The following is a 57,671-nucleotide window of genomic DNA, read 5'->3' as shown; positions in this document are numbered from 1 at the left end:
AATCATGGAGCGGTAATGACTATAGAGGAGGTTGGCATTCATGAAAAAAATTCTTGCAGTTACGGCTTGCCCGACTGGCGTAGCTCATACGTATATGGCGGCGGAATCATTAATAAAAGCGGCCAAAGCCAAAGAGATTTCTCTCAAAGTAGAAACCCGAGGCGCGGTAGGCGTTGAAAATGAATTGTCCGAGCAGGAAATTTCCGAGGCTCATGCCATTATTGTAGCGGCTGATACGGACGTATTGGAATCTAGATTTGCCGGAAAACCGGTAGTGAGAGTACCTGTTGCTCAAGCGATTAAAAATCCGGCGGGCTTGCTGGATGAAGCATTGGCTAAAGAGGCTGTAGCCAATGATTACGTAAAACGCGTCGAGCAGTCCAAATCGGAGCGAAGCTCGGCTCGTTCCGGTCCTTACAAGCATCTGATGACCGGCGTTTCCCATATGCTGCCGCTAGTTGTTGCGGGCGGCTTGCTGATCGCTATTTCCTTTATGTTTGGCATTGAGGCCTTCAAGGTAGAAGGCACATTTGCTGCGGCGCTGATGGATATCGGAGGAAATTCGGCATTTGCTCTGATGGTGCCCGTGCTTGCCGGATTTATTGCTTTTTCCATTGCTGAAAAACCGGGCCTCGCTCCAGGGTTGATCGGCGGCATGCTCGCCTCATCCATCGGAGCGGGCTTTCTGGGAGGCATCCTTGCAGGTTTCCTGGCGGGATATACAACGCAGTTTTTGAAAAAATATATTAAGCTGCCCCGCAATCTGGAAGGCCTAAAGCCGATTTTGCTCATCCCCCTGATTGCATCGGCGGTAACCGGTTTATTAATGATTTATGTTATCGGAGAGCCTGTCAAAGCGATAATGGACGGTTTGACCAATTGGCTGACCGCGCTTGGCACCACCAACGCGATTTTGCTTGGTTTGCTGCTGGGGGCCATGATGGCTTTTGATATGGGCGGTCCCGTTAATAAAGCAGCGTATACGTTTTCGGTCGGCTTGCTTGCAAGCAATGTATTTGGTCCCATGGCCGCGGTTATGGCAGCGGGCATGACGCCGCCGCTTGGTCTGTGGCTGGCAACGCTTATTGCCAAAAACAAGTTTACAAAAGAAGAAAGAGACGCGGGAAAAGCAGCATCCGTTCTAGGCATTTCTTTTATTACGGAAGGCGCTATCCCGTTTGCGGCAAGCGATCCGTTTCGCGTCATTCCGTCGATTGTAGCCGGCTCGGCGGTTACCGGAGCCTTGTCGATGGCATTTGGAGCTACACTTCGTGCTCCGCACGGCGGTATTTTTGTACTGCCCATTCCAAACGCCGTTAGTCATCTAGGGCTTTATGCGCTGGCGATCGTCATCGGCACCGTCGTAACGGCGGTTATGCTGAGCGTGCTCAAAAAGCCGCTGAAGTCCAATAATCCGGCATAGTTCCACAAAACAACGGGAGGTTACTTTTATGAATATACTTCAGCTTTTGAATGAACAAAGCATTCAGATTCCGCTAAAGGCGGGGGATAAAAACGAAATCATTGGCGAAATGGTGCGTAGTCTCGAGGCTGCTGGCGTTGTTACGGACAAAGCAGCATTTTTGGAAGCCGTATTGGCACGCGAAAACACGGGTTCGACCGGAATCGGCTTTCAGGTGGCCATTCCACACGGCAAGTCGGCTGGCGTCGCCCAGGCAGGCATTGCCTTTGCAAAGCTTGCGTCGCCTGTTGACTGGCAGTCGCTGGACGGCCAGCCGGTGCAGGCCGTGTTTATGATTGCGGTGCCGGAAGCGGCGGCAGGCAACGATCATCTGAAAATTCTGATCTCCTTGTCCCGAAAGCTGATCGACGACGATTTTCGTTCCAGCCTGCTGGCCGTATCCGATGCGGAGCAGCTAAAGCAGCTTTTGGCAACGATATAAACGATATAAGGGCAGATTCAAATATCGACTTTTTGAAACAACGTTTATAAGACAAGGAGGAGCTGAGAAGCATGTACGCACAAAAAGCAACGATTCAAAATGAAGCGGGATTTCATATTCGTCCGGCCCAGCTATTTTCGGAAAAGGCGGTTCAGTTTCAATCCACCATTCTGTTAAAGCCGGAGGGCACAACAACAACGGCGGATGCCAAAAGCATTCTGAACTTGATGACGCTTGGCCTGGAAAAGGGCGCGGTTGTTCTTATTGAAGCGGACGGGCCGGATGAGCAGGAAGCGGTGGCTCAATTGGCGGCATTGATCGAAAGCGGATTTGGCGAAGCTTAAGAGGGGGGAGGAATATGCAATGTCGGTCACACAGGCTGAAAAGCAGTTTAACGGGCTTGGCGTCTCGGAGGGCATACGGATTGGCAAAGCATTTGTTTACCAGCCGCTTAAGCTGGAGGCCATTGAGGAGTCCAAAAACGATGATGCCGAACATGAGCTGAAGCGTTTGGAGCTGGCGAAGGAGCAGTGCTTGGCCGAGCTTGGAGCGCTCGTCGAAAAAACCTCGGACAGTCTCGGGGAGGAAAAGGCGGCGATTCTGAAAGGGCAAATCAGCTTTTTGAACGATCCTTCCTTCTACCCGCCGATGCGGAAGCTTGTTGAGGGCGAGGGCTGGACGGCAGAGACAGCGGCAAAACGTACAGTCGCTCAGGTCGCCGGTTTGTTTGAAGCGATGGCGAATGAATATATGAGGGAGCGGGCAGCCGATATCCGTGATGTTGGAGCCAGGCTGATTTCCCATATCGTCGAACATCAGGGAGCGCGGCTGGAGGATATTCGGGAGCAGGTCATTATTGTGGCGGATGATTTGACGCCCTCAGACACGGTTCAGCTCGACAAGCAATATGTGCTTGGTTTTGTAACCTCTATGGGTGGCAAAACCTCGCATACGGCCATTCTGGCCAACTCGCTCGGCATCGCGGCTGTGCTGGGCGCAGGGGAGGCTGTGGACGACATTCCGCATGGAGCCGAGCTGGTTATCGACGGTACCACCGGACGTTGTGTGCTTCATCCTAATGCATCGACTAAAGCAGAATTTGAAGGGCGAAGCCTGGCTGAAAATGAAGAGCAGGAGCGTTTGCGTTCATTAGCCGATTTACCTGCCGTAACGCTGGACGGCGTAACTGTTGAATTGGCTGCCAACATCGGCACCCCTCAAGAAGCGGCGGGCTTGCTTGCCAAAGGAGCGGAAGCCGTTGGGCTGTACCGCACTGAATTTTTATTTATGGGAACGGGAGCGATGCCTTCTGAGGAGGAGCAATACCGCGCATACCGCGAGGCCGCCGCAGCTATGCAAGGCCATGCCGTTGTCATCAGGACGCTGGATATTGGCGGCGACAAGGAGCTGCCTTATCTCGACCTGCCCAAGGAGATGAACCCCTTCCTCGGCTACCGTGCGATCCGGCTATGTCTGGACCGCCGCGAGCTGCTGCTGACGCAGCTTCGTGCGATGATCAGGGCAGGTGCGCATGGCACGGTCAAAATCATGTTTCCGATGATTTCCGGCATGGAGGAGTGGCGGGCGGCCAAGGAGCTTTACGAGGAGGCGCGTACCCAGCTTGCCGCGGAGGGCGCTGAGATTCCCGCTTTTATGGAGGTTGGCGTCATGATTGAGGTGCCATCCGCCGCGCTGCTTGCGGATCGACTGGCGAGAGAGGTTGATTTTTTCAGTATCGGCACTAATGATCTTGTCCAATATACGGTCGCAGTGGACCGGATGAACGAAAAGGTCGCTTATTTATACGATTATTTCCACCCGGCCGTTATTGGTCTGATCAAAACGGTTATCGACGCCGCTGCCCGCCATGGAAAATGGACCGGCATGTGCGGCAGCATGGCAGGCGACCCGTCCGCCGCTCCCCTGCTTCTCGGGCTGGGACTGAATGAATGGAGCATGGCATCAGGGTCTCTCCATCGCGTCAAAGCGGCGGTGCGCGGACTGAATCAGACCCAGTGCAAGGCATTTGCAGCGAAGCTGCTGGAGCTGGATACGGCGGCGGAAATCCGGCAGGCTTTGGCGAATTTTCAGCAAAGCTGAGTTATTGACAGCTATCGTTGGATAGATTCTGTGGCTAATTTAAAAAAGCGGTGTTTGGCTGCCCCCTTGGGGTGGCTGGGCATCGCTTTTTTGTTATCAGTAATCCTCTGGAGCCAGCAAGTAGCGGCGTGTAGTCTGATAGCCAGCAAGTTGCGCGCTGCTCCTGTGCCCAGTCGGTCATTTTTGACCGTTAAAGCCCCCAAAAGTTAGTTATTCACCAGCTAACGGACGCCCATGTCCGCCAGCATTCAAAAATGGCAAAAAATCGCGCAAAAATGGGGTTTTACGGTCACCGATGTCCTTTACAAACGGGCATTCTGCAAACATAAGCTTTTAAAGGACATAGATGTCCGCATTCACTAGTCATTAAAGTTGCCTCCACTTTTTTGAGCGCATAAGAATAGCGCATAAGAGTAGCGCAAAAGAATGGGGATTTTTTTAGGTGCGCCTAATTCCGCTTTAAGAATGGTTTAAGGAATCTCCTTCATGATAGAGACATCACATACGACGTCGATATCAATTGAATTCATTCATAATTATAGGAGGATGAGAGCCATGAAGCATTATACAGAAGACGGCATGCTGCCAGATGACAATAAAGGAAACAACAACGCGAAAGAGACTGCGCGTTACGAGGACAAGGCTCAAACGGACATACTGAACACCGCTGAATTGGAGAAAACAGCAGAAGTCGGACAAGCAACGGGAATGGAGCAACCAGAGGCAGTGAATCAAGAAGCCGGGTTGCAGCAAGCAGCAGGTGCGCAGCAAGGACTGGGAGCGGAGCATTCAGCATTTGCAGAGAAAATAGCACGAGCGCAGCAAGGACCTGGATGGGAGCAAGCAACAGGTGCGGAGCAAGCCGCAAACGCAAGCGCGGCTGGCACGGCAAATACGGCCGATGTGGAAGCCGAGTCTCCAGCAGTTCAGGACCGCTTTGAAGCTTATTATAAGGAAGTGAAGCATTTGCGCGCTCCACGTCCAAAACGCAAAGCCATTACGCCTCTGGCAGCCGCTTTTATGGCGGGGGCGCTCATGATCGGCGGCCTGGCTTATGGAGCGGACAAGGCCAACTTGTTTACAGGCGGCGCTGCCCAGTCTGGAACTGCGGCAAAAGCGGCTTCAAGCGCATTGAATGGTAATGGAGCGGGACTGACAACGGCATCCTTCAGCACGGACAAGGGGATTGCCGACGTTTATAACCAGGCCAGTCCGGCTGTCGTGAAAATCGAAAACTACGGCGTTGTTCAAAATAGCGGCTACGGGAATCTGGATGCGCTCCGCCAATTCCTTGGCGGCGGGGGTTTTCCGGGACGCGGCGGCGGGCAGCAACAGCAGCAGGAGCAAAGCGAAACTGGCGAGCTTACGCTAATGGGTTCGGGAACGGGCTTTTTCTTCGATAAGTCGGGCTATATCCTGACGAATGAACATGTTATATCCGGCGCCTCGCAATTGAAGGTAACGGTGGAAGGGTATGACCAGCCGCTGGACGCACAAGTGATGGGCTCCAGCAAAGAGCTGGATTTGGCCGTACTTAAAGTAACCAGCCCCGATGGCAAGGATTTTCCTTCGCTGAAGCTCGGCAGCTCCGATCAGACAGCCATTGGCGATTGGGTGCTGGCAATCGGCAACCCCTATGGCTTTGACCATACATTGACGATGGGAGTATTAAGTGCCAAGGAGCGGCCAATTAACATTCAAAATGAAGATGGCAGCGAGCAGGTATACGAGCATTTGCTGCAAACGGACGCTTCCATTAATCCCGGCAATTCCGGCGGTCCGCTGCTGAATGAAAACGGTGAAGTAATCGGCATCAATACAGCGGTGAACGCCGAGGCGCAGGGCATCGGCTTCGCAATCCCCACAACCACGATTCTGGAGGTGCTGGACGGCCTGAAAGGCGGCGCTGTATAACAGATTGCCGATGATGTATAACAGATTGCCAATAATGGAACTTTAAAAAAATGAACTGGCAGCAGCCAAGCCCCCTCGCTTTGAAAGAAAGCCGCTCTTCCGCAGACCCGATTTGGCGGAGAAACGGACCTCCAAAAGCGGGGCGGCTTATTTTTGTGATATCTAAAGGCATCAATGCTCTTGCTTTTTCAAGCTGTGTGCATTACCATTTTTTTATTGGTTGAAAAGTGGACAACGGCTGGTATGACGTTTGGAGGAAAAGACAAGGTGAACATGCTGGAGAACCAGCTCGCTAGGTTGGCCCTTAAGGGGGATCAGCGGGCTTTCGAGGAGCTTGTTGAGCTTTACCAGGACAAGCTTTTTCATATGGCTTACCGAATGTTGAACAATAGGCAGGAAGCGGAGGATGTCGTACAGGACACCTTTCTTCGCGTACATAAAAATTTGGATCGGTATGACGATAATTTGAAATTTTCAACGTGGATTTACCGGATTGCCACCAATTTGTGTATAGATCGCCTGCGCAAGCGAAGGCCGACGTATTCCCTGGATGCCGAATCCAGCGAATACGAGGGGCTGGACGGTTATTCAATGATTCCGGGAGACAATCGGACTCCGGAATCCGAGCTTATTTTGTCCGATACGCAACGCATCATCCATCAAGCAATGGAGACGCTGCCGCCGAAATACAAGACGGTAATGATGCTGAGATACATACAGGATTTGTCGCTGCAGGAGGTTGGCGATATTTTGGGCATGCCTGTTACAACGATCAAAACGCGGGTTCACCGGGGACGGGAATTTTTGCGCAAAAAGCTGGAGCACAAGCTCTAAGAAGCAGGCTGGATGAGCGAAGGCCAACGGTCAGTGAGGGCTGAAACCCGGCCTATGATGCGGGGAAAAGGCTATGGGGAGCTTGGCAAAAAAAAATTTGCGAAAATTTGAAACATCCTATTTTGTGAAACGTATCCTATAACAAGCTTTATGCCAAGTTGTATGGCGAGGACGATAGAAAGGACTGGCTGCTATGGATTGCAAAGTTGCCAATGTCAGGATTCATGATTATTTGGACGGCGATTTGCCGAAGGACGAAATAAATGAACTGCACGCCCATCTGAAAAGTTGTCCGGGATGCAAGGCGAAATTGGAGCAATTGGAGAAAACGGATGCCGCAGCCATGTTTGCGATTGAGGCATTGCGCCCTGCCGTGCCGTATGACGAAGCGGCCTCCAGAGAACTCAAGAGCCGAATCATGGCTTCGCTGCCGGTCACGAAAAAGAAGCAACGCAGTCCGTTTGTACGGTTTCTGTACAAATATCCCGGCCTTACCGCAGCGGCTGTATTCCTGTTCGTGATGCTTGGAAGCATGATGGCCTCGTGGGATCAGGATACGGAGCTGATTGTATCCGGCGAGGATTTGCAGCATGTCATCATTGACGGCAATACGGTTATTGTACCGGAGGGCGTGGAGTTTGCAGGCAATTTGACTGTAGAGAATGGAATAATCGAAGTGCAGGGCTCTGTAAAAGGCAATGTGACGGTAATCGACGGCTCTATGGTGCTGGCATCAACCGGACATATAGCGGGACAGAGCAGAACAATTGATCAGGCGCTGGATTGGTTCTGGTACAAAATGACCTCTGCGTTTGGTGGAGCTATATCGCCAAAATCCTGAAATATGAGCGTTTAACGACGTAAAGCTTCCCTGTTGGATGGGGAGCTTTTTTTTGTGAAAGTCTGGAAAACTTGAAATATGGCCCCTGTATTAGCGATAATAGATAAGTGGGCCGCAGGAAAAAGTTAAATGCAAATAGAGGATTTCTATACCCAAAAGTAGAAAACAATACAGTTAAAATGCGATAATAGAGACAAGATGTGATCTGCAGTTGGGGGTTGGCGCATGAGCTATTTTACAGATTCAACTTGGCATGACTGGGTTAAGGATATTATTGATGTTGGCATTGTCAGCTATATTATTTATAAATTGATTTTGCTTGTCCGGGGTACGCGTGCCGTGCAGCTGCTGAAAGGCGTGTTTGTTCTGATCGCCACCTGGGGTCTCAGCACCTGGTTTAACCTGTATACGTTAAAATGGGTGATGAACCAGATGTTCACTTTTGGCATCGTGACCGTGCTCATTTTGTTTCAGCCGGAGCTGCGGCGGGCATTGGAGCAGCTGGGACGCGGCAACCTGTTCTCGCGGGGCTCATCGCTGGAGCGGAATGCCTTGAGCGAGCAGATCGACGAGGTTATTCGGGCCGTGCAGCATATGGCCAAGCGCAGAATCGGAGCACTGATTGTATTCGAGCGCCAGACGGGAGTAACGGAGCTGATCGAGTCCGGCACGCCTATGGAATCGCGTATTACATCGGAGCTGCTCATTAATATTTTTACGCCCAATACGCCTCTGCATGACGGAGCTGTCATCATTCGGGGCAATCAGATCATGGCGGCGGGCTGTTATTTGCCTCTGTCGGAAAATCCTTTTATCAGCAAGGAGCTTGGCACCAGGCATAGAGCGGCGATAGGCGTCAGCGAGGTAAGCGACGCGTTGTCCATCGCGGTGTCGGAGGAGACGGGCCAAATTTCGCTATCGCTAAACGGCATGATTGTGCGAGACATCAATGAAGAATCGCTCATTTCCAAATTATTCGAGGAATTGACTCCAAAGGTGAACGGACGCGCCAAGGAAAAAGGCATCAAGTCGGCGTTCTGGAAGCGGAAGGAGGGGCAAAATGGATAAGTGGCTAAGCCACCCTACGGCGCTTAAAATCATTTCGGTTATTTTGGGCGTGATCTTGTTTGCCATTGTGCATGTCGATCCGGTAACCTCGCCTCAGACGGCGACGTCCAATATAGATACAAAGGTGATTGAAGCAGTAACTATTGTGCCGACAGGTCTGGATACGACCAAATACGTCATGACGGCGATGGAGCCGACCGTGGCGCGGCTTGTTGTAGAAGGACGAATCTCGACGCTTCGTACTGCGGCAAATGAACAATACATCGTTAACGTTGATTTGGAGGGCGTGGAGCCCGGCATCCATGAGCTGCCCCTGACCTCCAAGCTGCCTAGAAATATTAAAGAGGTTGAGCTGTCTCCGCGCAAAGTGAATGTCCGGATCGAGGAGCTGGTTACGAAGTCCTTTGACGTACAGGTGTTGACGAGCGGCCAGCCTGCGGATGGATATGTGCTGGGTACGCCGGCGGTACTGTCGGAGGGCGGCTCCATGGTTCAGGTGACGCTGCCAAAAGACGACATGACCCGCGTAGGTCTAGTGGCGGTCACACTGGATGTGACAGGCGCAGATAAAACGGTTGTGAACAAAAAGGCTAAGGTCGTCGTCTATGACAATGACGGCGTTGAAATTCCGGAAGCCGCTGTATCGCCGGGGACAGTTCATGCCGAAGCCAAGGTGACGCTGCCGTTCAAGGCGGTTCCGCTGCAGGTCCGCTATAGCGGCGTTCTGGATTCCGAGCTGAGTCTGGTGTCCGTCAAACCTAACATCAGTGAAATTACGGTTTATGCCCAGCAGGCCCAGCTTGACGCCATATCGATTTATGACGGTGTTGTATTGGATTTGTCCAAGGTAAAGGGCTCCGGGCCAATTGCAGTCAAAACGCTGCCGGTTGACGGCATATCGTCCGTCAACCCCGGTGAGGTAACGCTGGATGTTGTGGTTGAACGAACGGCAACCCGCACGATCAACAACCTTCCCGTTGCGATTAGCGGCGAAGGAGAAGGCTTGAAGGCGGAGCTTCGCGAGCCGGAAAGCGGGACGATGAGCCTGCAGCTTCGGGGAGCGGAAGCTGTGCTGAAGGACGTACAGGCAAGCGATATTTCATTGCTTGCCAAGGTGGACGGGCTTCCGCCTGGCATTCATACCGTGCCGCTTGAGCTTGATTTGCCGCCTTATGTTGAGCCGGTCATTGCGGAAGGACAGCCGTTGACGGTGCGGATTGAAATTTTGGATGATTCCGCCCCCGTTAACGGTGATGGGGATGATCTTGAGCAAGGAGGCGCCCCGACGGACACGCCGGTTACCGGTACGCCGGAGGAGGAGCCTGACGAAAATGACGGCCAGGATGCCGGGGGAAGCGGCAATAGCGGCGGCAGCGGGAATGCCGCAGGCAACCAGAATGCAAGCATACGAACGTCCCGTTCGCTGATTGCTTCGGCTGACGGGTTATAAGGCAAGAGGAACATATACTTATACTAATTATTTTGGGAACAGGGGAGTTAGCATTTATGGGGAAATATTTCGGTACGGACGGAGTTCGCGGTGTCGCGAATACAGAATTGACGCCTGAATTGGCTTACAAAATCGGCCGCTGCGGTGGTTATGTGCTGACGCGCACGGCAAGCAAGCCAAAGGTGGTTATCGGACTGGACACGCGAATTTCGGGACCGATGCTGGAAGCGGCGCTTGTTTCCGGTTTATTGTCCATCGGAGCGGACGTGGTGCGCCTTGGCGTTGTTTCCACTCCGGCGGTTGCTTTTCTGACAAAGGAGCTGGGAGCGGACGCGGGCGTTATGATTTCGGCCTCCCATAATCCCGTTGAAGATAACGGCATTAAGTTTTTTGCAGGCGACGGCTTTAAGCTGTCGGATGAAACGGAGCTTGAGATCGAAGCGCTGATTGACGCCGAAAAGGATGAGCTGCCTCGTCCGTCCGGCGGCGATATCGGCTCTGTAACGACGGATACGGAGGCCAAAAGGCGTTATCTCGATTTCCTGAAAACAACGGTTAAGGGCAACTTTAACGGCCTTAAGGTAGTGCTGGATTGCGCTAACGGGGCTGCTTTTGAGCTTGCTCCCGCTATTTTCTGCGAGCTGGGCGCAGATGTGACAACGGTGGGGGCAGAGCCGGATGGCCGCAATATTAATGCAGGCGTAGGCTCCACTCATCCCGAGTTTCTGCGCGAGAAGGTTCTGGAGCTGGGCGCGGACCTGGGCTTGAGCTTTGACGGCGACGCAGACCGCCTTATCGCGATCGACGAAGCGGGCGAAGAGGTGGACGGCGACTTTATTCTTTGTCTGATCGGAGACCGGATGAAGCGGGAGGGCACGCTGGCAAACGACACGGTCGTAACGACAGTGATGGCGAATATCGGCTTTTTCAAAGGTACGGAAGCCATTGGCCTCAAGACGGCCCGCACAGCGGTTGGCGATCGTTACGTGATGGAGGAAATGCGCCGTGGAGGCTATAATCTGGGCGGGGAGCAATCCGGCCATGTTATTTTTCTGGACTACATTACGACGGGCGACGGTATTCTGACTGCGCTTCAGCTTGTGGAAACCGTAACTCTTGGCGGCAAAAAGCTGGGTGAGCTAAAGGGGCTGATGCGCAAATACCCGCAGAAGCTTGTTAATGTTCGCGTGGCGGACAAAAGCTTGTATAACGGCAATGCCGCTATTCAGCAAACGGTTGATCAGGTGGAGGCGGAGCTGGGCGACAACGGGCGCGTGCTGGTTCGTCCATCCGGTACGGAATCGCTGATTCGCGTTATGGCGGAAGGGCCGGACAAGGCGCTGGTTGAGGCGTATGTCGATCAAATTGCCGAGGTGGTCAAGCGCGAGCTGGGCTAACGTATGATCTTAGCACTCGAAAATACGATTGAGTTATTTTGAGGAGTGTTCCATTGAGAATATTTAGTTTTACTAAAGAAACAGGTAAGAAAATAACTCATTTTAATAGCCAGCAAGCCTTTTTTTCGAAAATGATTCGACACGACAAGCCGATTCATATCGGCTGTATCCATGTTGAGGCTAATGGTGTTGTAGGGTCACATCCAGCTACAATCCACCAGCTGTTTCTGGTGGTCAACGGTCGCGGCTGGGTAGTCGGAAATGAAGGCGTTAAATACGATATAGGGCCAGGAATGGCCGCATTTTGGGAGCCGGAGGAAATACATGAATCAGGCTCGGATGAAGGCATGACGGCCATTGTGATTGAAGGCGAGAATCTGGTTCCTGTTATGAACGAAATCCAGTGGTCTAAATGAGCGAGATTGAACGTCGAGAATTCACTTTCTTTGTAGAAATGAGGCGAAACCTGTCCATTTTAGGCGGGGCAGGTTGCGCACGGCGACAAAAATGAATATGATAGGTAGTATGATTCAGGAAGGAAAGCGAGGATAGAGGTTACATGGTACGACAAGCGCCAGAGCTTGCGTGATGAACGAGCTGTTCGGATTGCTGAAGCTGTTCATACCGTAAGCTGACGAGGTGAAGGTGTTCGAAGTATTCGGCGGGGACCTTCCGGTATAGGGCATGCCAACCGTAAGCCGTTACGCAAAAGGATTGGGCGACCGATTCCACAAACGTACGGCGGGCTGCCGCAAATTTAATTTGTATCCTTATGTCCGCGATGCCGCCTGCAGGGCCGGCACGGGAAAAGTTCGACCGGATTTTAAGTATTCGATGACAACTTCATATACAATGCCTGTGCTGCGCAACTGGCCGGCATCCGTGGACGGGGGAAATATACCGTTAACGGAGGTCTGTTTAATTATGTGCGGAATTGTTGGATATATTGGTCATCGCGGCTGTCAGGATATTTTGGTGGAAGGCTTGAAGAAGCTGGAGTATCGGGGGTATGACTCCGCCGGTATTGCCGTGTTTACGGAAAGCGGGCTGGAAATCAAGAAGTCCAAGGGACGTCTTGCGATCCTAGAGGATAAGCTGAAGGGTGAGCCGTTGACTGGCTCTGTCGGCATTGGTCATACACGTTGGGCAACGCACGGCAAGCCCTCCGATGTAAACTCGCATCCCCATACGGATAATTCTGCGAAATTTTCGGTAGTGCATAATGGCATTATCGAAAATTATCTGGATCTGAAAGCCGAGTTGACGGCAAAAGGACATGTTTTTCTGTCGGAAACCGACACAGAGGTTATTTCCCATCTGGTTGCAGATGAATATAAAGGCAATATTGTCGAAGCCGTTCAGCAGGCGGTTAAACGGATGCGCGGAGCGTTCGCGTTGGGCGTTTTGACGGAATACGAGCCGGAAAAGCTGGTAGCCGTTCGTTTCGCCAGTCCGCTCGTAATCGGCGTCGGCGAAGGTGAAAATTTTATCGGGTCCGATATTCCGGCTATTCTGGAGCATACGCGCAACGTCTATATTTTGGACGACGGCGAAATGGCTATCCTGACACGTGAAGGTGTCGAATTGCTGAGTATTGACGGAAAACATATTTCCAAGGAAATATTCCATGTCGATTGGGATCTGGTGACTGCGGAGAAAGCCGGATTCGATCATTTCATGCTGAAAGAAATCCATGAGCAGCCTAAGGCTTATCGTGATACGATGCTTGGCCGAATAGCGGATGACGGTTTGTCGGTCAATCTGAAGGAATTGTCCATGTTGGATGACTATATCCGCTCCATCAGCAAGGTGCATATTGTCGCTTGCGGCACGGCTTACCATGCCGGACTTGTCGGCAAATCGGTCATTGAGTCGCTGGCCCGCATCCCTGTCGAAACGGATGTCGCTTCGGAGTATCGCTACCGCTCGCCGATCATTACGCCAGACACGCTCGTTATCGTTGTTAGCCAATCCGGCGAAACGGCCGACACGCTGGCAGCCTTGCGCGAGGCTCGCCGCAATGGCGCCAAGGTACTCGCTATTACCAACGTGGTGGGCAGCTCGGTTGCCCGCGAAGCCGATGATGTGCTGGTTACATGGGCAGGACCGGAAATCGCGGTTGCGTCCACTAAAGCTTATTCATCGCAACTGATCGCCTTCTACCTGCTGGGCTTGAATCTGGCTCGCGTGCTTGGTACGCAGGAGCAGCAGACCGTAAAGGAACTGATTGCGGCTTTGCATCAGCTGCCTGAGCAGGTTGAATCGATTTTGACTCAATCGGCGGTGTTGAAGCAGGTTGCGGAATCTATGGCGAACCATCGCAGCTTGTTCTTTATCGGTCGCGGCGTTGATTACGCTGTTGCCCAAGAAGGCTCGTTGAAGCTGAAGGAAATTTCTTACATTCACTCTGAGGCTTACGCAGCGGGCGAGCTGAAGCATGGCACCTTGGCGTTGATCGAAGACGGCGTGCCGGTAATTGCTCTGGTAACGCAAGAGGGGCTGTACGAAAAAACGCTTAGCAACATTAAAGAGGTTAAAGCGCGCGGCGCTCATGTCCTGGCGGTTACAAATGCTGGATTCGAGCATGAAGTCGCTCAATCGGTAGACGAGGTCTTCAGCATTCCGAAGACGCTGCCGCTCCTGACTCCTGCTTTGTCGGTTGTTCCTTTGCAGTTGCTTTCCTATTATGCCTCGCTGGCGCTCGGCCATGATGTGGATAAACCGCGGAATTTGGCTAAGAGTGTTACGGTGGAGTAAGGTGTCTGGTGGATGTTGCGTCCGGTGAAATAAAAGTGTGGAACCTGTGAAAAAACTGTGGAACCAGTAAATAATGTTTGGAACCGCAAACGAATTAGAGTTATTAAAACATCTAATGGGTAGCCTGATGAGTTTAATTCGGGCTACCTTATTTTCGTTATTAAGAATTGTTTAAATCATGAAGGCAACGCCGAAATAGTGGGGAAATGGTTAAGTAGGTGGCTCAAAAACATGGTAAGAGTGCAATGTCCTTGTTGCGACTATTTTACTTTTAATAATATAGAAGATGCCCTGCAAACCCGCCACCGACTTACAAGAAATTTTATAGCTGTGGTTTCAGGACTTTCAAGTTGGCTAACGTGTACCTGTATCCATTTGCAGACGTAAAAACAAGCAATACCATGAATTTCAGTCAAAGCCTTACCCCTTACACGGCGGAAGGAAGAGATCGGATATACAAGAAGTTGTGACCGGATATTGGGCGGGAACTCGTAAAGCTGTTGGAATCAAATCTTCCGAACCGCAGTGTCGAGTATATGGATAACCGAATGAGTCGCTACAGCATGAGGATGGGGAAGTACGAGATTAATGGCATTTGTCTTTTTGCTAATGACGTTCACTGTCATCACTACGTACCTTTACATCTAGGAGGCAGTGATAACCGAGCCTATGGTCAAGTTGATTAACCAATACCGCAACAAGTGTGGACTAAAAACGATCTAACTTTTTTAGGAGTAACGTGGAAGCTATGATTAAGTAATTTCATTTAGATGGAACGCCGGATGCGGGGAAACTCGAACGTCCGGTATGAAGCAGGGGAAAAGCTGGAGATAACTTCAAAGGCGTACCTATTGCGACTGTTAGTTTAACAAGAACAGCGGCAGTCTAGAACTTTATTTTATTGTCCTTGGCTGCCGCTGCTTTCTATTAATGCCTCAGTCTAATCTTATTATGCTAAAGCTGACGATTCTTCGATCCAAAAACCCGCTAAATCAACAACCCCATATTTTCTCCATACACCTACTCCATCAACTCAAATGGCATGTATTCATATGTTGAATACATCACTGGGATTGTAATATCCAATATTTGCGCAACTTTCGTTCGATGACGTCCATCGATATACGTTGTCTCGTAGCCAGGATTATTAATGACTGTAATCGATCCCATTCTTTCATACCCACCGTATTCCTGAATGTAGTAAAAAAGCTGTCGTGCTCCTTCTAGATCATCATGAGTGAACTTCTGAGCCATAGAAGCAAGAAGTTCAGGGTGCTTAATTTGGAACTCACTAGAGCGCCCCATATTTCGAATCTCATCATCACTTAGAAAACTCAGTAACCACTCCCTAGCACGCCAAACCCTTGCAATGTCACTGCATTTGACACATCCATAGTTTGGATCTGGAGCAATGCCCGTCACAAGTGGGCAGCCGTCTCCCTTCCATTCTCCACATCGATCATTACCAGGCTTTTTACTAAAAGGATCCGGCAAATCTTTAGCTCTAACAATATAACGGTAGGTGCGACTTTTACTGCTTTGCTTTTCGAGTAATTCCAACTTTGATTCCTTCCACTGAGGTCCGTTTGGAAAAAGCATAATTTCAAAGTAACGCTCCGCCCCTTCGTCCACTTGACGTTCCATGAAGCAAATTTCAGGATACTTATGCCCTTTTCTTTGCTTGGGCAGCTCCCCCCAATAAAAGCGATCTTTCAGAATCGTTTCAACGAGTGCTGGAATGAAGTTTTCACAATTGTTGGTCACGCTGGTTCCGATGATATTTTCTAAAACGACCGTGTAGCGACCATTAGCCACTTCATCCTCTTCATAAATTTCGACCCAAAAAGTAGCCGGCCCGTTAAAACCGAGCGCAGTAAAGGGGAAAACATTGATAGGGTGATCATTCATTTCATCCATCAGATAACGAACGAGTTCTTTTTTAAATCTCGTGACCTTGCTTTCAGCTGCCTCTTGCCAGCCGATCCGCATACCACGATACCACTTCCACATGTCGTTCATCAGCATAACAAAGCCCTGCAGGTCTTCCTCTTTTCGTCCATACATCCCATCAAGAACACCTTCACGTTGTATAGCAGCCAGTGCAGTACTGATATCGGATGGGTGATAAAGAGACGGTGCCCCAATTAAATCCTTCTCTTCACAGTCAAAAGCCTTTGCCAGCTTTAAGCGTTCTTTCTCGGTCATAATTCGCGTTCCAGTTTCAATTGCACTCAAACGTGAGAGTGGAATCCTAGATTTATCAGCGATCTCCTCAATTGTGCGTCCTGTTTTACGGCGTATATCGCCGATTTTAACGACTTTAACCGACTGTGGCTCCTTTACCATTAAACGGAGCTCTAGTGCGTCTCTGAGCGTCTCTGAGAAGTTAATAGACAGCCTTTCTGCTATATCGTTTAGAGTTTTGTCGATCAAAACGTTTTTTCGAACGTTTTTGTTTTGTGCATTTGAACGTACGGACGCCATAAACGCTATAAATGACAAAAACGATTTCGCCGGATATTCCTTGGACAACTGAACAATGCTCTTCGGTTCTGGGATCGCCTCATTTGCAACCTCAAGTCCGAATAAATGTTCTGTTAATCCAACCTGTACTACCTCTTGAATGGAATCCTCGTTGTCGTACTGAACTTCCAGCGGGGCAAGATCTGGAAACACGACCTTGTCGTTTTCTAAATCGAGATACCCCCAATACGTGTAGATGTCTTTCAAGAAAACTCCCCCTTATTTTATTTATACAGATTATTTATGCGCATCTTTATGATAATTCATCATCATACCATCAGTCAATTCATATGCGCATTCGTAGTGTGTATTGAATTTATGTCAATATCAATTAAAAAAACCGCCCCTCATGAGACGGTTGTCAGAAGATAATAATAAAGTTCTAGACTGAAAAATAAAGTGATAACCGAGCAAATAAAGTTGTAGACTGAAGTGCGACGAGGGTAGCAGTATTATGTCAAAAAAAAAGAAAATCTCTAGTCTAAAGTAGGCTGAGATTTTCTTTTTTCTTTCTTTCATCATCGATCTCATCAACTGCCGGGGGTAAGTACTTGTCCGTATCATAAGCAACCACTCGCTATAAGTAATATTAACTATGCGACTCAAAATCATAAGTTTGAGTTTGTAGCATTATCTAAGATAGGTGAACAATATTTTCCAGTGATTGATGTAGATTCAATGTGGTTAGAGAAACTTGAAAATATTTCGAGCAGTCACTGTCATTGCTACTGACTTCTCCAAAAAGTAGATTATGTTAATCAAGTAATTATACTTGGTAAAGAATCAATATTAGAATTCGTTAAAAATATTGGAATGAATTCAGATGTTTTCGAATCGATGGCTTCACTTATGCACCACTTCCCTGCAGTTTTCCAAGAAGATGGCTTACTAATTCTTTCAAAGCATCAACTAGATGTGGGTGGATCGCAGTTACTATCTGGAGTGAATACAAATTATTATTTGGTTACATGTCTTCAGTATTATTTATTGGTTGATACTGAGGAGCGCTACCGAATGAGTTGTACCAAGCAATTTGGATTTTACTTGATGCAATTGTGGAAACGGCGTCTTCTGAAGCATACTACCTTCGAGAGCATTTAATTAGGTCACGTCGAATTACTATTGTTAGATGAAACCTTTTTCTAAAAAGTAATGGTCTGATAGTGTCTTAGCGGCGTGCTGAGCATAGTAGCTCATTTAAAGGCTAAGGCATAGTATTCTTTTTTATCGGCAGTCTTACCGAAACCTTTCTTATAGTAAGTAAAATCAGATAAAGACAAAGCTATTGGAAGTTCTCCAATGATAGTTACTAAATCTTGTCGGGCTGGGTATTGCAGTATAGCTGCTATGCCCAGCTCTTGTTTATTTTACTTTACTTTACTCTGAGAAGTAATTGGAAAATGTGTGAATAAAGTAGGGTTTTTGTGGAAAATGTCGAATGTAATTCGGATGCCGTGCATTAGTGACATAGGCCGAAGTCAGTTTACTCCTTAGTCTTTAATGATGTTTGAAAAACAGAAATGTGTTATTTAGAGCAGGGAAGTCTGGTGTTGCCTTTTGGAAAAAGGAAAGGCTCCATTGATTAAACTTAATCTATTTGAAAACTGTCTGGATTTTATTCAGTATGCAATCAATCAAATAAAAGCAGAGTCGACGGAGTACAGCATAAAGTATGCAGTACTCCATCTAGCATCTGGTGTCGAACTCGTGCTCAAATATCGTCTAGAGAGGGAGCATTGGTCACTTATTTTTTAAAGTTACTGGCCAAGCAAGCCGTTCTGCCCTTGAGACTGGAGATTTCAAAAGCGTTTATTTTAGTAGCTGCGTCAGTCGGCTTAGTATGAATGGTACATACAAAGGACATTATGAGGTTGGGAGAGACTCGCTCCCAAATTATTTTTAAGTAGGGGAGATCATATGGAGAAGATATCTGAGGAAGCATACACTGTCATACTAGATTCAACTCAGCAGATTAACCGAGTAATTTTAAACTTACTTGCAGAATTACTAATTTATGAAAGTGGAATTATACAACTACTTTCTTTTCATAACGAAAGATTTAACTTTAAGCAAATATTACAGACCCTTGAAAATGATAGTGAACGCCTAGGTATTGAGGTAAATCAAGTTAAGCAGAGAATTAACTTAGTACAGTGTAACTCTATTCAAATAGAAGATATATTTGCATCGTTAAGTGAAGTGGAAAAAAATGACCTGGTTGTATTATTAGGTGGAGAGCGATTGTTTAACAGCTTAAAGGGGGAAGGTATTTTTGTTAAACAATACTCCGACATGTCGTTTCGTTCATTTCAACAGGAACAGTTACCTTGGCAAGAAATCGTGGATAATATACATGAGATTCACAAGAGTTTACAATTACAGGTACAAAAATTCGTTTGTGTAATCACTACCGAGACAAGCTGTTTTGATAAAATTACAGAGCTATTTCAGGCTAATGAAGAACCAGAGATTTTTTATATCGCTATAGAAAATGATAATAGCGCTGAGATATACAATAGCATTATTAAAACTATCTCGACCGGCAGTTTGAAAGAGAGTTTAGAATTCATAACAAGGTATGAAGAAGATATTTCACAAAAATTGATTAGTTACTACTACGCAAAAGCTTATGAATTTAATGGGTTACGAAAAGAAGCGATTGAGATGTATAAGTCCGTGATTGATATTTTAAACTCAGAGGAAAAGGTCTATTTGGCAGAATTATTGCTATATGATAGAAAAGCTGAAGAAGCATATAAGATACTAAAACAAACTTATCAGATTGACCCTTGGTCGAAAAATATAATGAAAGCATTAATTAAAACTTCTAAAAGCCTGGAAAGTGTTGAGCATGAAAAGTGGATAGAAGAAGCAATTAATAATAACCATCAGGATGAGTATGTTCTACAGGAAATTGGGAATTTCTTTATGAATAACGGACGTTTTTCAGATGCCTCTATAATATGGAGAAAACTATACAACGTTACAAAAAATCCATATTTCGAAATGATGGATCGATATTGTTATATTTACGACAAGGATGTCAAAAGGGAGACGGCAGAAGAAGTCTTACAGGACGTAGCACGCAATTATCCACAACTCCAGGATGAAGTTTTATTTAGGCTTGGTTTAGTTTGTTTAAACAAGTACGATAGTCCATTAAAAAGTTTCCAGTACTTAATTAAATTATCAAATGACTCTGAAAGTAGAAATGCCTCCGAAGGTGCCCTACTAAGGATGAAAATCCTTCAGGATCCAAATACAGCGGTCAGGGCTCTTGGAAAAATTAAGCCCTTTCAGAATGAGAATCATGCAGATAGATTAGCAAATACAATTGTAGATGAATTAATTAAAGATATTTATGTACTAGCAAATAATGATGTAGGGTATCTTAAGTGGGGAAATTTTATCGAAAGAGCACAATCGGAGGATAGTTGGAAAGAACACCTATCTATAAAGCTTTCTAAAGAGTTAGCAAAATGGGTAGCTGTTAGCATAACTCCGAGAGAAGAATCACTTAGTGAAGACAAAACTGATGGAATAAGCGTTAAGACTATTATTGGTAACTTACGATTAGCTAAGACAGGGATACCTCAGGAACTAGAAATAGACGAACAAGAATTTACTGAAAATGCTATTAAAGTGTTAAGTGCTTTAGGCACAGTATACGATCAACTTTTGGGAAGATACGAGGCTTCAATCATCCTGTCATTAGTTGGAAAAAACCAGCTAGCTAATGATCATGCACTCACAATACTTCAGTTATCTTCTAGAATTAAAGATGACCATGAAAGAAAAGTAACAAAAATATTAGGGCTTGTCGCTTGGGGAAATTCACAATATAGATTAGGCAACCATATTGAAGGTTTAAGTTGTCTTATTTCGGTAATACCATTTGCCTTAAAGTTATCAATAATCCAACCATTAATGGATTCAAGTAATATCATAACTAGGTGGGTAATTGAGCACGCTGATACTTTTACGGATGCGGATAGAAAAAATGCCTCTGATTTTATTAGTAAATTTGGTGGAGTGACTGAAAAAGATGGTTTGTTTGCCATTGAATCTTCAATGCTGCAAGGGGATTGGAACAGCGCGTATCAATTATTAAAACCACGCGTTGAAAAGTATGATTTTTCATCAGAATGGTCGGGCCATTTTGCAAATTTAATTGCTGCACTCGTGAGACTTGATAGAGAAGAAGAGGCAGTTGAGTTGATAAACAAGTATTACAATGAAGCAATTATTGGGATGGAAAAGCGTAAAGACATAAGATTTCGTGCTTTGCTTAGCTGGTCCCAAATACTATTCTTTAATATGAGTAAGTTAGGGGTGGAAGCAATAAGGCTAGCAGTAACTTTGCTAACAACTGCAATTCAAGATGTAGAGTCAAAACGGCAAAATGTTCATCATAAAACTGAGCGTGCGGCCATTACTGCAGAGGCAAATGATGTATACAAATTATATTTGGATATGCAAGGTATTATATATATCACTGAAGGGTTTAGTCTCGAGGAAAAACACAGGGCAAAATTAGAGCTAATTAAAATGTTTGCAGTTTTATCGCCTAGAACACTAATTGAGCAACTTGATTATTCTAATACTTCTAACAGAGAAATAGATGATCTTAAACTAGAATATGATGTTTTGTTTGATGAGGTTAGTCGTATTCAAGACTATAGATTAGAGGAAAACATTAACAAAATTGAGTACTTCAATAGTATAAAGGAACAATTAACAAAAAATCATCCTCATTTTCAGGCGTTACCACTCTTCACAATTAAGGATATTGATGAAGTTAGGGGTATTTTGAAAATAGATGAAGTGTTTTTTAAATATATTATTACCAGTTTCGGTGTTGTCACATTACTGGTGGATAAAGAATCGGAATTTGTAACCTACAGACTAGGTAAGATTACTAAGTTAAAGCATTTGGATGAACTACTATTTCAACAATTAAGTGTTCAGCCAAACAATGAAACAGAAGAACAAATCAAGAAAATTTGTAGTGAATTATCAATTGAAATTTACGGTTCTTTGATACATCGTTTACAAGCGCAAGATATTAAAAAGGTGTATGTGTCCCCGGATATTACATTGAAGGCATTCTCAACTAGTTTAATTAGGTTTGAAAATGAATGGGTAATTTCAAAACTAGATAATATAAGTAATATTATTGATATGGGATATCTTTTAAGAAGTACTTCTAAGAAATCTGAAACTAATACAACACTATTTGCTATTGGAGCGTCTAATTCAGGGAGTGATGCTGCAATACCGCGTGCTAAAAGTTTTGCACAGTCACATGCATCGAATAAGCTAATTGTTCTGGATGATTTCGGTAAACACAATTCGGACCTGTTTTCAACTTGTAAAACAGTAAGACCCAAGACACTGGCAATAATTGCACACGGCGTACCAGACCCAAACTCTGACCTTTATAGCGGTGCTTTTTCAGTACACGGTACAGATGCCTCTTTATCAGCAGATGATATCTCGGATCTGTGTGACTATACTGATGAATTGATATTATTTACATGTAGAAGTGGAAATGCTGTAGGTAAACACTTAGAATCCAGCACTGGCGTATTGAGTTTTGTCCTAGGTAAGAAAATAGGAAGTATGATTTTGTGTAAATGGGATGTAGATGTACGGCCTTGCTTAGAGTTGCTTGGTCACTTTTCATTAGATGAAAATCATGAAAAACCATTGTATTTGATGCTAAGTTCTGGGCAAAGGGAGCTCATTAAGTCAAAGGATTACAGTCACCCTGTATATTGGGCGGGGTTTGAATTGTGGGGGAAAAATGAGGAACGATAACCACTTAAACAATAGATACCAACATTCTTTAAATGATAGACTTTGGTGGTTCCAGACATTTTATTGTCCGTATTTATTAAGTTCCTTGGTAGATTCAATATAATCAACAAAATTGCTTCCACAGTTTTATTTTACCTGACAGATATTGCGTCCCAGTCTAATAAAGTATTAGACCTTCTCTTATCAAAACCTAAAACTAAAAAAATCAAATAAAGGGTTTCACATATTATGTATGACTAATATGTGGAACTCTTTATGTTTAACTACTAAAAACTATTTTGTCCATAAGTTACACATGTTATGATCTTCAAGTTCTAAACAACAGTAAATGGGCATCCCCATTCAAATTGAGTTGGAATGCCCACTTTTGAAAACAGTTACTATACCATTTGCTTTTGTCGATTCAACTTTCTTCGTAGCTTTCCTCGAAATCCTAAAATCAGTGTCGAATTGCTTATCACTCCCAAAATGGTGTGCCTGTAAATAAAAACCCTTCTGTATTTGTATACCTGCCAAATTCACGAGATGCACACTTTTTAACATGCGTCGGCAGCCAATTGCTTGATTCTGGCATACCAAGAGCGTTCCTCATCCCGATTAGCACTAGCGAAATAAATAATGCTTCTATTTGTGACACATAATCATTTGGTAGCGGAAAGTGCTTTCCATACCAATCAATGTATTGCTGTCTGGCATTGGGATGAATAAAGGTAAATGTGATGGCCAAGTCAGTGAGAAAAGGACCGAATACACACGCGCCAAAGTCAATTGGACATGCAACACCTTCTAAAAACACGATATTGGGAGGAACGATATCACCATGTAATACGCCCCAGGTCAACTGATTTTTAGGGAGAGTGTCGAGCAGGGCCATCGCTTTTTCCCCAGCGGCATCAAGGATCTGAACATCATGTGCATCTAATAACCCTTCCCGCACCTGCTGCTTAAGCAAGTCCAAAGCATTTTGTATGCGTTCGCGATTAACTATTGGGCGGACAAAAGATGAAGGGGGTTGCCACCTACTGGCATGATGGTGCAAAGCTGCCATCATTTCAGCGGTGGATTTCAATTCTTGCTCGCTGGTAAAGTATTGTTTTATCTCGCCTTCCACCCAACTGATCATCGTGCAATTTGTATCGTCAACTTGTGTAACATATGACCCATGCTGATTGCGTTTTGGCACAGGGAGGTTGAGATTAGTATCGCGGTTAAGCGCATTCAGCCAATCCATCTCAGAAGCTAGCACATCTGGGTGCGTCCACATCTTTTCAAGCGTACTGATTTTAGATTTGTGAACACGCAGGCTGTATAACATTCCACAATTATCTTCAATTTTAAAAATAGCCGCACCACTTTGAGCTACTGACGATACGGATACAACATTTATATCGTACTGTGCAAGCGCATGCTGCGCAATGATTGCATTATCCATTCGGTTTACACTTTCCATAAGAAATCTCCCCTAACACTAAGGTAATAATTGGGTACTACGCCTGCGACTCACTTTTTTTAACGACAGGAATCCAAATTTCCATTTCGTACATGCCGTTGCCTCTATCATAGGTCATTTCAAACTCAGGGCCACTTGTGAAATGATAATCACAGGTCGGAAACCATTCCCTCCATATACGTCTCCACAATTCATGAATGTCGTTTTCTCCGTCGGGATTTATACCAGTTGAAAAAATAGCATACGTTTGTGGGGGAATTTGAAGCTTTTCAAACCCTTGCGGCAATTCATGCTCAGGCAAGAAATAACCGATCATGTAGGAGAAGCACTCACTGTTGTTGTTGTATAATACCGCATGGATCTGGCCATGTTCCCCCAAACCTGCAGCGGCACGGATTCGCTTTACTGTTCCGTTGGATTTGCATTTCTCCCAAAATTTTGGTATTTCAATAAACGGATTCTCGCCAGCTGCATTAATCAGAGTTGAAACACCAAACATAGCAAAACCTTGTATCTCCTCCATTTTGTAATTCATCTCGACATCTCCTCGAATCGAAATATGAAAGGTTAGCCGAGGATAGGCCTTGAGTGAAACACCTTTGTCGCGCGCTGACATTGGCATCACACCATGCATTTTTTTAAACGCCCTGGAAAATGCCTCAGGTGATTCATAGCCGTACTTGAATGCCACATCGATGACTTTTATTCCGCTACTTTGCAGTTCAAATGCGGCTAGGGTGAGGCGCCTGCGCCGAATATACTCTGCCAGCGGAACATTTGTGATGAATGAAAACATCCGCTGAAAATTGTAAGTTGAACAACTGGCTATTCTAGCCACCTGCTCGTAATCTATTGTTTCAGACAGGTGTGTTTCGACATATTCCATTGCGTTATTCATGCGGTCTAGCCAATCCATTCAAATCCTTCTTTCAAGTTGAATTATAGGTAATGGCGGGAAATGGAGCCTAGCAATCCTTGCACAAAAATATCATGGTTGCTAGTACTCAATGAAGCACAACTAAAATATATCGTAAATCTGGGCATAAGCAAGTCTAATTAATGAAAAATAAAGGTTACCGCCAAGCCGATGAAATTCAGGTTTCCCCCCTGATTTTCGCTCGGCTTTTTCGTGGTTTTTTTGCGATTTTTTTTTGGCTTTTAAAATCAATGAATTTCTATAAAAACAAAAGTGTTTTCCTCTTATTTCAGTTTATGTTCCTTTAATCATCCATGTAAAGGAGAGCCTTATTTTAATAATCTTATACAGAAGCATAGCCTTTACATGCGGCAAAAAATGATTAAAGGAGATTTTTTATGAATTCAAGCACTGTACGTATAAGTAAAGGTCGTAAAATTGTTCCAACTGCCAACCGACTTCCGTGGGCGGGGCTGCTAGCTTTAGCGATGGCGGGTTTCATCTGCATTCTTACGGAAAGTCTGCCTGCCGGCTTGCTGCCGCAAATTGCACAGGATCTCGGAGTCAGCGAAGCCTTTGCTGGGCAATTGGTTACCCTGTATGCGGTCGGCTCTCTACTGGCCGCTATTCCTTTGACTACAGCTACGCGCGGGTGGAGGCGCCGTCCGCTTCTGCTGCTGTGCATCATCGGTTTTTTTGTATTTAATACCATCACCGCGTTATCCTCCATTTATGTGCTGACGCTTGCTGGGCGTTTCTTCGCAGGCGTTTCGGCTGGTGTTCTGTGGGGGATGACGGCCGGTTATGCACGGCGCATGGTACCTGATTCGCTGAAAGGAAAAGCGATGGCGGTTGCCATGGTCGGCACCCCGCTGGCGTTGGCGCTGGGCGTTCCGCTTGGCACTTTTTTTGGAGCATATGCAGGATGGCGCCTCATTTTCGGAACCATTTCATTATTGACGGCAGCACTTATTGGCTGGGTGCTCTGGAAGGTGCCGGATTTTGCCGGTGAACCAGCCGGTGATCGGCTCCCTCTTCAAAAGGTTTTCCTTATTCCCGGGATAAGAACGATTTTATTTGTCGTTTTGGGATGGGTGCTGGCTCATAACATTTTGTACACGTATATTGCACCGTTTCTTAAGGAAACGGCATTTGCTCAGCGAGTGGATTTGGTTTTGTTTATTTTCGGATTGACCTCGGTTGTTGGCATTTGGCTAGTAGGCTTACTAATTGACCGCTGGCTAAGAATGCTGGTTTTAATCAGCCTTACAGGATTTGTTCTGGCTTCAGCAGCTCTAGGAATCGGAATGAATCAACCTGCACTGCTCATTTTTGGCATTACAGTTTGGGGGCTAACGTTTGGCGGGGCAGCCACTTTATTGCAAACAGCCATCGCTCAAGCTGGGGGCAAAAGCGCAGATATAGCTCAATCCATGCTGGTTACTGTGTGGAATGTGGCTATTGGCGGAGGAGGTATTGTCGGCGGGCTTCTTCTTGAACGGCTTGGGGTCGTATTCCTTCCAGGGGTATTGGCCATTCTGCTGCTGCCCTCTATATTTGCGGTTTTGCGATCTAAAAAGCACGGCTTTCCTTCTTAAAGGAACCTCTTCGTAGATGCAACATAAGCAAAAAAATGAATTCGTCAAATGACGGATTCATTTTTTGGGGGATTAGAGGAGTGCTCTTACGCAAGTAAGTCCGCTTCTCCGATGAGATTTTTGTAGGCAATTGGCGAAGACATAACAATCATGGTCGTATAGGTTCCGTATTGATCGCACCGGTTTTCAAACTCCTCCAGCATCTTGGTTGTTTCTGTGAGCACCTTTAATAAATAATTATGCTCTCCGCTTATCCGGTGACATTCTATGACCTCTGGCGATAAACGGCAAAAATCAAGGAAGGGATTGCAATTACGGGTCCGAACAAGCATATAGGCTGTACATTGTTTGCCTATTTTTTGCGAATCAATGGCGGTCCGGTATTCCTCAATAACGCCTTTTTCTTCCATGCGCTTAACTCGTTCTGTAACAGCAGGCTGAGATAGTCCCACCAGCTTGCCTACATCTGTCATTGATAATCTTGCCTGATTTTGCATATGGAGCAGGATGCTTTTATCAATTTCGTCCAATAGTAGCATCTCCTTTGTTTTGAAAGTTATTTCTTGCAAATACCTTTAGAATCATTGTTAGTTGCTTTATATAGCTTGTTTGTTTCATGTAAAGCGCCGGAAATAATTAATATAATAAACGCAATTGCTATAACTAATCAAGTAAATAACAACAGGAGAGGGAGAGAAGCATGAGAACAATAGATCTGGATTTGCTGCATAAGGATGTAAATGAGGTCATTGACCGCACATTAGAGGAAAAGAGGATTGTGGGTACCGTCGTCCAAATTACATCAGGCGGCGAGCTTGTTTACAATAGGGCTGCCGGTTGGGCCGATCGCGAGCAGAAAAGGCCAATGCAGGAAAATGCATTGTTTAGATTTGCTTCTGTAACCAAGCCGATTGTGTCAACGGCAGCCCTGGTATTAATATCGCAAGGGAAATTGCATTTAAGCGATCTGGTGGAAAACTGGCTGCCAGCTTTTCGTCCCAAGCTGACAACCGGACAATATGCCTCAGTAACCATTCGCCATTTAATGACGCATACTGCCGGTTTGACCTACCGTTTCTTTCAGGAAGAAGCGGGATCATATGAGCTTGCCGGGGTATCGGACGGCATGGATTTGGCGGGAATTACGCTTGAGGAGAATTTGCGAAGACTGGCTTCTGTCCCGCTTTTATATGAGCCAGGGAAGATGTGGAGGTATTCCATAGCAACCGATGTGCTTGGAGCGGTTATCGAAAAGGTAACGGGATTACCGCTAAGTGAAGCTGTACGTTTGCTTGTCACTCATCCTCTTTCAATGATGGATACGGATTTCACAGCTGTGGATATGGACAGATTAACCGCGGCTTACGCAGATTGTGCCGGAAAGCCGCGACGCTTGCAGGATTTTGATACCATTCCTTTCCTGGAGGGGACGGCAGGCTTCCTTCTTTCACCGGACAGGTTCACGGATAAGACGGCTTATCCATCTGGAGGAGCCGGAATGGTCGGCAGCGCAGGAGATTTTATTAAACTGTTGGAGGCATTGCGGCAGGGAGGAAATCCGATTTTGCCCGAGGCGCTTGTCGCAGAAATGACAACCAATCAAATTGGCGACCTTGTGATGCCCTATTGGCCGGGGAGAGGCTTTGGGCTTGGCTTCACACTGCTTAAAGACTCAGGAGCTGCCAATACGCCGGAATCGCCGGGAACTTGGCGAATGGGCGGCACCTATGGTCATTCCTGGTTTGTTGATCCGTGCGAGGAGCTTAGTGTTGTAGCGTTTACCAATACAGCGCTTGAAGGAATGTCGGGCAGGTTTACAACGGAGCTGTGCGAATCTGTTTATAGAGGGATTCGAGAAAAACTCACCCATTGAGCTGTACGTATCTGTATACTGATTATAACGAATCGTATGCAGGGGGTGTACAACCTGAATACCAATCAAAGAGCGATTGAGCTTTATGAAAAAAGTCTTTATACGGAAGCGTTGGCGGCTTTTGAGCTGGCCGTGGAGGAGTCCAGAAATGTACAATCCTTAACAAACCTTGCCTGGTTTTATTATCATGAAGAGGGTAAAAGCCAGCAGGCTGAGGAGCTGTTAGCTGAGGCGCTGCAAATGGCTCCGTACTCTCATTTTCCTTTTAGCCTGTCAGGCGAAATCTATGTTGAACAAAAGGAGTGGGAGAAGGCTTATCGCCTGCTTTTGCAAGCCATTCAACTAACGCCAACAACGGAAGCTTTTCATAACCTGGCAATTGCCAGTTATTATTTAGGCAAGCTGGAGGAGGCCGCAGCGTATTTTCGGAAGGGCTCCAAATCGGTGTCCGATTATTCCATGTACAATCATGTGAAATGCTTGATTGAACTGGGAAGGGTGATAGAGGCCAAGGAGAAACTGGATGCTTTTGACGAAAACGATGGTGAATTTGCAGGCAGTGTTGAGGTGGCCGAGCTTTATCTGGAAATGAAGCTGTATCGCGAGGCCGCTATCTGGTTCCAAAAAGGATGGGGCAGCTATTACAAGCAGCCCGGATGGGTTGAAGGCTACATCTATTCACTGTTCAAGCTGAATCAGATGGAAACCGCCGAACAACTACTAAGAGAAGTGATGGAAGAGAAGCAACGGGACATACAGGACAGCGAGCTGGAGGAATGTGACGAAACGTGGACCCTTGCCGATAAAACAGCCTATATTGAACAGCTGAACCGTGAGCTTAGCCGCTACGAATCTTTATTGGAGCGTGTGTCATCCGACGGGTATACCCCCAAAGCAGAGTTTACTCCGTCCTTGTATTCGGGCTGTTATTTATTTGGCTGTATGCGGCATAATCATGCTCCATATGGGCCGCCACAGGAGTAGCAATAGTAACGACAGTCTAAGCTTATTTCATCTTAGGCTGTCGTTGCTTGCCTTATGGAAGGTCCCATTTGGAATTGGAGCTATTCCGATTTATCCCGTTCTAACCCGTTGATGGGCTGTTAGGCACATGGCCTTTCTGATTGGTATTTTCGTCTGTCGAGGCAGCAACGTTATTTTCGGCTTCCCTGGATTGCTTGGCAAAAGCCTGATTTTTGGCTTCCATCGACTTGTGTTTATTGTGAGCCATCATGTGTTCCCTCCTTCAACTGTAATTGCCTTAAATTATTCGGCATTTTAGGTTACCCCAATCTCAAGGAGATTAATGGGGATATTGGTATCCTCTCATCGTTACATTCAGGTATACTGGAATGGAACAAGCGTAATGAACTCAGTTTGTCATCAGAGAGGAACGTTACATATATGGACAGGGCTAAAGCTTATAATCAGACGGAAACGTACTGGAAGCAATACCAGACGTTTTTCTCTGAGGAAATGAAGATAAATGAACATAATGCACCGTCGGAAGAATGGATGGTTTGGAACCATGTTCATGTCCATCTGGACCGTATGGCTGTTCCACATGCTGCCTTAAAAATTATTTTGATCCACGGGGCTGGAGGCAATGGCAGAATGCTGGCGCCTTATGCGCGTATGCTGCAAAATTACGGTTATGAGGTCGTGTCGCCTGATCTTCCGCCTTATGGTTTAAGCTATGCCGATTCCATAAAAGCATTGGATTATCAGCTCTGGATTAACATCATTAATGAATTGATCAATCGGGAATTAGAAAAGGATGGCAAGCCCGTTATTTTGTTAGGCACCAGCATTGGCGGCATGCTGGCCTATCACGCGGCTGTACAAAGCAAGCGGGTTAAAGGGTTAATTGCAACAACATTTGTAGATACAAGCGATGTCAAGGTTCGCGATCAACTGGCCCCTAACAAGCTGATCAGCCGCGCAGGAAAAATGATTATGGACAAATTTTCGTATTTATTAGACTCCTTTCCTATTTCTATAAAGCATGTATCGCGCATGAATTTGATTACGAATAACGATGCTTTGACCAAGCTTATTATGAATGACAAGCAAGCGGCGGGCGTACAAATTCCTCTTCGCCTATTAAGAACGTTTTTAAACAGGAAGCCGATTCTGAAGCCGGAGGAGTTTGATTGTTGTCCGGTATTGCTTGTGCATCCCCAAGTAGATCCGAAGACCCCGTTTAGCTATAGCAAATCTTTTTACGACAAAATTAAAGGCAAAAAAGAATGCGTTATTTTAGAGGGCGCCGGCCATTTTCCCATTGAGCAGCCAGGGCTGGAGCAGATGGGTGCTGCCGTGCTTTCTTTTTTGAAAACGATAGAGGAGGGCCTTGCCAAAAATGGAGGGCGTTGTGTATAATGTCAGTAAATAAATGGTAGGTGTAACTGGCGAAGCGTGGAGCACCACGGGGGAGCACCTATTTTCATAAGCCGTTCGCCTGGGCAAAGTATTTGATCCTGAACGATCAGATGCTTTTTTTGTTTCCATTCATAGTTGAAGGGGCAGGTGTCAGGGAATGAAAATCGCTTATATCCTTTTTGACAAGATGACGACCTTGGATTTTATTGGTTTTTATGATGCGGTATCCTGGCTGAACATTTTTAAGGTGAAGGAGGATATGTCGTGGGATCTCTGTGCAAATAAGGAGGAAGTTGTAGATGACCGGGGCATGACCATAAAGGTTAAGCATGTGTACCCCGATCTATCCCAATATGATCTGATTTTTATTCCAGGCGGCATGTCCACGAGAGAGCTGAGATACGATACAACGTTTATGTCCTGGATTGGAAGCGCTCGCGATGTGGAGTACAAGGTGTCTGTTTGTACGGGGGCGTTGCTTTTGGGCGCTGCGGGATTTTTGAGCGGTAAAAAGGCGACAACGAACCCTTCCGCATATGATTTATTGGCTCCTTATTGCTCGGAGGTTGTTAAAGCGCGTGTAGTACGGGACGGAAATACATTTACGGGAGGCGGCGTTTCAGCTTCAATAGATTTAGGGCTGTATCTTGTGGAGTCATTCTCCGATAAGGAGATGGCGGAAAAGGTTCAAAAGGTGATGGATTATCCTTATTATCAGGCAGGGAAATTATTAGATGTTTTTATGCCTAACCGCAATGATACTACGTAATAATCGTTTGAGTATTGTGAAGGGAGTTTGTTCTATGTAGAATCGACTCCCTCCAGCGTAATCGTCATTGCGGCGACGCCCGGTTGTTGTTGCCTTTTATATTCTACATATGGAAATAAGCAATACCCAAATCCTGCGTAACCGGATTGCGGTATATTTCGCATTCCACCTCGAATACCTCGCGAATAAGCTCCTTGCTTAACACCTCTTCCGGCTTGCCGCTGGCATATACCTGGCCCTTCTTCATGACATACAAATAATCGCAATATTTGGCCGCAAGCGTCAGATCGTGCAGGGCTGCCAGCAGTCCGATATTGAGCTGCTTGACGATCTGCAGAATTTGCAGCTGATATTTGATGTCGAGATGATTGGTCGGTTCGTCCAAAATCATAAACTGCGGCTGCTGCGCCAAGGCGCGGGCCAAAATTACGCGCTGCTTTTCGCCGCCTGATAAGGAGTTGTAGCTGCGTCCGGCATAGCTTTCCAAATTAACCTTGCGCAGCGCCTCCCGCACAATTTCGTGATCCTTGGCATGATCGGCCTCAAGCAAGCCTTTATGCGGGGTTCTTCCCATCATGACCATTTCGGCGGCGGTGAAATCAAAGCTCAGCTCATTGAATTGGCCTACAACGCCAAGCTGCTTCGATACGACCTTAGGAGAAGAACGCAGCACATCAAGCCCGGAAAGAAATACTTCTCCATGCGCCGGCTTTATGATTTTATAAATGCTCTTAAGCAATGTAGATTTGCCGCAGCCGTTTGGCCCGATCAAGCCGACAAACTGTTTATTCGTTACTTTTAAAGCGACATCCTGCACGATGGCGTGATTCCCGATCGAGACGGACAGGTCGTTGACAGTAAGCTCCATTGCTATTTACCCCCGAATGAATAGCCTTTTTTAACAAGCATGTACATAAACAGCGGCGCGCCAATCATCGCCGTAATAATGCCAATGGGCAGTTCTACTGACGGAACGATGGTGCGGGCCAAAACATCCGTCCAGACAAGGAAAATGGCGCCAATGAGTACAGTGATCGGCAATAATCTGCGGTGGTCGGAGCCGACCATCCCCCTCACGATATGAGGAATGATTAAGCCGACAAAACCAATCATTCCGCAGCTTGCAACGATGACGCCGGTGATAAGCGCAGTGGCAAGCAAATAAAATTTTCGGAAGGAGCTTAAGTTGATGCCTAATGTTACGGCTGCTTCGTCGCCCACAAGCATGGTATTCAGGATGCGGGTTTGAATAAGGAAAAACAGGATGGCAAGCACTACAATAATGGAAATCAGCGGCAGCTTGCTCCAGGTAGCCGTTGCCAGGCTGCCCATCGTCCAGAAGGTAACCGTGCGAATGCCCTCGGCATTATTGGCGAAATAGACAATAAAGTTGGAAAACGCCAGGCATAACGCATTGATGACCATGCCGGATAAGACAAGCTTGACGGAGGTCATTTTGCCACCTAGTCCTGCTAATGTCAGAACGAGCAGCGAAGCCCCAAAAGCCCCGATGAAGGCGCCAAACGCCAAGCTGTATTGCGCGAACATGCCAACCGCGCCAAAGCCGACCAGAATAGCAAAGGTTGCGCCAAGCGACGCGCCGGAGGAAATGCCCAGTATGTAGGGATCGGCCAATGGATTCTGGACAGTGGCCTGCATAACCATGCCGCATAGGGATAAACCAGCTCCAACTAACAATGCAAGCAGCACGCGCGGAAAACGAATGCTCCATATGATATCCGTATAAGACCCCGATACAACCCCGCTTGGGTCGCCTATGATAAAACCCGTTATTTTATAGAGCAAAATACGATAGGTTTGTCCAAGCGGAATGTCGACTTGCCCCAATGAAACGGAAACCCCTATCGAAAACAGAGCCAGAATCAGCAAAAGAAAAACGAAGGAGTAGAAGCCCGCTTTGGAATGAATGAGCGCAGCCAGCTTGGAGCCTTGCTGCGAGGATGGAACGTGCATCGGAATATGCCCCTCTATGATTGATTTTGCGAACTATCTTACTGTAAAACATCTGAGAACAATTTTCAATATGTTGATACTGATTCTCATTTACAACCTTGGACAATTGCTGTATACTGAGCAATGACGATTTGAGGCAATGGTTAACAGGACACCGATGAATGAAAAAGGGGATGTTTGTACGTGTCAGGATTGGTTAAAAAGGGTACGTTTCTTTGCTTGATCGCTGCGATTGTGTTTGTGCTCGCGGCTTGCTCCAGTACGAATAATGGCAGCAACGCTGCCGACAAGAACGCACAGAAGCCTGCGGACAATAGCGCTGCGAATGCGCCAACGGATGAGAATAACGGTGATGAGGCTGCTCAAGGCGCAGCTCAGACGACCTACCCTGTGACTGTTTCAAACTATACTATGGCTAACGGCGCTTGGACAGCGAAGGAGCAAACCTTTAGCCAGGCGCCACAAAAAGTAGTTGCTAACACGCAGGGCGCAGCCGAGCTGTTAATCCGTCTAGGCTTGACCGACAAAATAGTTGGGGTTGCCGCGGTGTACGGTCATGTGCCTGAGGATATTGCGGATGAGTTTAGTAAAATTCCCGTTTTGGCCGAAGGCTATGTGGGCAAGGAATTAACAATAGGCGCTTCGCCAGAGCTTGTTGTAGGGCGCGGCGATTTGTTCCAGGATGCCGATTGGGGCGTTGGCACAGTAGACAGCCTGAACGAATTGGGGGTTAAAACGTATGTGCAGGGAACGAGTGTTTCAGGCGCATCGTTAAACAATTTGTATCAGGATATTACCGAGCTGGGCGAAATCTTCAACGTGCAGGCTAATGCCGCTGCTTATATCCAGCAGCTTAAAACACGCGAAGCTGCGCTGGCGGCTCGCGCAAGCGCCGAAACCATCAACTATGCTTCTATTTTTGACAACGGCGACGGCACTGTCGGTATTTACAACGGAAATACGGATACCTTTATTGAAAGCGCAGTGTCATTGATCAATATGCATAATATGCTTATCGATGAAACAGGCACAATCAGTCTGGAGCAGCTTGTGGAGCTAAACCCGGAGGCGCTGGTCATTTCCAAATACGCCGGCGGCATCGATCCGGAGCAAACCATTGCGATGCTGCTGGCTAACGAGCAGGTGCAAAGCATTAACGCTATTAAAAACAAAAAAATCTTTGTCATCGACTTCAACAACTTCTGGGGCTACGGCGATTCCATCTTTACGGGCGTTGAAGCGCTAGCCGACGACCTGGGCCTGTAATAACCGGCCCATGAGAGACAGCTTTAAAAGACCATTCTCCATTGCCGGAACAAAGGAGTGGTCGATATTTGGTGAGAATCAAAGCGAATATCGCATCTACGTCTATATACCGGATACTCCTGCGCCGGAGGCAGGTTATCCGGTGCTTTATTTGCTTGATGGGAATGCTGTTTTTGGTTCGGCGGTCGAGGGCGTCCGAATGGATCACTATACATATGCCAGCTACGAGCCTGCGGTAATTGTTGGTATCGGTTATCCCACTGACAAACCCTTTGATTTCAAAAGACGGTTTTGGGATTATACGATTCACGCAACCAACGACGAATCGCCGGATGGAATGGAGCTGCCCGAGGTAGGGGGCGCCTCTCAATTTCTGCGGTTTATAGAGGACAAGGTAAAGCCGGAGATCGCGCGGACTGTTCCTGTTAACCCCGTTAAACAAGCTATATTCGGCCATTCGCTAGGCGGTTTTTTTGTTCTCCATACCTTGTTTAACCATCCGGAGTGCTTTCAAACCTATATGGCGGGAAGCCCGTCCATATGGTGGAAAAATCGCTATCTGATGAAAAAGGTTGAAGACTTCTGCAACGGACAAATTCAATTGGGCGGGCAAAAGGCATTATATATGGCGGTTGGTTCGGAGGAGCTTCCATACATGGCCGAGGATGCGGAGGCTATGCATAAATGCCTTTCATCCCCGAATTCACCTCTCTTAAAGGTGGACTTCAAGCTTTTTGAAGGGGAAGGACATTTGTCAATTTTACAGCCCATGCTCGCTAAAGCTCTGGACTATTTCTTGCGAAAAAAGGATGATTTGGTTTCCTTATAAATCAAGAAGATGGGAAGCAGCACTGGCTAAGAGAAAAAATGTTTTATACCTGTTCAATACAACCCGTATCCATAAATAAAGGATTATACTGAAAATGTTAGTAACAGGAACGGGGGACAACTAAATGCAGAAAATCGATTTTAGCGACTACTATTGGCAGGATGATGTCATTAGATTGAGAGCCATTTCAGCCGAGGATTGGGAAAGCTGTTATATCGGCGGCTTTGATACGCCAGCGCGTCAATTATTGGAATGTGAAACCGAACTCCCGCCAACCGTGACGGATGCCAAAAGATTTGTGGAGCAAAATACGGATTTTACATCAACAAACGGAAGAATTATGTTTACTATTGAAACCCTTGGCGGAGTAAACGTTGGCGGCGTTAATTTAAACAGCATCGATGAAAGGAACGGCACGTTCAGCATCGGCATTGTATTGGATAAACCTCATCGGGGCAAGGGCTATGGCACTCGAGCCTTGCATATTCTGCTGAGATACGCCTTTTTTGAGCGCAGGCTTCATAAATTCAACAATTTTGTTTTGGAAGGCAATGAAGCATCCGCAACTATGCTGAGAAAAGTAGGGTGTATTCAAGAGGGAGTACGGCGTCAGGTCTACTACCTGAACGGACGACATCATGATACTGTTTTGTTCGGACTGACCAAGGACGAATATGTCGCGTTGTTTCATAAGGAATGATCAGGAGCAATTTCCCGGACCTGATTTCGACGGTCAATCGTCAAGCCGCCGTTTGCGGCTTGACGCGACCCCTCATTTATCCAATACTGCGATCGCTTCGATTTCGATTAAAAGATCAGGACTGACAAGTTCGGACACCCCGATGTGAGAACGAGCCGGTTTATGTCCGTTGAAAAAAGCATTATAGACTTCGTTTACTTCATTTTGCAAATCCATCCGCTTATGAATTATTGGCAACCTTTAACGGAAAGCTAACGTTTAATAGATAAGCCAAGCGTAAAGAGAATAGCAGGTATTACGGTTTTACTCACACGTTTGGCAACGAGAGCAGCTCATAGAGGGCTGCTATTTTTATGAAAAAGGAGAGTGATTGGCGTAATGTTCCCTGAAGCCGTGCTGGAGCAATACATAAAGGCGACTAACACCCATGATTTCAGCGAGGTGGCACGATTGCTGCATCCCGACGCCGTTTATTGGTTTGGCGATAAGGAATGCAGGACGATGGATGAGATTCAAGCGTATTTTGAACAGGCCTGGAGGAGTATTCAGGATGAAAAGTATTCCGCTTCTCAGGTTCAATGGGTCGTAAAAACGGATGGAGCCGCTACTTGCATTTATTACTACCATTATGAGGGGTATTTTCAAGGCAAGTTTGTTCAAGGCGGCGGCAGAGCGACCAATGTATTTCTGAAGGACGAGCAAGGAGATTGGAGGCTGGTGCATGAGCATCTAAGCGGCTTTCCGGGCTAAATACGGAAGCTTTTGGAGTCGTGCTCCAGTTAGTTTGGTTGAAAGGGGGGAAGCAATTGCGTCGTAGGCTGGCGAAGCGTCTGCTGCTGACGGCTGCCGTAATTTTGGCCTGGTTTGCTGTACATACGGCTGTCATCCTGACAGATGGCCTGAGCGATGAGCTTAAGCAGGCGGATGTTGCTGTTGTATTAGGGAATAAGGTGGAAGATAGCGGCGAACCCTCAGAGCGGTTGAAGGCCAGACTGGATAAGGCCGCGGAGCTGTATGACAAGGGATATTTTGACCACATCATCGTAAGTGGAGGTATTGGTCAAGAAGGCTTCGATGAAGCACAGGTTATGAAAAGCTACCTTGTTCAGGCAGGCATACCGGAAGAGAGCATCATAGAGGACAATAAAGGAATAAACTCGGATTGGACCGCACGAAATGCTGCCCGGATTATGGACGAAGCGGGTTGGGAATCCGCGATGGTAATTTCGCAATATTTTCATATATCGAGAACGAAGCTGGCCTTTAAAAGGATGGATATTGGACCCTTATACGGGGCCCATGCCGATTATTACGAGCTTCGGGACGTTTATTCCATTCTGCGGGAGTTTCCGGCTTACTACAAATATGTGTGGAAGAGCATTTTTTGAGACAGCTCCATTAAAGGAAACCATTGGCAGGCCATGTTTACCTGAACTCCATATTTATTTAACGCCTGGATGACAATTGTTAACTACTCTAATATGGTGGCGTGATGTTTTTAGTAATTTCAAGCTTTACAACTCACGAAACGAATAAAGAGAGGAGCAATAACGAATGCAGGGATGGATTTCGAGAATGAAGAGGACAACAAGCATCATGCTGGCGGCTGTTCTTCTGGTTGGAACGGCTTTAAGCGGCATGGGCGTGTCCGTAAAGGCGGCAGAGGCCGGTCATGTAGTTATTTCTCAGGTTTTTGGAGGCGGCGGCAACAGCGGAGCGCCATATAAAAATGATTTTATCGAACTATATAATCCTACTAATCAACCTGTTTCTCTGACAAATTGGAAGGTTCGATATGCCAGCGCATCGGGCTCGTGGAGCAATACATCAAACGTAACGGGACTAAACGGAACAATTGGAGCCAAAGGCTACTATTTGGTTCAGCAAGCCTCGGGAGGCGCAAACGGAGCTGATTTGCCAACACCGGATGCCAGCGGCAATATAGCCATGGGCGGAACAAATGGAAAGGTGGATCTGGTTGACGATTCCGGCGCAGTCATTGATTTGGTCGGGTACGGAACGGCCAATGAAGCGGAAGGCAGTCCAACCGGCGCCTTATCCAATACGACAGCGGCGATACGGAAGGCTGCCGCGGATTCATCGGAAGGCAGCAGAGGCGAGGATTCTGGCAACAATTCGGCGGATTTTGAAGTCAAAACGCCTAATCCGCGCAACAGCTCCTACAGCGAGCTGGCTGTCAGAGCTGTAACAGCTTCGCCGGAGCCCAATGCCTGGCCTGAGGGAACCGAAATAGCGCTGAGCACGGAAACGGCAGGCGCTTCGATTCAGGTGACGGTGGGCGAGTCTACGTATGCTCCGTATACGGGACCCATTACCCTTAATGAGGCAATGACGATTAAGGCGCGTGCAACCGCGCCGGGCATGGCGGATAGTCCTGAATCCGCTTTTGTTTATTCCATTCTGGATAAAAGCGATATCGCCGCAGCCAGAACGAAGGACAAAGGACAAAATATATGGACGGAAGGCGTCGTGACGTTTATCGACGGCTCTGACATCTATATTCAGGATGAAACTGGCGGCATTATGCTCTACAGCTTCCCTGCGTTCGCCAAAGTCGGCGATCGTGTTGAGGTTAGCGGCGTCATGGATATTTTCAACAATTTGCAGGAGATCAAGCCGCAGAATGGACTGACGTACAGAGTTGTCCAGGAAAATGCGGGGGTGCCGGAGCCAAAGCTGCTGACAGCGGCTGATCTGTCGACAGCAAATGGAGAAAACCATGAATCCGAGCTGGTTACGCTGGAGAACGTGACGATCAAGAAGGTTGAAGGCAGCACAGTAACGGCAACGCAAGGCGGATCTGATTTTATTATTTACTCCAATTTGTCCAAGCTCCAAGCAGGTGTCACCTTTGAGGGAATTACAGGTGTAATTAAGCAGTATAGAGACGTTTATCAATTTATTCCCCTGGGTGAGTCAGCATTGGTTGAAAATATGCTGTCGGTTATGGCGAACCCGGGGGCAGGCCGCATTGTCATTGGACAAGAGGTTACGTTGTCCAGCCCAACAGCGGGGGCCGAGATCCATTACACAACGGATAATTCCACCCCGACAACAGCAAGTCCCAAATACGTTTCGCCCATTAAAGTGAATGAAAATGTTGTTATCAAAGCCATCGCAGTCGCAGGCGGCGCAGAGAGCAGCGTTTATACGTTCGCTTATGAAGCGTCCGAGCAGCTTCGCATTCATGATATTCAAGGCGAAGCGCATACTACTTCCTTTGCCGGACAGACCGTCAAGGATGTGCAGGGTATCGTTACGCAATACGGATATACGTTTGCAACGGGCGGCTACAAGGGCTTTTTCATGCAGGACCCTGAGCCGGATCAAAACGTAAATACATCCGAAGGGATTTTTGTGTACAGCACAAACGAAGCTTTGAAGCCGGCTGTTGGCGATTTAGTTGCCGTTACAGGAACGGTATCCGAATATAACGAAGGAAGCGCCACTAATCTGACCTCTACGCAGATTACGATGACATCAAGAGTGATCATAACGGATCATTCATACGAGATGCCAAAGCCCGTTGTTCTGGGCAAAGACGGCCGGGTTATTCCTTCCTCCATTATTGATAATGACAATATGCAGGAGTTTCAGCCGAATGAGGATGCGATCGACTTCTACGAATCGTTGGAGGGCATGCTTGTTACCCTTCCCGCGCCAACTATTCTCAGTCCGTATTGGACAAGCGGAAATGGCAGCTCCATAGTGTACAACATTCCGACACGAGTCGAAAATGACGGCACAGACGCCATTACCCCTGCTGGCGGTCTCGTATTGAAGGAAGAAGGCAATCTGAATCCGCAGCGACTACTGATCGCTTATGGAAATCCGGGTCAGCAGGTTAATACTGGCGACAAGTTTACAGACGACGTCACGGGAGTTATCGGCTACAACAACGGTAACTTCAAGGTGATTCCAGCCAAAGGCGACCTGCCGGCGATTGCGCAAGGCGGGTTCCAGCAGGAAACGACGAGCATTGTGGCAGATCATAATAAATTGCTGATTGCCTCCTACAACATTGAAAACTACTACCCTGGAGTAGGAGCGGACAAAACAAACAAGCTGGCGGAATCCATTGTTTCCAACATGAAGAAGCCGGATATTATCGGGGTAGTCGAGATGCAGGACGGCAACGGCGAGACGGATAATGGCGTTGTTGAAGCCGACCCGTCTGCGTTGATCGCAGCGATTATAGCGAAGGGCGGCCCGCAATATGTATACACTGACATTGCGCCGCAGGATAAAGTGGACGGCGGAGCGCCTGGCGGCAACATTCGGGTGGGCTTCCTGTACAATCCGGCCCGCGTCAAGCTGTCGGATAGCGCTAACGGGAAGGGAAGCGCGACCCAGGCCGTAGGCTACAGCGCGACAGCAGATGAGCTGACTCACAACCCGGGCCGGATTGACCCTGAGAATGCGGCATTCAGGGCATCGCGCAAGCCTTTGGCGGCGCAGTTTGAATTTAACGGGGAAAAGGTTATCGTTATTGCGAATCATTTCAATTCCAAGTCCGGCGACAACGGCCCGTTTGGCGTAACGCAGCCCCCGGTATTGTCTAGCGAGGCTCAACGCCATGAGATCGCTGCTGTTGTCAATGGTTTTGTGAAGGATGTGCTGAGACAAAATCCTGAAGCCAACATTGTGGCATTGGGAGATTTGAATGATTTTCAATTTACGGGAACGGCAACCATTCTTAAAGGCAACGAGCTGGATAATTTGATCGACACGCTGCCTCTGAACGAACGCTACACCTATACCTATGACGGCAATTCGCAGGTGCTTGATCACATTTTGGTCAGCAAAAACCTGACTGCTGGCGCCGAGGTCGATATTGTCCATCTGAATGCTGATTTTTCACCTTCTGCCGGCCGGGTATCGGATCATGATCCTGTTCTTGCGCAGATTGACCTGAGAGAGAACTTCCCGCTTACGATCCTGCACACCAACGACACTCATGCCAACCTGGATACCACCAGCTCGCCCAACAGCATTTTGCGGCGCGTGACGGCAATCAAGGAAGCAAAGGCTGGAGCGGTCAATCCCATTTTGCTGGATGCGGGCGACGTATTCTCCGGTACGCTTTATTTCAACAAATATTTGGGCCAGGCCGATCTGGAATTTATGAATCTGGTCGGTTATGACGCCATGACGTTTGGCAATCACGAGTTTGATAAAAACTCGCAGGTGCTGGATGACTTTATTGGCAACGCCAAATTTCCGTTTGTATCCTCCAACATTGATTTTTCGGATGATACTATTTTGAGCAAACGATTCAAGGACGAGATTGGCAGTCCCGCAGTCGAAAAAAGCGTTTATCCGGCCATTGTATTGAATGTAGATGGCGAGGAGGTTGGCGTCATCGGCTTGACGACGGAGGATACGGCAAACATCGCTTCTCCTGGCGACGTCAAGTTCAACGAAGCCGTCAAAAGCGCAAGAGATGCGGTAGCTATGCTTGAAAAACAGGGCATTAATAAAATTATCGTACTTTCTCACTTGGGCTATGACGCGGATATTGAGCTGGCCAAAGCGGTTTCCGGCATCGACATTATCGTCGGCGGACATAGTCACACGAAGCTGGACGAAGCCGTCGTTGACCGGACGGAGAAGAATAAGCCGAAGCTGATTGTGCAGACGGGCGAAAAAGGCCAGTTCCTGGGCAAATTGAAGGTACTGTTTGATGAAGCGGGAGTATTAGTGGACTGGGACGAGGAGCTTATTTCCGTCGATGCCAAGGTGAATGACAACTATGTTATCGCGGAGGATGCAGAGGCCAAGCAAATTCTCGACAGCAAATATAAGCCGGGTGTTGCGGAGCTTTCGGGCACCGTTATTGGCCAAAGCAATGTTGTGCTGAACGGCGTTCGTGCAGACGTGCGCTCCAAGGAAACCAACCTTGGTAATTTGATCGCGGACGGCATGCTGGAGGCGGCAAAGGCGGCGGGTACAAATGCGGTCATTGCGCTTCAGAACGGCGGAGGCATCAGAGCATCTATCGATGAAGGCCCTATCACGCAAGGCGAAGTGCTGACTGTGCTTCCATTCAACAATGATCTGGTTACAATTACACTAACAGGCCAGGAAATCAAGGAAGCGATGGAAAATGGCGTTTCCACCATTACAACAACAAAAGACGGGCGTTTCCCGCATATTGCCGGCATGCGCTTTGACTATGATTCTACCAAGCCTGTAAATGAGCGCATCGTAAGAATTGAGGTCAAAAATGGCAGCCGTTACGTGCCGCTTGATCTCAATGCGACTTATGAAGTGGCTACAAACGCGTTTACGGCAAAAGGCGGAGATTTCTACTCTTCGTTAGAAAAAGCCTATAACGAAGGACGCGTCAAGCTGCTGTATTTACCGGATTACGAGGTGTTTACAAGCTATATTCAAAAGGCGGGCACAATTACGGCGGCGACATCTGCTGTTGAGGGGCGTATTGTGGATTTAAACGGCAAGCCGCTGCCAACGCCGACGCCAACGTCTACATCGACATCATCGCCAATCAGCACGCCAGCGCCAACATCGACAGTGACGCCATCGCCTGCACCGACGCCAACGTCGTCGAGCAAGCCAACACCAACGACGACACCGGTTTCGACGCCGTCTCCAACAACGACGCCGGTTTCGTTTACCGATGTAGACAATCATTGGGCAGCTGAACCGATTAAAAAGGCTGCATCCGCCGGCATTATTAAAGGGTTCGGGGACGGCAGCTTCCGTCCTGACGCCAAGGCGACAAGAGCGGAATTCATTACCATGATCGGGCGTGCGTTAAACCTGGAGGAGCGCGCGGGCGACACAATGAATTTTGCAGACGCTAATCAAGTTCCTGCATGGGCGAGATCGTTTTTTGCCCAGCTGGTCACGGAAAAAGTGATTACGGGCTATGACGATAACACGCTGCGTCCGTACAATACGCTGACCCGGACGGAGATGACGGTTATTCTGGTCCGTTCACTTGGAATCAGCGTGAATCCGTCAGCCAAACCTGCTTTTGCCGATGCCGGAGATATCCAGCCTTGGGCGCTGCCGTATATTGCGGCCGCAGAGGAAGCGGGAATAATCGAAGGAATGGGCAACAACCGTTTTAGCCCCCATTCCGTTGCCACAAGAGCCCAGGTTGCAGCCTTGCTGCTGTCTGTGCTGGAATATAGGGGGAAAAGCAATAACAGGCAGCAAAGCGAAAGCGGCAAGCCCTAATTGATTGCTTGTGTTGCCATGCTTCCCGGTCCGCCCATGTCAGGCGGGCCGGGTTGTTTTTTTGCAGTCAGAGAAAGAAGAAATAGCACCCCATTTAAGTTGACGGAGCAGGGGCAGAGTGTTAATATAAAATCACAAAAAACCAAAAAAGCGCCAGTAGACGTGTGCAGGGTGTCGAGTGCTGATGGTGGAGCATGCTGGTAGGCGTCTTCATTTTTTTTGTGTTTTTGGGTCTTTTATGTTTTTTGAAGAGGCAGTGATGTTGTGTATCGCGTCCTGTCCTCGTGATCATACTATACAAAAAATGTTAAGCTAAAGGAGAGATTTTTTATGAAAGAAACCATTGAAAAAGCTGTATCATTGGCATTTGGATTGGCTGTCATAGGAAAAGAGCAAGTAGACAAGGTAGTTGGGCAGCTGGTGGAGAAGGGGGAATTAACAAAAGAAGAGTCGAAGGTGTGGATCGACGCAGCAATTGCCAAGGGTAAGGAAATGGAGAGCACGGTTGAAAAGGCCGCACAGCAAAAGCTTCAAGCTATATTGAAGGAACACAATCTGGTGACAAAGGAAGAGCTGGAGGGTCTAATAAAGCGTATTGAGGTCCTTGAGCAAAATCAATCGAAGTGATGTAGGAGTTGAGATTGTTGGCCAACAAATTCCGCCATCTGATTCGCTACAGAACTATTGTTGGCGCGCTGACACGCAATGGCTTTGGTTATGTTGCCGATGGATTGAACAATAAAGGGAAATCGTGGCGCGCCAAAGACGGTGAGATGGATCACCCAAGTGTAGACTTGCTTGGAAAAAGAATACGCCTGATGCTGGAGGAGCTTGGCCCGACCTTTGTGAAGCTGGGACAAATCGCCAGCACCAGGCCGGATTTGTTTCCTGGCGGTGTAATAGAGGAATTAAAGAGGCTTCAGGACCATGTGAAGCCATTCTCCTACTCCGAGGTTGTAAACATTGTTGAAAGCGAGTTGAAGTCGCCTGTTTCGACTTTATTCAAGTCCTTCTCGGAGGAGCCGCTGGCCTCAGCGTCGATTGGTCAGGTCCATCGGGCCGTGCTCAAGAGTGGAGACCAGGTCATCGTAAAAATTCAACGGCCCGACATCCACAAAACGATCGGCGTCGATCTGGAAATTTTGACGGAATGGGCGCGCATTAGCGAAATGAAAATGAGCTGGGCGAAGCATTACCATTTAAGAGATGCCGTCGAGGAGTTAAGCAATGCCCTGCTGGATGAGCTGGATTATATGAAGGAAGCAAGGAATGCGGAGAAGCTGAAGGCGCGCAATACATTGGCCTATATCCACATACCGGATGTGTATTGGGAGTTTACGACCCGAAGAGTGTTGACCATGGAGTTTGTGAAAGGGATTCCCTTTTCCGAGCCCGCTCGGCTCAGGGAGGCGCAGCTGGATACCAAGCAGCTTGCCAACCGATTCGCAACCTCCATCTTTTCGCAAATATTGGAGCTTGGTTTTTTTCATGCGGACCCGCATCCGGGAAATGTTATGGCGCTACCGGACGGAAGGGTTGCCTTTTTGGATTTTGGAATGGTGGGCAGGCTTCCGGAGCATTTGAAAAATCACTTCGCCTCCTTTGTAATTGCTCTTAGAAATCAAAGCACCCGGGGAGTCATCAGGGCGATTTCCCGCATGGGTGTAGTGCCAGATGATATTGATCAGAGCAAGCTCTTTGATGATGTGGACGAGCTGCGCCAAAAGTATTATCAGGTTCCGTTAAATCAAGTGAGCGTAGGGGTAGCTGTTCAGGATTTGTTTCAGGTGGCTTATCGGCACCGAATCCGGATTCCGAATGAAATGACCATGCTGGGTAAAGCGATGCTGACCATGGAAGGGGTCGCAACCTCGCTTGATCCCGAAATCAGTGTCGTTGATGTTGCCGAACCCTTTGGCGCAAAATTATTTTTGAACCGGCTGAATCCGATTCGCATGGGTAAGCAGGTAATGGAGGAAGTGCCTGAGCTGGTTGATGCCGTTCAGGAATTGCCGGGAAGCGTCAAACGATTAATGAAGCTTGTCCGGCAGGGAAAGCTGCGCATCGAGGCGGATTCTCCGCAATTGGGCGAACTGTTAAACAAGCTGGACCGGCTGTTTAACCGCCTTGCGTTCAGCATTGTATTGCTTGCTTTGAGCATTGTAATGCTTGGTCTGATCATTGGAGCGGCCATAAGCGGAACCGTATCTCCGATCATGGGGAAAATACCGGTGATCGAGGTTGGATTTGCGATTGCATTTTTAATGTTTCTTTGGCTTATTTATGCCATTTTTCGCTCTGGACGATTTTAGCCGTAAGGAGCCCGGAAGGAGAAGATGAAGATGGCCATGTCCAAAAGAAGGCTGCAATTTCTGAATCAATTGGTAGGCATGTATAAAAAGCAGCATGTACCGGTTCATTATGAAGCATTGGCGAAAGAAGTTGGCGTCAGCAAGTGGACCGCTTATGATATGTTGAAGGAAATAGAAAAATCGGGTTATGTTACACGAAGCTATGAAGTAAATCCCAATGAAACCGGGCGCTCCCAGGTTGTATTTGCCCCAACGGAGAAAGCCGCCGAATTGCTGGAGCAGCCACGCTCCAATGATGGCGATCCCGAGAAATGGGAAGAAAGCCTGCAATCTCTGCGCGATTTGCTTCATAACAAATGGAAGCATACGAATGTGCAGGATTTGATAAAAACATTAATGGATGAGATGCCTCAGAAGCGATCTAATCTGGAGTTTTGCGGAAGTATTTTGGGCATTCTTATTATCTATTTAAAAAAGATTGGAGGCAAAGCGGAGGAAATCATCAAGCGCCTCATTAAGAAAACGGCAGTGCCTGGTACAAGCCTGCTGATGTTTGTTGGCACGGTTTTGGGCACCGTTATTCAAACGATGTCAGACGAGATAAGCGGTGAAATCGCGGAGCTCGCCAGTTCTTATGTAAAATTGATTGGCGATTTATCCCAAAACGAGCAACAGCTATTGTCTGATTTTGTCCATGAAGCACTCGCTTAAAGGCGAGTCTCATCTTTTTAGTTTTTGGGTCTTTTGTGAAACCGGAGGCGTGAAGCATTGAAAAATAATAGGTCTTGTTTTGGGCGGCGGTGCAGTTCGAGGGCCTACGGTTGACGTTGATTTAATGGAGGGAAAGCAAGTATTAATGGAGCGTGGAGATCTCGGAACAGCGCTTAGGGCTACCTCTGTATTTCCTGGCGTTATTGCCCCGTTGCCGAAATGCGCAACGAAGATGCGGATTTCATTATTGCTGTTGATGTGGCTGGACAGCATGAAAAAAAACAGCCCCGCAATGTAGTTGAAGCGGTCTATCGCTCGTATAGCTTGATGAATGCAGAGCGTAAGCATAGCAGCCTGCACCTGGCTGATCTCGTTATTCGTCCAGAGGTGGGACAGTATGCGGCGTTTGATTTTAGCAAAGTAACGGAATGTATTGCCGCAGGCGAGGAAGCAGCTGATTACCTTATCCCAGAAATTAAAGCATTCTTAACACATTAGCGAGTGTAAATATCGTTAAGGAGGTGAGGCAGAAGAAAGAAGGTAACGTGCTTAGTTTTTGGGTCTTTTGTGTATTGTGATGAAACAGACTAAACAGATGGAGTGGATGATACGTTGAGTAAAATGTCAGAGACATTAGGGAAATGGATGACTCAATATGCGATCTGGTTTGTAGTAGGCGTAATGGTTTTGACTGGCGTAATGGGATACGGTCTGAGTCAAATAGAGATTCGTACCAGTGTGAATATGCTGTTGTCGGATGAGCACCCGGTAGCGATTAACCATGCCAGATTTCAAGAGAAATTTGGCGGCGAAAGTCTGGTTTTGCTTGTTCGAGGGAAGCAGGCTGAATTATTCAAGCAGGAATCTTTGGCTGTATTGTCCGGGTTGCAGAATGACTTAACTAAGGTAAATAACGTATATTCAGTAAGCAGTCCAATCTCCATGGCGGAGGTAGTTGCCCGGCAAGCGCAAGATCAAGCTGATCAAATGGAGCAGCAAATAGCGGAAGCCATGGAGACAGCAGTCGCAAAAGCGGCTGAGCAGGTTACGGACGCCGGCGGAGATGAAGCGGCATTGACAGCCGCGGTCGAGGAAGCAAAAGCAAGGGTGCTTCAGAGCATCCAGGAGCAATACGGTGAACAGCTTTCAAAAATGGAGGGGATCGGGGAGTTTACTGCAGCTAATGAAAAGTTTGTTCGATTTGCGCTGCTGGATGAAAATAATACGCCTCAACCTGCCTTTGCTGCATTGCTTCCCAAAAATGGAGACAATATGTTATTTCAAATTCAGTTGAACAGTGATTTAACGATGCAGGAAATGGCTGCTGTCACCGATAAAGTCGAACAGGTTATTAATAATCATGCCATACCGGGGACCAGGATGATTTTTTCGGGAATTCCGGCTATTTCCAAAACGTTGGAGGATTATATTCAAAGCGATATTCTGACTATGCTGCTAACCGTCATTCTCTTAATGATTGTTGTGCTGGCGCTAGTGTTCCCTGTTCGTTCACGTCTGATCTCCTTGCCTATTATTTTAGTCGGCATGATCTGGACATTTGGTTTGATGGGATATATAAATATGCCTTTAAGCATTGCGACAATGGCGTTATTGCCCATCTTAATTGGTTTGGGGACCGATTTTGCCTTGCAATTTCATAACCGCTATGAAGAGGAAATCGTCAAAAGCAAAAATGTGCTGAAGGCAGTAACCAGCACGATCAGCCATATGGGGCCGGCAGTGGGAACGGCCGTTTTGATTATGGCGGTTGGATTTTTGACGCTGCTGCTGTCGGCAATGCCAATGGTTAAAGATTTTGGTCTTATGCTGGCTATTGGCGTTGTTATTATGTATATCATCGGGCTTGTGCTGCTGCTACCTGTTCTGGCATTGAGAGATCGTAAGGAGCTGCGCTCCAAAGAAAGAAATGCGTCAGGATTGATTGAGCGGGGGTTATCGGTACTGGCCAAGGCGGTTATTTGCAAGCCGGTTTGGTTTCTTATCCCGCCAGTGCTTATTGCGGCAATTGGATTTGGCCTTGATAACAAGCTGAACGTTGAGAGCAATATTGAAAAGTTAATACCTCAGAATGCGCCGGCCTCGCTGGCCATGAATGAAATACGCGATGTCGTAGGCAGCACATTGACAATAGATTGGATGATAGAAGGAGAGGATGTCAGGGAGCCTGAGGTTTTGCGATGGATCAGTCAATTTCAAAGCGACAGCGTACATAAATACGCCGAGATTGAAGAAGCCTCCAGTATTGTAAATGTATTGACCTCCCTTCAAAGCGATATTCTGGATTCCGGCCCAGAGCAAATTCATTCTACTCTGGATCAGGCGCCGGAGGAAATGGTATCACGGTTTCTCTCCTCGGATTATCATATGGCCCGTGTGACGTTTACATTGGCTAATATGGATACTCAGGCACAAGAGGAGCTGCTTGCCAAGCTGGAACTGGAGATGAACCCCCCCAGCGGAATAAAAGCTCACCCGGTAGGCGTACAAGTTCTCCAGGTTAAAAGCTTGAACGGTCTTACAGATAGCAGGCACACATCCTTGCTTAGCGGGCTTCTTGCCATATTGGTCGGACTATTTATTGTATACCGCAATATTAAACGCGCCTTCTTTCCGATATTGCCGATTATTTTGGTTAACGGGTGGTCAGTTGCATTCCTTTATATTCTTGGCATTGACATTAATCCGCTAACGGCGGTTTTAGGTGCGCTTGTTTTGGGTATCGGGACGGAATTTACCATTTTGCTGATGGAGCGTTATCTGGAGGAAAAGGCAAATGGCCTAGAAGCGGATCAGGCTATCCTGAAAGCCATGACCAAGGTCGGCCGGGCTATTACTGCATCCGGTTTGACGGTTATCGGCGGATTCAGCGCGCTCATGTTTACCAATTTTGAGGTTGTGCGCGTTTTTGGCATATCCACGGTGCTGGACACTTTATTGTGTCTCATTAGTACGCTTACGGTATTGCCGGCCATTATTGTTTTGTTGGACAAAGAGAGACTCGTTTCAATCAAAAGCAAGGCGGCTGCAAAATAAGTCAAGCCCGGCGCATCAGCCGGATAAGCGCAATAAAGAACTGGCGGCAGGGAACTATGGGCCAAGGGATTGCCTTGGCCCGGTTTTCCATCCCCGAGTGAACAATTTTGACTTTGTATGGTCCTTTTTTTTACTTGTTTAACGGTAAGCTAGCCAAGTTTGGGCGATTGGGACTATCATAGAGACAAGGTTTAACTTTGGCCATGGAGGTCCTCTCTTGTATCCAAAATTCCAGTTTATAAGCATCAAGAACAAAATGGCGCTACTGTTTATTCTTTCCATTCTCATCCCGATCATCATTATGTTTATCAATTCTTATATCTCCTCCCAACAAATGCTCCAAAGCAAATATACCGATTTGTTATCCGATATTACCAAGCAATCCAATATCCGCATCGAGGAATTTCTGGATGATATCAAACAAATTTCACTCATATCCAGCTATGGCATCAACAGCTATGTTTCCGCCGTATCGCAGGAAAATTATCCGGTGCAAAACTATTTGGGCAACGCCTCGCAGAGCAATGGAAATCAGGCGACGCAGCTGCTGATGAACTACATCACGATGAAGGAGAGAGCTTTTTCCGTCTATATTTACAACCTCAATGGAGGCCGGGACCTGCTCGTCAGCACAAACAAGCCGGTGGATTATACGTACCATCCGCGTAACGAGGAGTGGTTCCGCGATTTTTTGGACTCCAGCGATATTATTCGAGATTTGCCCACCCGCATCGATCTTCAGACGAAGCAGGATGACAATTGGGCGATTTATCATCTTCGCAAAATATTCGATCTGGAGGACGGCAAGCTGCTTGGCGTTATGGTCGTAAGCATCGACATCGACTTTATTAACAAGGTGAACAAACGTCTGCAGAAGAGCAACAGGTCTGCCTTTACTATTGTGGATGAAAATGACAGAGTTATTTTCAACAGTAACTATGCCAGCATTGACCGTCCATTTAACGAGATTTTTCCGCTGAAGGACCAAATCAACAAGGAGCAGGCGAGAGAGGTTGTGAGATCGGGCGGCAAAAGCTATATCCTTATTCATTCCGCCTTCGAGCAGCATGACTGGACCACCTATCTGTATATGCCGGTAGAGGAGCTTGCCGTTGAAGGAAATATGCTGATGCGGAATTTGTGGACGCTTGTTATCGCTCTGGTGCTGTTTGCGGTTATTAGCTCCATCTATTTGTCCAATGTAATTACGAGGCCGATCAAGCAGCTTATGAAAAATATGACTCTTGTTGAGCAAGGCAAGTTCGACAATTTGCCCTCCGTTCGCTCCAATGATGAAATCGGGCTTCTTGCCAAACGCTTCGAGCATATGTCGTCCGAGCTGAAGCAGCTTGTTGAACGTATCTATCAGGAGCAGGAGGAAAAGGCGGAGGCGGAAATCCGGGCGCTTCAGGCGCAGATCAATCCCCATTTTCTGTACAACACGCTGAATTCGGTGAAATGGATCGCTTCTATGCAAAGAGCGGATAAAATTGTGGAAATGACGGAGGCGTTAATCTCCATTTTGCGCTATTCCTCCAAGGTCGAAAACCGAATAGTGAAGATCAGCGAGGAGATGGACAATATCGTCCACTATTTGACCATACAGAAGGTCAGATATTTTAATCGCATATCGGTGGACTATCAATTGGACGAGGGGCTGCTGCATTATGAAATTTTAAAGCTTAGCATTCAGCCCCTTGTCGAAAATGCCATTTTCCACGGCATAGCGGATCAGGAGGACGGCTTGCTGACGATAACGGTGGCGCCCCATGGCGAGCATGACCTCATTATTGCTGTTAGCGACAATGGTATAGGGATGGACGAGGACACCGCTCTGGCGCTGCGGCAGGCATTGAAGGAGCCGGCAAGCCCCTCCGGCAGCATTGGCGTTTATAATGTGCACAGCCGCATTAGACGAGTATTTGGCGAAGCCTATGGCATTACGTTTGACAGCGTGAAGGGGAAGGGAACGACATTTACCATCACGATTCCCAGAACCGGAAAGGGGGCGATGAGGCATGAAAAAGGTGCTGATCGTAGATGATGAGCTGCTGATGCGAATTGGCTTAAAATCCATGATTCATTGGGAGGAGCAGGGCTTTCGAATTATCGGGGAAGCGGCCAATGGCAAGGAGGCGCTTGAGCTTGTGGAGCTCCACAGGCCGGAGCTGATTATAACGGATATCAAAATGCCGGTTATGGACGGGCTGGAGCTAATAAGGGAAAACTCCCGCAGGTTTGAGGGCTGCCAATATATTATCCTTAGCTGTCTGGATGAATTCCAATATGCTCAGGAGGCGGTCCGGCTGGGAGCTGCGGACTATTTGATCAAAAGCGACATCAAGCCGCAGCAGCTGATCGACGCGCTTGGCAAAATCCAGAAGCGGCTTGCTCAAAATTCAATGCAGGGGGAAGCGGAGGCGCTTAAGGGACATGTCAAGGAAGGCATCGGCTTTTTGAAGGAAACCTTGTTCAAGGAGCTGGTTAGCGGCTTTCGGGACGAAGCGGAAATCATTCAAAAAAGCGGGCCTTTGGGCATAGCTCTCCAACAGGGTCCAATGCTTCTGGCAAAGCTGAGGGTGGACCGCTTCGATCAGCTGCGCCGAAAATACGTGGAGCAGGACGAGAAGCTGCTGCGTTATTCCATTGTTAATATGATGGAGGAGCTTGTCTCCCGCAAGAGAAGAAGAGAAATCATCGTGGAAAATTCCGCTGAATATTGGCTGATTCTGAACATGGAGAACGATTTCCTTGATCAGGAGGACATGCAGCTTTGCAATCGGCTATTTGCCAAAATTCAGGCTTCGTTAAAGGATTTTCTTAACATTACGGCGGCAATAGGCGTCAGCTCGGTTGTTCCCGGCTTCGGCGGCTTGAAGCGGGCGCATCGGGAGGCCGATATTGCAGCGAGGGAGCTCTTTTTTGATTCCTCTACGCGAATCGCTTATTACGATCAAATCACTCAAAAGTCCCGGCGTCTGGACACCTATTCCATTTCGCAGGACGAGGAGCGGAGGTTCCGCCTGGAGGTGGAGAGCAGCGTGGAGGGAGCTGTTCGCTACATGGATGCCGTGCGGCTGGAGCTGCAGGAGAAGGGCTATAGCGAGCATGCCGCGCGCAAGGCGTATATTTCTCTCCTGTCCGTTATCTCCTCCTGCTATCCCAGCCTTCCGGAGCTTGGGGGCGGTGAGGCGAGCGTCTATGAGCTTTTGCTTCAGGAGGAAACGCTGGACGGCATGCACAGGCTTGCTCTTCGCTATTTGGAGGAGTGTCAGCGGCATAACCGGAACGGTGGCGCCGATCGTCCGCAAAGCTATGCGGAGCAAGCGCGCAAAATTATTATGACGAGCTACGCCGAGGATATTTCGCTGCAAACCGTTGCGGACGCCATTAACGTTAACGCCTCATATTTAAGCCGGGTATTCAAGCAGGAAACGGGAGAAAACTTTATTAGCCTGTTGACCCGGATCAGAATCGAGAGAGCCCAATCGCTGCTGAAGGATAAGCATATGCGGGTATATGAGGTGGCGAATCGGGTGGGCTATCAGAACACAACCTACTTCAGCAAGCTGTTCAAAAAAATGACCGGCTCAAGCCCGGAGGAATACCGGGGATAACCTCGCGGGGCTGTGATGTAAAGATAAAACACCAAACGACAAAGAAAGTGCATAGAAAGCTATGCGCTTTTTTTGTTGCCCGGCAAAAAGTAAAGAAAAGAAAAGGGATGGTAAATATCCTTGATTTTGCTTCCGGCGATAATTCACTAAGATGAAAGCGTAACGAACCAACACACTATCAACCATTTAGGGGGCCTTTTGGTGAAAAAACAATTAACTGCAGCATTAACGCTGGGGCTTATCGCCTCCTCGCTTGCGGCATGCAGCGGAGGCGGCAATGCCACTCCATCCGCGAGTCCAGCTGATTCGACGCCCGCAACACAAACGGAAGCTACGGCTACTCCCGGCAATGATTCGGGAAGCGGAGAGAAGGTTACGCTGACGTATGCTATCTGGGATTCCAATCAGGAAAAGGGCTTGCGTACGATCGCGGACGAGTTTGAAGCGGCCAATTCGGACATCAAAATCAATATCGAGGTGACGGGCTGGAGCGAATATTGGACCATGCTTGAAGCAGGGGCGACAGGCGGCTCACTGCCGGATGTGTTCTGGATGCACTCCAATGAAATTTACCGCTACGCCTCTAACGGCATGCTGCTTGATCTTAATGACAAGATCGCAGCCAGCCAAGCCGTCAAGCTGGAGAATTTCCCGGAAGGCTTGAACCAAATCTACAACTTCGAGGGCAAGCAATACGCCGTTCCGAAGGACTTTGATACGATCGGCTTGTGGTACAACAAAACGATGTTTGATGACGCAGGGCTGAAGTATCCGGACGAATCGTGGACATGGGATGATCTCCACAGCGCGGCAAAGGCGCTGACAAAGGACGATGTTTACGGCGTTCTCGCTCCAATGCACAATCAGGAGGGTTATTACAACTTTGTTTACCAGAACGGCGGCACAATCATTACGGACGACAAGCGTTCAGGCTATGACGATCCTAAAACGATTGAAGCGCTCGAATTTTACATCAACCTGGTCAAGGAAGGACTTTCCCCAGCTGTATTTGATGATGCAGGACGCGGCGAGCTGATTAAAAACGGCAAGGTAGCAATGGGCTTCTTCGGCTCCTGGAACTTGTCCGGCTTTACTGAAAACGAATATATGGCGAAAAACTTCGATGTTGCCGTATTGCCGAAAAAAGAGAAGCAGGCTTCGATCTACAACGGTCTGGGCCATGCTATCGCCCATAATACGAAATATCCTGAGCAGGCGTGGAAATTTGTTGAATACCTCAGCTCCAAGGAAGGCCAGGAGCGTCAGGCGGAGCTTGGGGTCGCAATTTCGGCCTACAAGGGCGCAGCCGATCTTTGGTTGAATTCCAACAAAACGTTTAATATCAAAGCTTTTGTCGATATGGTTGACTATGGCGTAATCCGCCCTTACTCCAACACAACGGCGACATGGGAAGATAAAGCTTATGAAGCCCTTGCGCCAGCGTTTACGGGTAAAGCTACCGTTGAAGAAGCAGCCAAAAACGCAGCCAAGGTTATGAATGAAAGCCTGGCCCAAGAGAAATAAGGAAACGTCCCGTTACAAGCAGAAACACCTCATGGGGTTGTCCTAAAAGTCACGTGAAACGAATAACTATTCAGCAGAGAGGACCGGAGGGGAAAGGGTGTCTTGAGGGCGAGTTTTTTTGCCGGCTTTTATCCACTAAAAAATAGGATCAAAATAAAGCCGGCAAAAATGTTTGAGCTTCCAAGACACCCTTTTCCTGCAGGTACCGGTTTTGTTGAATATTTATTCACCGAAATAGACTTTTCGGACAGCCCCATTTGATAGGAGAGGAAAACTATGAATAGACTAGCAGCCAAACGGATCTCCAGACAAACATGGGGTGAATGGAGCTGGGGCTGGTTTCTGATCGCGCCAACTATTATTGGACTTGTTGTATTAAATATCATTCCCATTATTCAAACGGCATTTCTCAGTCTCCATAAAAGCGGCGATTTCGGCCGCGGCAACATTTATGTCGGTTTTGATAATTACGTCAAAATGTTTCAGGATGCTCAGGTTTGGCATGCGGTTGGCAACACGCTTCTGTATGCGCTGCTCGTTGTGCCGACCAGCATTGCGCTTTCCCTGGTTGTCGCCGTTTTTCTGAACGGAAAAATTCGAGGCAAGTCCATCTACCGCACCATTTATTTTATCCCGATGGTTGCGGCCCCGGCTGCGGTTACGATGGTATGGAGATGGCTCTATAACGAGCATTTCGGACTGATCAATTACGTTCTTTCGCGCATCGGCATTAACGCCGTTGATTGGGTAGGCAATCCCAAGCTTTCTCTTTTTTCCATCGCCATTATCGGAATCTGGAGCGTTATCGGCTATAACATGGTTTTGCTGCTTGCGGGATTGCAGGAAATTCCAAAGGATTATTACGAAGCCTCCGATATTGACGGAGCGAGCAAAATGCGGCAATTTTTTATGATTACGCTGCCGCTGTTATCGCCGACCTTGTTTTTTGTTATCGTGACCTCGCTTATTCAGGCCATGCAGGTATTCGACGTGATCTACATGATGATTGACGTCATGAGCCCGGCCTATAACAATACGGTTTCACTCGTTTATTTGTTCTATAACAACTCCTTTAAATATTCCAACAAAGGATACGGCTCCGCCATCGTTATGCTGCTGCTCCTGATCATTATGGTGATTACCTTTATCCAGATGAGAGCGCAAAAAAAATGGGTTAACTACATGTAAGGAGGTTGAATCCTGTGGCACAACAAAAACGGCTTACCCGCTTGTTTGTTCATCTATTGCTTTTTACCGGAGCTGCGCTTATGATTTTGCCTTTTGGCTGGATGCTGCTGACTTCCTTCAAAACGGTAACGGAATCCACCTCTATGAATCCGTTTGTGTTTTTTCCTTCGGTCTGGAAGTGGGAAAATTATGTCGAGGTGCTTCAGCAAAACAACTTTTTCAGGCTGTACTGGAATACGTTCGCTATGGTGTTTTTGAGAATCGCTTGCTCCATCGTGTTTAGCGCGATGGCGGCTTATGCGTTTGCCCGCCTGAAATTTCCGGGCCGCAACTTCTTTTTTGGACTGGTGCTGTTCCAGATGATGGTGCCGACCCAAATTTTCATCATTCCGCAATATTTGATGGTGGATTCGCTTGGCATGCGAAATACGATTTTTGCCTTGCTGTTCCCCGGCCTCGTAAGCGCATTTGGCACCTTTCTTCTTCGCCAGTTTTTTATGGGCTTGCCGAAGGAGCTGGAGGAGGCGGCAAAGCTCGACGGCTGCAACATCGGACAAACGTTTGTCCGGATTATGCTTCCGCTCGTTCGCTCCGGCATGGTGGCGCTTGGTATTTTCACCGCATTGTTCGCCTTTAAGGACCTGATGTGGCCGATGATCGTGAATACCAATTCCAATGCGGCCACCTTATCGTCGGCGCTGGCCAAGATTCAGGGAGCCTATTCGGTCGATTATCCCGAGCTGATGGCGGCTTCCGTATTGGCGATTGCGCCTATGCTGGTGCTGTATATCATCTTCCAGAAGCAATTTATTGAAGGGGTCGCCACAAGCGGCGGCAAGCTGTAATCAGTAATGGGAAGCATTCGCCAGCGGTATTAAGGCGCGGACAAGGGAGATCATTTCGCTAAAAGAGGAGATTATGGAATGACGATACGATTTAACGAAGCCTCTGGAGAATTTCATCTGTTTAATGATGACATCAGCTATGTAATCGGCATTTTGCGCAATGGGCAGCTTGGCAATCTCTATTTTGGCAAAAGGGTGAAGGAGCGGGAGACGTTCCGGCATCTTCTGCAGGGAGAGCTGCGTTCGCTTGCCGCTTATGTGTTCGAAAACGACTACGAGCTTTCGCTGCAGCATACGAAGCAGGAATATCCCTCCTACGGAACGACCGATTTCCGTTATCCGGCGTTTGAGATTCTGCAAGAAAACGGAAGCCGTATTACCTGCTTTCAATATAAGTCCCATGATATCTTCCTTGGCAAAAGAAAGCTTGAAGGGCTGCCGGCGACATATACGGAGCAGCCCCAAGAGGCGGAAACGCTGGAAATAACGCTATACGATGAAGTAATCGACGCGGAGCTGATTCTGAGCTATAGCATTTACCGGGACAGTCCCGTGCTGACGCGACACGTGCGTTTTATTAATCGCGGAAGCCATGAGCTGGTATTGACGCGCGCGCTCAGCCTGTGCGTCGACCTTCCCGACGATGACTTCGAGATGGTGAATCTCGCCGGAGCGTGGAGCCGGGAGCGGCATGTTGTTGTTGGCGGGCTGAAGCAAGGGGTGCAAGGAATTTATAGTCTTCGGGGAGCGAGCAGCGCAGAGCATAATCCTTTTCTGGCGCTGAAGCGCCCTTCCGCAGACGAGCATGCGGGAGAGGTGTACGGGTTC

44 protein-coding genes and 1 riboswitch (2 of these 45 cut by a window edge) are annotated in these 57,671 nt (G+C 47.4%); of the genes, 36 read left to right on the top strand and 8 right to left on the bottom strand.

The window, feature by feature from the left end; translation table 11 throughout:
- From pfkB to glmS, 13 genes are all read left to right on the top strand, one after another.
- A protein-coding gene (pfkB, locus tag A7K91_RS05700) for a 1-phosphofructokinase (protein ID WP_068680575.1) crosses the window boundary here: on the top strand, positions 1 to 16 show its 3' end. It extends 938 nt beyond the left edge of the window; the window shows 16 of its 954 coding nt (coding positions 939-954); its start codon lies off the left edge, out of view; it ends in the stop codon at positions 14 to 16.
- A gap of 24 nt (positions 17 to 40) precedes the next feature.
- Entirely contained in the window at positions 41 to 1,423 is a 1,383-nt protein-coding gene (locus A7K91_RS05695; protein ID WP_068680573.1) for a PTS fructose transporter subunit IIC, read from the top strand.
- A 28-nt stretch (positions 1,424 to 1,451) separates the two neighbouring features.
- Positions 1,452 to 1,904, top strand: a complete 453-nt coding sequence (locus A7K91_RS05690; RefSeq protein WP_068680571.1) for a PTS sugar transporter subunit IIA — start codon at positions 1,452 to 1,454, stop codon at positions 1,902 to 1,904.
- A 71-nt stretch (positions 1,905 to 1,975) separates the two neighbouring features.
- Entirely contained in the window at positions 1,976 to 2,248 is a 273-nt protein-coding gene (locus A7K91_RS05685; protein WP_068680570.1) for an HPr family phosphocarrier protein, read from the top strand.
- A 19-nt stretch (positions 2,249 to 2,267) separates the two neighbouring features.
- Entirely contained in the window at positions 2,268 to 4,004 is a 1,737-nt protein-coding gene (gene ptsP, locus A7K91_RS05680) for a phosphoenolpyruvate--protein phosphotransferase (protein ID WP_068680569.1), read from the top strand.
- A 555-nt stretch (positions 4,005 to 4,559) separates the two neighbouring features.
- A complete protein-coding gene (locus A7K91_RS05675) occupies positions 4,560 to 5,918 on the top strand; it encodes a S1C family serine protease (RefSeq protein ID WP_068680567.1) in 1,359 nt (452 codons plus the stop codon).
- Between the two features lie 273 nt (positions 5,919 to 6,191).
- On the top strand, positions 6,192 to 6,752 hold the full coding sequence (gene sigW / locus A7K91_RS05670) for an RNA polymerase sigma factor SigW (RefSeq protein WP_425415645.1): 561 nt from the start codon (positions 6,192 to 6,194) through the stop codon (positions 6,750 to 6,752).
- 193 nt (positions 6,753 to 6,945) lie between these two features.
- Positions 6,946 to 7,593, top strand: coding sequence for a zf-HC2 domain-containing protein (locus A7K91_RS05665; RefSeq protein ID WP_068680566.1), 648 nt, complete (start codon positions 6,946 to 6,948; stop codon positions 7,591 to 7,593).
- 225 nt (positions 7,594 to 7,818) lie between these two features.
- Positions 7,819 to 8,661 carry a diadenylate cyclase CdaA gene (cdaA, locus tag A7K91_RS05660; protein ID WP_068680565.1) on the top strand — a complete coding sequence of 281 codons (843 nt, stop codon included), beginning with the start codon at positions 7,819 to 7,821 and terminating at the stop codon, positions 8,659 to 8,661.
- Complete coding sequence (locus tag A7K91_RS05655) at positions 8,654 to 10,111, top strand: CdaR family protein (RefSeq protein WP_068680563.1); 1,458 nt, start codon at positions 8,654 to 8,656, stop codon at positions 10,109 to 10,111. Before cdaA ends, A7K91_RS05655 begins: the two co-directional genes overlap by 8 nt.
- Before the next feature lie 56 nt (positions 10,112 to 10,167).
- Complete coding sequence (gene glmM / locus A7K91_RS05650; protein WP_068680562.1) at positions 10,168 to 11,508, top strand: phosphoglucosamine mutase; 1,341 nt, start codon at positions 10,168 to 10,170, stop codon at positions 11,506 to 11,508.
- A gap of 53 nt (positions 11,509 to 11,561) precedes the next feature.
- Positions 11,562 to 11,924 (top strand): AraC family ligand binding domain-containing protein, encoded by a 363-nt coding sequence (locus A7K91_RS05645; protein WP_068680560.1) that lies wholly within the window; start codon positions 11,562 to 11,564, stop codon positions 11,922 to 11,924.
- Positions 11,925 to 12,432: 508 nt separating this feature from the next.
- Positions 12,433 to 14,265, top strand: coding sequence for a glutamine--fructose-6-phosphate transaminase (isomerizing) (gene glmS, locus A7K91_RS05640; RefSeq protein WP_068680606.1), 1,833 nt, complete (start codon positions 12,433 to 12,435; stop codon positions 14,263 to 14,265).
- Between the two features lie 1,020 nt (positions 14,266 to 15,285).
- Here the strand turns inward: glmS and A7K91_RS05635 are convergent.
- A complete protein-coding gene (locus A7K91_RS05635; protein WP_068680558.1) occupies positions 15,286 to 16,995 on the bottom strand; it encodes a helix-turn-helix domain-containing protein in 1,710 nt (569 codons plus the stop codon).
- 1,710 nt (positions 16,996 to 18,705) lie between these two features.
- On the opposite strand from A7K91_RS05635, the gene A7K91_RS05625 reads away from it, so the two are divergent.
- The gene (locus tag A7K91_RS05625; RefSeq protein ID WP_068680553.1) at positions 18,706 to 22,608 is read left to right on the top strand and encodes a CHAT domain-containing tetratricopeptide repeat protein; all 3,903 of its coding nucleotides are present in this window, start codon (positions 18,706 to 18,708) and stop codon (positions 22,606 to 22,608) included.
- Positions 22,609 to 23,065: 457 nt separating this feature from the next.
- Here the strand turns inward: A7K91_RS05625 and A7K91_RS05620 are convergent, their stop codons facing one another.
- Positions 23,066 to 24,058, bottom strand: a complete 993-nt coding sequence (locus A7K91_RS05620) for a phosphotransferase enzyme family protein (RefSeq protein ID WP_068680552.1) — start codon at positions 24,056 to 24,058, stop codon at positions 23,066 to 23,068.
- A gap of 37 nt (positions 24,059 to 24,095) precedes the next feature.
- Positions 24,096 to 24,974, bottom strand: a complete 879-nt coding sequence (locus A7K91_RS05615; protein ID WP_068680551.1) for an AraC family transcriptional regulator — start codon at positions 24,972 to 24,974, stop codon at positions 24,096 to 24,098.
- A gap of 398 nt (positions 24,975 to 25,372) precedes the next feature.
- Between A7K91_RS05615 and A7K91_RS05610 the strand changes: the two genes are divergently transcribed.
- The gene (locus A7K91_RS05610; protein WP_068680546.1) at positions 25,373 to 26,572 is read left to right on the top strand and encodes an MFS transporter; all 1,200 of its coding nucleotides are present in this window, start codon (positions 25,373 to 25,375) and stop codon (positions 26,570 to 26,572) included.
- A gap of 86 nt (positions 26,573 to 26,658) precedes the next feature.
- Here A7K91_RS05610 and A7K91_RS05605 read toward each other — a convergent pair whose 3' ends face one another.
- Positions 26,659 to 27,102, bottom strand: coding sequence for an Lrp/AsnC family transcriptional regulator (locus tag A7K91_RS05605; protein ID WP_068680545.1), 444 nt, complete (start codon positions 27,100 to 27,102; stop codon positions 26,659 to 26,661).
- Between the two features lie 170 nt (positions 27,103 to 27,272).
- Here A7K91_RS05605 and A7K91_RS05600 point away from each other — a divergent pair, with 170 nt between their 5' ends.
- Positions 27,273 to 28,445 (top strand): serine hydrolase domain-containing protein, encoded by a 1,173-nt coding sequence (locus A7K91_RS05600; RefSeq protein WP_068680544.1) that lies wholly within the window; start codon positions 27,273 to 27,275, stop codon positions 28,443 to 28,445.
- A gap of 45 nt (positions 28,446 to 28,490) precedes the next feature.
- Positions 28,491 to 29,429, top strand: coding sequence for a tetratricopeptide repeat protein (locus A7K91_RS05595; RefSeq protein WP_082967256.1), 939 nt, complete (start codon positions 28,491 to 28,493; stop codon positions 29,427 to 29,429).
- A gap of 100 nt (positions 29,430 to 29,529) precedes the next feature.
- Here A7K91_RS05595 and A7K91_RS26355 read toward each other — a convergent pair whose 3' ends face one another.
- A complete protein-coding gene (locus A7K91_RS26355) occupies positions 29,530 to 29,679 on the bottom strand; it encodes a hypothetical protein (RefSeq protein WP_156739342.1) in 150 nt (49 codons plus the stop codon).
- Positions 29,680 to 29,849: 170 nt separating this feature from the next.
- Here A7K91_RS26355 and A7K91_RS05590 point away from each other — a divergent pair, with 170 nt between their 5' ends.
- A complete protein-coding gene (locus A7K91_RS05590) occupies positions 29,850 to 30,827 on the top strand; it encodes an alpha/beta hydrolase (RefSeq protein WP_068680543.1) in 978 nt (325 codons plus the stop codon).
- A 12-nt stretch (positions 30,828 to 30,839) separates the two neighbouring features.
- A riboswitch (ZMP/ZTP riboswitch) is annotated at positions 30,840 to 30,919 on the top strand.
- Between the two features lie 65 nt (positions 30,920 to 30,984).
- Positions 30,985 to 31,596, top strand: a complete 612-nt coding sequence (locus A7K91_RS05585) for a DJ-1/PfpI family protein (RefSeq protein WP_068680538.1) — start codon at positions 30,985 to 30,987, stop codon at positions 31,594 to 31,596.
- Between the two features lie 103 nt (positions 31,597 to 31,699).
- On the opposite strand, the gene A7K91_RS05580 is transcribed toward A7K91_RS05585, so the two are convergent.
- Positions 31,700 to 32,464: an ABC transporter ATP-binding protein gene (locus tag A7K91_RS05580; RefSeq protein WP_068680536.1), complete on the bottom strand. Its 765-nt coding sequence runs from the start codon at positions 32,462 to 32,464 to the stop codon at positions 31,700 to 31,702.
- A 2-nt stretch (positions 32,465 to 32,466) separates the two neighbouring features.
- Positions 32,467 to 33,570 carry a FecCD family ABC transporter permease gene (locus A7K91_RS05575; protein WP_068680535.1) on the bottom strand — a complete coding sequence of 368 codons (1,104 nt, stop codon included), beginning with the start codon at positions 33,568 to 33,570 and terminating at the stop codon, positions 32,467 to 32,469.
- A gap of 183 nt (positions 33,571 to 33,753) precedes the next feature.
- On the opposite strand from A7K91_RS05575, the gene A7K91_RS05570 reads away from it, so the two are divergent.
- From A7K91_RS05570 to A7K91_RS05560, 3 genes are all read left to right on the top strand, one after another.
- Positions 33,754 to 34,836: an ABC transporter substrate-binding protein gene (locus A7K91_RS05570; protein WP_068680534.1), complete on the top strand. Its 1,083-nt coding sequence runs from the start codon at positions 33,754 to 33,756 to the stop codon at positions 34,834 to 34,836.
- Between the two features lie 10 nt (positions 34,837 to 34,846).
- Positions 34,847 to 35,665, top strand: coding sequence for an alpha/beta hydrolase (locus tag A7K91_RS05565; protein WP_068680533.1), 819 nt, complete (start codon positions 34,847 to 34,849; stop codon positions 35,663 to 35,665).
- A 124-nt stretch (positions 35,666 to 35,789) separates the two neighbouring features.
- The gene (locus A7K91_RS05560; RefSeq protein WP_068680531.1) at positions 35,790 to 36,365 is read left to right on the top strand and encodes a GNAT family N-acetyltransferase; all 576 of its coding nucleotides are present in this window, start codon (positions 35,790 to 35,792) and stop codon (positions 36,363 to 36,365) included.
- Between the two features lie 72 nt (positions 36,366 to 36,437).
- Here A7K91_RS05560 and A7K91_RS25950 read toward each other — a convergent pair whose 3' ends face one another.
- Entirely contained in the window at positions 36,438 to 36,581 is a 144-nt protein-coding gene (locus tag A7K91_RS25950) for a RidA family protein (RefSeq protein WP_245697270.1), read from the bottom strand.
- A gap of 162 nt (positions 36,582 to 36,743) precedes the next feature.
- On the opposite strand from A7K91_RS25950, the gene A7K91_RS05555 reads away from it, so the two are divergent.
- The 14 genes from A7K91_RS05555 to A7K91_RS05490 all read left to right on the top strand — a co-directional run.
- Positions 36,744 to 37,115, top strand: a complete 372-nt coding sequence (locus A7K91_RS05555) for a YybH family protein (RefSeq protein WP_068680530.1) — start codon at positions 36,744 to 36,746, stop codon at positions 37,113 to 37,115.
- A gap of 56 nt (positions 37,116 to 37,171) precedes the next feature.
- Positions 37,172 to 37,753 (top strand): YdcF family protein, encoded by a 582-nt coding sequence (locus tag A7K91_RS05550; RefSeq protein WP_068680529.1) that lies wholly within the window; start codon positions 37,172 to 37,174, stop codon positions 37,751 to 37,753.
- 166 nt (positions 37,754 to 37,919) lie between these two features.
- Positions 37,920 to 43,592: a 5'-nucleotidase C-terminal domain-containing protein gene (locus tag A7K91_RS05545; RefSeq protein ID WP_068680524.1), complete on the top strand. Its 5,673-nt coding sequence runs from the start codon at positions 37,920 to 37,922 to the stop codon at positions 43,590 to 43,592.
- 330 nt (positions 43,593 to 43,922) lie between these two features.
- Positions 43,923 to 44,219 carry a phasin family protein gene (locus A7K91_RS05540; RefSeq protein ID WP_068680522.1) on the top strand — a complete coding sequence of 99 codons (297 nt, stop codon included), beginning with the start codon at positions 43,923 to 43,925 and terminating at the stop codon, positions 44,217 to 44,219.
- 17 nt (positions 44,220 to 44,236) lie between these two features.
- Positions 44,237 to 45,904, top strand: a complete 1,668-nt coding sequence (locus tag A7K91_RS05535; protein WP_342671730.1) for an ABC1 kinase family protein — start codon at positions 44,237 to 44,239, stop codon at positions 45,902 to 45,904.
- Between the two features lie 30 nt (positions 45,905 to 45,934).
- Complete coding sequence (locus A7K91_RS05530) at positions 45,935 to 46,615, top strand: helix-turn-helix domain-containing protein (RefSeq protein WP_068680519.1); 681 nt, start codon at positions 45,935 to 45,937, stop codon at positions 46,613 to 46,615.
- 219 nt (positions 46,616 to 46,834) lie between these two features.
- A complete protein-coding gene (locus tag A7K91_RS05525) occupies positions 46,835 to 47,113 on the top strand; it encodes a patatin-like phospholipase family protein (protein ID WP_068680517.1) in 279 nt (92 codons plus the stop codon).
- 123 nt (positions 47,114 to 47,236) lie between these two features.
- Complete coding sequence (locus A7K91_RS05520) at positions 47,237 to 49,669, top strand: efflux RND transporter permease subunit (RefSeq protein ID WP_068680515.1); 2,433 nt, start codon at positions 47,237 to 47,239, stop codon at positions 49,667 to 49,669.
- Between the two features lie 217 nt (positions 49,670 to 49,886).
- Positions 49,887 to 51,713: a cache domain-containing sensor histidine kinase gene (locus A7K91_RS05515; RefSeq protein WP_245697262.1), complete on the top strand. Its 1,827-nt coding sequence runs from the start codon at positions 49,887 to 49,889 to the stop codon at positions 51,711 to 51,713.
- A complete protein-coding gene (locus A7K91_RS05510; protein WP_068680513.1) occupies positions 51,688 to 53,286 on the top strand; it encodes a response regulator in 1,599 nt (532 codons plus the stop codon). The genes A7K91_RS05515 and A7K91_RS05510 overlap by 26 nt, the downstream gene beginning before the upstream one ends.
- A 201-nt stretch (positions 53,287 to 53,487) precedes the next feature.
- The gene (locus tag A7K91_RS05505) at positions 53,488 to 54,810 is read left to right on the top strand and encodes an ABC transporter substrate-binding protein (RefSeq protein ID WP_245697260.1); all 1,323 of its coding nucleotides are present in this window, start codon (positions 53,488 to 53,490) and stop codon (positions 54,808 to 54,810) included.
- A 276-nt stretch (positions 54,811 to 55,086) separates the two neighbouring features.
- Positions 55,087 to 55,998, top strand: a complete 912-nt coding sequence (locus A7K91_RS05500; RefSeq protein ID WP_068680510.1) for a carbohydrate ABC transporter permease — start codon at positions 55,087 to 55,089, stop codon at positions 55,996 to 55,998.
- An 80-nt stretch (positions 55,999 to 56,078) separates the two neighbouring features.
- Positions 56,079 to 56,843, top strand: coding sequence for a carbohydrate ABC transporter permease (locus A7K91_RS05495; RefSeq protein WP_082967258.1), 765 nt, complete (start codon positions 56,079 to 56,081; stop codon positions 56,841 to 56,843).
- Between the two features lie 78 nt (positions 56,844 to 56,921).
- Positions 56,922 to 57,671, top strand: partial view of an alpha-galactosidase gene (locus A7K91_RS05490; protein ID WP_068680507.1) — the beginning only. 1,461 nt of this gene lie beyond the right edge of the window; 750 of the gene's 2,211 nt are visible here — the first part of the coding sequence; it begins with the start codon at positions 56,922 to 56,924; its stop codon lies beyond the right edge, outside the window.

Origin of the sequence: Paenibacillus oryzae (genome assembly GCF_001675045.1) — a bacterium.
GTDB lineage: Bacteria > Bacillota > Bacilli > Paenibacillales > Paenibacillaceae > Pristimantibacillus > Pristimantibacillus oryzae.
Note: the sequence above shows the minus strand (reverse complement) of the source record. Positions and strands in the feature narration are given on the sequence as shown.

What these genes read in the sequence shown, in the direction of transcription:
- A7K91_RS05695 (WP_068680573.1), top strand. Translation starts at nt 41, where the DNA reads ATGAAAAAAATTCTTGCAGTTACGGCTTGCCCGACTGGCGTAGCTCAT.
- A7K91_RS05690 (WP_068680571.1), top strand. Translation starts at nt 1,452, where the DNA reads ATGAATATACTTCAGCTTTTGAATGAACAAAGCATTCAGATTCCGCTA.
- A7K91_RS05685 (WP_068680570.1), top strand. Translation starts at nt 1,976, where the DNA reads ATGTACGCACAAAAAGCAACGATTCAAAATGAAGCGGGATTTCATATT.
- ptsP (WP_068680569.1), top strand. Translation starts at nt 2,268, where the DNA reads ATGTCGGTCACACAGGCTGAAAAGCAGTTTAACGGGCTTGGCGTCTCG.
- A7K91_RS05675 (WP_068680567.1), top strand. Translation starts at nt 4,560, where the DNA reads ATGAAGCATTATACAGAAGACGGCATGCTGCCAGATGACAATAAAGGA.
- sigW (WP_425415645.1), top strand. Translation starts at nt 6,192, where the DNA reads ATGCTGGAGAACCAGCTCGCTAGGTTGGCCCTTAAGGGGGATCAGCGG.
- A7K91_RS05665 (WP_068680566.1), top strand. Translation starts at nt 6,946, where the DNA reads ATGGATTGCAAAGTTGCCAATGTCAGGATTCATGATTATTTGGACGGC.
- cdaA (WP_068680565.1), top strand. Translation starts at nt 7,819, where the DNA reads ATGAGCTATTTTACAGATTCAACTTGGCATGACTGGGTTAAGGATATT.
- A7K91_RS05655 (WP_068680563.1), top strand. Translation starts at nt 8,654, where the DNA reads ATGGATAAGTGGCTAAGCCACCCTACGGCGCTTAAAATCATTTCGGTT.
- glmM (WP_068680562.1), top strand. Translation starts at nt 10,168, where the DNA reads ATGGGGAAATATTTCGGTACGGACGGAGTTCGCGGTGTCGCGAATACA.
- glmS (WP_068680606.1), top strand. Translation starts at nt 12,433, where the DNA reads ATGTGCGGAATTGTTGGATATATTGGTCATCGCGGCTGTCAGGATATT.
- A7K91_RS05625 (WP_068680553.1), top strand. Translation starts at nt 18,706, where the DNA reads ATGGAGAAGATATCTGAGGAAGCATACACTGTCATACTAGATTCAACT.
- A7K91_RS05620 (WP_068680552.1), bottom strand. Translation starts at nt 24,058, where the DNA reads ATGGAAAGTGTAAACCGAATGGATAATGCAATCATTGCGCAGCATGCG.
- A7K91_RS05615 (WP_068680551.1), bottom strand. Translation starts at nt 24,974, where the DNA reads ATGGATTGGCTAGACCGCATGAATAACGCAATGGAATATGTCGAAACA.
- A7K91_RS05610 (WP_068680546.1), top strand. Translation starts at nt 25,373, where the DNA reads ATGAATTCAAGCACTGTACGTATAAGTAAAGGTCGTAAAATTGTTCCA.
- A7K91_RS05600 (WP_068680544.1), top strand. Translation starts at nt 27,273, where the DNA reads ATGAGAACAATAGATCTGGATTTGCTGCATAAGGATGTAAATGAGGTC.
- A7K91_RS26355 (WP_156739342.1), bottom strand. Translation starts at nt 29,679, where the DNA reads ATGATGGCTCACAATAAACACAAGTCGATGGAAGCCAAAAATCAGGCT.
- A7K91_RS05590 (WP_068680543.1), top strand. Translation starts at nt 29,850, where the DNA reads ATGGACAGGGCTAAAGCTTATAATCAGACGGAAACGTACTGGAAGCAA.
- A7K91_RS05585 (WP_068680538.1), top strand. Translation starts at nt 30,985, where the DNA reads ATGAAAATCGCTTATATCCTTTTTGACAAGATGACGACCTTGGATTTT.
- A7K91_RS05580 (WP_068680536.1), bottom strand. Translation starts at nt 32,464, where the DNA reads ATGGAGCTTACTGTCAACGACCTGTCCGTCTCGATCGGGAATCACGCC.
- A7K91_RS05575 (WP_068680535.1), bottom strand. Translation starts at nt 33,570, where the DNA reads ATGCACGTTCCATCCTCGCAGCAAGGCTCCAAGCTGGCTGCGCTCATT.
- A7K91_RS05565 (WP_068680533.1), top strand. Translation starts at nt 34,847, where the DNA reads ATGAGAGACAGCTTTAAAAGACCATTCTCCATTGCCGGAACAAAGGAG.
- A7K91_RS05560 (WP_068680531.1), top strand. Translation starts at nt 35,790, where the DNA reads ATGCAGAAAATCGATTTTAGCGACTACTATTGGCAGGATGATGTCATT.
- A7K91_RS25950 (WP_245697270.1), bottom strand. Translation starts at nt 36,581, where the DNA reads ATGGATTTGCAAAATGAAGTAAACGAAGTCTATAATGCTTTTTTCAAC.
- A7K91_RS05555 (WP_068680530.1), top strand. Translation starts at nt 36,744, where the DNA reads ATGTTCCCTGAAGCCGTGCTGGAGCAATACATAAAGGCGACTAACACC.
- A7K91_RS05545 (WP_068680524.1), top strand. Translation starts at nt 37,920, where the DNA reads ATGCAGGGATGGATTTCGAGAATGAAGAGGACAACAAGCATCATGCTG.
- A7K91_RS05540 (WP_068680522.1), top strand. Translation starts at nt 43,923, where the DNA reads ATGAAAGAAACCATTGAAAAAGCTGTATCATTGGCATTTGGATTGGCT.
- A7K91_RS05530 (WP_068680519.1), top strand. Translation starts at nt 45,935, where the DNA reads ATGGCCATGTCCAAAAGAAGGCTGCAATTTCTGAATCAATTGGTAGGC.
- A7K91_RS05525 (WP_068680517.1), top strand. Translation starts at nt 46,835, where the DNA reads ATGCGCAACGAAGATGCGGATTTCATTATTGCTGTTGATGTGGCTGGA.
- A7K91_RS05520 (WP_068680515.1), top strand. Translation starts at nt 47,237, where the DNA reads ATGTCAGAGACATTAGGGAAATGGATGACTCAATATGCGATCTGGTTT.
- A7K91_RS05510 (WP_068680513.1), top strand. Translation starts at nt 51,688, where the DNA reads ATGAAAAAGGTGCTGATCGTAGATGATGAGCTGCTGATGCGAATTGGC.
- A7K91_RS05500 (WP_068680510.1), top strand. Translation starts at nt 55,087, where the DNA reads ATGAATAGACTAGCAGCCAAACGGATCTCCAGACAAACATGGGGTGAA.
- A7K91_RS05495 (WP_082967258.1), top strand. Translation starts at nt 56,079, where the DNA reads ATGATTTTGCCTTTTGGCTGGATGCTGCTGACTTCCTTCAAAACGGTA.